We start from the raw sequence: 55,972 nt of genomic DNA on the forward strand, positions 1-55,972 counted from the left end.
GCGCCGAGACGCTCGCATTCGAGCGCTAGAAAGCCGACCTCGTCGGCCGCATCCTGGACTCTCAGTCGTCTGCAGAATTCGAGGCAATCGATGATCGCGACCGGATCGTCGATGCAGACGTGTTCGGGACGCAGATCGCCGTGCCCTTCGACGACATGCCCCTGTCGCACACGCAGGTCGAAGCGCGCGGCTTCACAGACGAGCAACGATCGCTGCCGCGCGCAGAGCGTCCGCACGGTATCGGCGGACTGGCCCGCGAGTGGCTTGCACAACGCGCGTTCATTGGTGTCGATCGTGCAACGCAGCGCTTCGCGATAAGCCGAACCGTCGATTCGCGCGGGTGCCAGGGTATGGTAGAACGCGCTCAGGCGAGCCGCGATGCGACACGCATCACCTGCCGTAGCCATGCCACGCGACAACACGCGGTCGAGCATGCGTGCAGCCGGCAGGCGCCGCATCCTGACCAGCCAGTCGACGATTTCCCCAGGTCCGTCCGCATGCAAGCAACCGCGGGCGTCAACGACGAGCGGCACCACGTCGAGATAGACGTCGGCCGCGAGCCGACGGTTCAAACGCACCTCCTCGCAACAGAAGCGATGCCGCGCGGCCAGCGTTCGAAAATCGAGTTGCGGCGCGCGCACGGGCTTCTTGAGCTTCCACGCGTACCGGTCCGTCAGGAATACCCATGACATGTGCGTCTCCACGGCCTCGACCGATCCCGTGCCGTCTGGCCAGGCTGCGGGCATGCGCAACGCGGCCACCTTGTCGCTCAGCGTGATCGCGCGGCCGGCCGGGAGATGGGCATCGATCATGCCGCTTGCTGCCCAGCGGGCGTGTCCAACCTGGCATTCTCCTGCGCGACGAGTGCCGACAGCGCCGGAGAAATCGCCGGCTGCAGCGGCATGACGGGCATCAGCGCATGCATCGGATCGGGTAGCGTGGACAGTTCGCGCATTGCGTGAATGCGGCTCTCGCCGAGCGTGGGGGCAGCGAGTCGCGCCCCTCCGATCATGACGGGCCGCAACAGCGGGGTTCCGTCGATGTGTTCGCCGTCGAGTCCGATGCTGTCGGCGGTGATTCGCCCGTCCGGGCCGTATTCCCGAAACACCTGCTTGCGGCCGGGCAGCGTGGCCTTGCCCTCCGAGCGTTTGCAGCGCGCCCGGCCCGCATACTCGACGAGCTTGTACGCGCAGTCGAGGCACGGTGCGTCCGCCGACGTACTCATCTGTGTGCCGATTCCGAAACCGTCGATCGGCGCATGCTGGTGAACAAGTTCCTGCAGCCGGTGTTCGTCGAGATTGCCGCTCGCGAAGATCGTCGCGTCCGTCAGGCCGCCGTCGTCGAGAATCGCGCGCACGTTGCGCGCGTGCGCCGCCAGATCGCCGCTGTCGATCCGGACGCCCTTGATGCGCACGTTCTCGGGCGCAAGCCGCCGCGCCAGTTCGACTACCTTGTGCGCCGCGTGCTCCGTATCGTACGTATCGATCAGCAGCAACGCGTTATCCGGCTGCGACCGCGCGAAATGCTCGAACGCAAGCGCTTCGTCGTCATGCGCCTGGACGTATGAATGCGCCATCGTGCCATAGACGGGAATGTCGTAACGCAAGCCGGCGAGCAGGGTCGCCGTGCCGGAAAATCCTGCAAGGTAACTGGCCCGCGCGGACAGCATCGCCGCCTCCGCGCCATGCGCGCGCCGCAGGCCGAAGTCGACCAGCAACCTGCCATGCGCGACGAGCGTGGCGCGTGCGGCCTTGCTGGCAACCAGCGTCGCGTAATGGAGCAGGTTCATCACGCGGCTCTCGACGAACTGCGCCTCGCGAAGCGGCGCCGTGATCCGCAGGATCGGTTCGTCGGCGAAAAACACCGTGCCTTCCGGCATCGCGTCGACGGTGCCCGTAAAGCGGAAGCTGGCGAGCGAAGCGAGGAACTCCGCTCGCAAGCGCCCGGTCGCGGCCAGTCGCTCGAGGGTGGCGGCCGTAAAGCACAGGCCCTCCAGATAGTCGAGCACGTGCTCCAGTCCCGCCGCCATCAGGAATGCCCGATGCTCGGGCAGCGCCCGCACGAAGAACTCGAAGCTGGCCGTGTCGTTCATTCCGGCATCGAACGCGGCCTGCATCATCGTCAGTTCATACCAATCCGCCAGCAGCACGTCGTCGACGTCAGCGTCCGGCCAGAATCCGTTCATCATGTGCCCTCCCGCGTCGCTCGCGCGCAATCGTGCAGCCGGTATCCGGCCGCTTCGTTGCGGACAAGCGTCGCTTCCGTCATTGCGGCGCGGGGCCCGGGGTCGACGGAACCGCGGTCCACACGCCATTGCACGACGCGACATACGGATAGTATCCGCGCGGGTCGTTGCAGTAGTACCACGCGCGTGCCGGCGGCAGCCGGGCCGGGGTCGGTGGCGGCCGCTGAACGACGATCGCCGGCGGAATGTAGGTCGGATACGGATACATCGGTTCAGGATAGATGTACCAGTAGCCGTCGACGATCCACCACCACGCGTAACGCCCGCCGTGCCAGTCCTGCACCCATCGACCGCCCTGCCATCGCGCACGCTCCCTCGGCGCGAAGTGGCGAAAGTCCCGCCCGTGGAAATCCCTGCGGTGAAATTCCTGGCGGGGGACATGACGCCCATGCTGGGCATGTGCCGGCTGCGTCGGAAGGCAGCACGCCGACGCGCACAGCACGAGCACGCGGCATGCGCGTCTGAGCCTGTTCATGGTCGTCACTCTTCGCGGAGATGCGATCCATCGTATTGAGGCCGTGCCGCGCGGCTTTGATCGGGATCAACGCATGCCCGCGGCCCGGCGGAATGCCGGCGACGCGGCATTCGCAGGTCTCAGGTCATGCCGCGCGCAGGGTTCGTATCGCCGTGCTCGCCGGTTCGAATACAGCGCAGATGACGGTGAGCACCACCGTCCGTCAGTACGTGAAGGTGTCCGATTTCTTCATTTCGATCCATGTCATTCCGCTGCGCAATCCCTCCAGCGCTGCCTCGCGCTCGGTCGCGAATACCCGGTGATGCGGAAAGACATGCTCGCACTTGCAGTCGGGCGAGCGGACCATCACGTGGACACGGCAGCTATAGCCGCCGGTCGCGACGCCAACCGTTTCGATCGCCACGGTCCAGTCCGCCGCGTTCAATTCACCGGAAATCGTCATGATTGCCCCCTTGCTTGCCGCGCGAGCGCATGCCGCTTCGATCATCGGTCGCGCCACGCCGCGAGGCGCGATGACGATATCCGGCCCGCCGCCGGAAGATCCATATCGGGCCGGCAACGAGGCCCAGGATCGCGGCCCACAGCAGAAGCACATAGCCGAACAATTGCCAGAATTCACCGACCCGCTGCTGCAGAATCCAGGTGCGGTACGACGCGACGTCGCTCGCGGCATCCGGATACGATGCGCGATAAACGAACAGCGGCAGGCAGACGTCGTATTCGGGAATCGGTGTCATCAGCAGCGATCCAGCCGGCCGCGCACTCACGCGCCCACACTCCGGCGCGGTCATGCCGGTCAAGACACCGGTGCTCACCGGATGGTCGTGGATCGCCCCGAGCCACGTCGTCGCGCTCGACAGCAGCAGGCAGAGACCGATTGCGCCGAGCCACCGGCGCATCGGGGTGCACGGGCCGGTATGCCGGCCGCGTGTCATGGGATCGCGCGCGTCCGAGGGGCGCGTCGCACCTGCATCGAGACCGCCGCTGCGTCATGCACAGCGCGACGGAAGCTGGAACCGACCGGATCAGCCACGCTGTTTCTCCTCGAAATACGGCTGGCGGGCCGCCACGAGCCGCAACTCGTCGAGCAGCGCCGCGGCCGCGCGCAGCAGATCGTCGAGCGAGACAATGCCGATGAGCTCGCCGTCGTCGCCGACGACCGGCAATCGACGGACGCCGTGCTGGCGCATCCGCTTCGCGAGCAGCCAGATGTCGTCGTCGACGTTCGCGGTCGCGACGGGCGCCGACATGATGTCACCGACGAACAGCGAACCGGCCTCCGCATCGGGGCTGACCACCGTCAGCACGATGTCGCGATCGGTCACCATGCCGACCGGCACGCATCGCCCCTCCTCTTCGCGCACGACGATCAGATCGCCGGCGTGCGCGTCGCGCATCATTTCCGCCGCCTCGACGACGGTTGCGCGTGCCGAACACATGGCGACATCGCGGGTACAGAGCATCGCGGCATTCATGTTCGTTCTCCCGGCCGGGGCAAGGCGGACCATCGATCGATGTCCGCCGCCGCCCGAGCCTTCATGCAACGGTAAGTTGATCGACCACGTCGCGCACGCCCGGCGCCGACCACGCGGCATCGAAGGCAAGCCGCCGTTCGCTCAGCGAGCCCATCTGACCAGTCGACGTCAGGATGCGTTCGTGCACTTCGACGCCGATGCGCACCGCATCGATCGACGGATCCCACTCGAGTTCCTGTTCGACGTCCTTCTTCAGCTCGCTGTCGCTTTTCATGGCCATCGACTCCTGTCCGCAATCGATGAAGACAACGGTAATTCCCGCTGCGCCGCGCGGAATTGATACAGGTCAGCGCGCGGCGTGGAGCGCAATCCCGGCCGATGTTTCCGCCGCGATCGCGCGAAATGCAGTCGTGACGTCGACGTTGCGCCCTTGCCTGGTGCGATCGCTTCTGGCGAATCGCAACACCATCTGGCGCCCGTCCGCCGACAGGCAGGCGGGTGCCTCGGCAAGCGACGCTGCATCCAGTCTAACGAGACCGCGATCAACGAGGCAGCGCAGGTCGACGGGGTCGCCCTGCTGGCGGCGCGGCTCGCTGGCGAGCACCATCAGGATCGCGATTTCGTGCGGACTCAGCAGCCGGTCGCCATCGGCGTCGATCCGGTGATGCTGGTGAGGCGTAGCAGCCGACACGCTCGGTGCCGATGCTTCGGAACGGGAAATGATCTGGCGATTCAACGTGTTCGTAATCAAGGCGGGCATGATGGTGTCCGTATCATGAACGTGAAGACGCAGACGGCACGGCACATGTAGAGGTCGACATGCAAGAACATCAATATTCGCTCCTGCCGGGCAATCGTTCTTGATGCAGGTCATCCGGCAGACGCGAACGATCGAAACGTTCCCCGATTCGTCTGATGCAAGCCCATCGAAACACCGATGCGCACGCCTCGCGGGACAGCCCCGGATTGCTTGCCCGGTCTTCGCGTCGAACTTCCCGTCGCCCGGTGCGGCGTGAAATCCCGCTCTGGCAATACGCGCGCTGCTGAGGCCACCGTCGCCGATATGCCGAACGGTCCTGACTGCTGTGATTGACCGCCATCAACGTTCTCGCGCGACATCGCTCATAGATTTCAAGGAAACACGCGGAGCAATCCGTTCCGCCAATCCGGACGCCACCCATGCCAAACGAAGCCGAAGCTCGCCGCGCCTTGCTCGTGCACCTGGGCAGCATCCTGCGAACGCTCAGTTGCGTGCTCGAATACGAACCGGATGACAGGACGCTAGATTCGCTGGTGGCCGCGCAGCCGATGCTCGCGGACATTCCACTGCTGAATCAGGTGTTCGCGCACATGACCGTGCGTGAATTCACGCGCGCGATCCTCCACGCATACTGTCTGTGGCCGCAGCTGTTGCTCGACGAGCCGCTCGATCGCGATGCCCTCGCGGAGCCCGTATGCGCGTAGCTGTTCTCCGACAACCCGGGAGGCTGGGCACGGTATGTCGCCTCGCTCGGTGCCGAGATCCCGTGGTTCGGGCAAGGCATGGGGCCGTCATCGTCGTCCGCGAGGCGACCGGCTCGCAAATCGCCGGTCGTGTGATCGACCGTCACGCATCGGGCGACGCGCGCGTCGTCCGCGCCGTCACGTTGCCCGCTACGCGCTCATGTGCCGTTCGCGGTCGGCAAGCCGGCGCGCGACCGCCGTCGTCGTTTCACTGCTCGAGTAGAAGACGACGAGCATGCGTCGAGACGTGTCCATGTTCCACTCCGTGCATCCGTCCGGGATCCGTACACCAGCTTATGCACCGGCGATCGGGGCGACGCTGATGCAAGTCAACCCGTCGCCGCATGATCCGGCGACAGTAGGCTTGTCCGAATTTCCCGCGACTTCTCGCCCATGCGCCATGTGGTATGACCTGATCGAACAGCAACGGCAATGGTTGCGAACGTGGGACACGGTGGCGCGGTTCACATGCGGCCTTTGGCCCGATGCCGCGTCGTCGTGCTACGCCGACCTGTTCGAACCCCTGCTCGACCTGCAGCCCGACGCGCCACGGTTCGCCATCGAGTCGATCGACGTGGGCGGCCGTCGCATCGACCTCGACGAAACGATCGTCGGGCACACTCCGTTTTGCACGCTGCGCCGCTTCTCGCACCCGGGTGCGCAACGCGTGATCCTGCTCTGCGTGCCGCTGGCCGGCCATGTGGCCGTGATGATGCGGGAGACGGTCGAGACCCTGCTGGCCGACGGCGACGTCTGCATCACCGACTGGATCAATGCGCGCGATGTGCCGCGCGACGCGGGCCGATTCGGCCTCGACGAATACGTGTCGATGCTCGACGGTTTCATCGATACCCTGCTTGCGGACGCGCGCCCGGTGCACGTCGTCGCGGTCTGTCAGGCGACGTTTCCGTCGCTCGGCGCCATTGCGCTGCGCGCACAACGCGGTGCCGCGCTGCCGGCGAGCCTGACGTTGATCGGTGGCCCCCTCGATGCCCGCATCAATCCGAGTGCGCTCGGGATCGCGGCCCGCTCGCATTCGCTCGACTGGTGTCGCGCCACGCTGATCGAGACGGTGCCGCACGGCTTCGCCGGATACGGACGACAGGTATTTCCGGCCTATCTGCAGCGTGCCGAGATCGCGCTCGCCTATCCGCAACACTACGTGGCGCTGGTCGATCGCTATCGACGAGCGGTGTCGAGCGGCGACGCCAACGCACTCGCAACCGCACGCCGCGCGCTGCGGGAATACCTGACGCTCCTCGACATGCCCGCCGAGTACTTCCTCGATACGGTCGACATCGTTTTCCAGCGGGCATGCCTGGCAAACCGGACTTGGCACGTTCACGGCCAGTTGGTCGATCCCGCCGCGCTGCGCTCGATCGCGTTGATGACCGTTGAAGGCAAATGCGATGCCGTCACCGGTGCCGGCCAGACCCATGCCGCGCTGGCCATGTGCAGCGGTCTCGCAGCGAATGCGCGGCAACGCGTCGACATCGACGACTGCGACCACTACGGACTCTTTACCGGCGATCATTGGCTCACCGACGTGCATCCTGTACTGCAGGCGGCATTCGCTCGCTCGGAAGATGGCCGACCGCGCACGGGCATGGCGTGACCCTGCGTTCATTCCGATCCGGTACGGTCGTGTGCGCGCCGCCACGCCCGGGAATCGGTCGGTTCAGCCGAATCCTCCCGCGCGTCGGTTCTGCTGACCTTCCAGGACGTCACGCGGCGCAATGCGACCGAGCGGGAATGGCGTGAATCGCGACACGCGCTGCGCGAACTGGCGCGCACATTGCAGCGTATCCGCGAGGCCGAACGAACCCGTCTCGCTTCCGAGCTTCACGAAGTGCTCGCGCAAGATTTGCTCTCGCGATATGGGGTGAAGATTGATACCGAACTAACCGAGACCGGCGTGGACGCCGCGGCAGCCTCCGTTCTTTATCGGATCGCACGGGAAGCGCTCGAGTACGCGCGGCTGCGCGTGCCGGTTGCGCGCATTTCCGTGCATTTGCTGAAATCCGGCGGCTTCGTCAGATCGACGACGCGTTCGTCAGCGGCGAACGCTCGTCGGCGCTCTTTTCGATACGCGAGCAGGTCGCGACAATTCGCGGCGACGCCGACTGGATGTGGCTCATTCCGGCGACGCACGCTCACCGGGCGCAGCGCTTTCCGCGACGGCCACGCGCCGCTTGACCGCGATGAAGCTGTCAGGGCTGACGGAAACCGAGTCGATGCCGCACGCCACGAGAAAATCGACGAATGCCGGATGATCGCTCGGCGCCTGGCCGCACAAGCCGACCTTCGCCCCCGCGTTGCGGGCGGACTCAATCACGCGGGCGATCATCCACTTCACGGCTTCGTTCTGTTCGTCGAACAACCCGGCCAATTCCGCCGAGTCGCGGTCTACGCCGAGCGTCAGTTGGGTCAGATCGTTGCTTCCGATCGAGAAGCCGTCGAAGCGCTGCGCAAACTGGCTCGCCAGGATGACGTTCGACGGGATTTCGCACATCACATAGATCTGCAATCCGTCTTCGCCGCGCTTCAGTCCGTTGGCGGCCAGGACCTCGAGCACGCGGTCCGCCTCGTCGAGCGTCCGGCAGAACGGGATCATCACGACCACGTTCCTGAATCCCATGCCATTTCGCAGCCGCGCGATGGCCCTGCATTCGAGCGAGAATCCGTCACGGTAGCGCGGCGAATAGTAGCGTGACGCGCCGCGAAATCCGAGCATCGGATTTTCTTCCAGCGGTTCGAACTGCGCGCCGCCGACCAGATGCGCGTACTCATTCGTCTTGAAGTCGCTCATGCGGACAATCACCGGCGCGGGATGACAGACCGCCGCGATACGCGCGAGGCCGTGCGCCAGCCGGTCGACGAAATAGTTCGACGGGTCGTCGTACCCCGACGTCAGGGCAGCGATCTCGCGCTTCGCATGCGCGTCCGTCAGCGCGTCGTAGTGGGCCAGCGCCATCGGGTGGACCTTGATATGGTTGCTGATCACGAACTCCATGCGCGCAAGCCCGATTCCATCGGCGGGCAGTCGCCACCATCGGAACGCCGCGGCCGGATTCGCGAGATTCAGCATGACCTGCGTACGGGTGGCCGGCAGGTCGGTCAGGTCGATCGCCTCCACGTGATATTGCGCGATGCCTTCGTACACGAACCCGGCCTCGCCCTCCGCACACGACACCGTCACTTCCTGCTGATCGTGCAGCATGCGGGTCGCGTTGCCGGTGCCGACGATGGCGGGCAACCCCAGCTCGCGGCTCACGATCGCGGCATGCGACGTGCGGCCGCCATGATCGGTGACGATCGCCGCGGCGCGACGCATCACCGGCAGCCAGTCGGGATCGGTCGTGTGCGTCACCAGTACCGCGCCGTCGACGAATCGCCCCATGTCGTGCGGACTCTCGATCACGCACACGCTGCCGGCCGCGATCGCCTCGCCGACACTGACGCCGGTGAGCAGCTTGCGGCCGGTCTGACCAAGTCGGTAGGTCTTGATGGCGCTGGATTCGCGCCGGGATTGCACCGTTTCGGGACGTGCCTGCACGACGAACAGTTCTCCGCTTACGCCGTCCTTCGCCCACTCGATATCCATCGGCTGGCCATAGTGCGCCTCGATCGCGCAGGCCCACTTCGCAAGCGCCAGGATGTCGCGGTCCGCCAGCACGAAGGTGGCACGCTCGGCTTTCGAGGTCGGCACGTTGCGGGTCGGTGCATTCTCGTCGCGCGCATAGATCAGCTTGCATGCCTTGCCGCCGAGCGTCTTGCCGATGACCGGTGTGCACGCCGGATCGCCGAGCAAGGGCTTGAAGACCTCGTATTCGTCGGGGTCCACGGTGCCCTGCACGACATTCTCGCCAAGCCCCCATGCCGCGCTGATCAGCACCACCTTGTCGAATCCTGTTTCCGTGTCGAGCGAAAACATCACGCCGGCCGCGCCGAGGTCCGAACGCACCATCCGCTGCACGCCGATCGACAGCGCGACGCGCAAGTGATCGAAGCCCTTTTCTTCGCGGTAGGAGATCGCGCGGTCGGTGAACAGCGACGCATAGCACCGGCGGCACGCCGCGAGCAGCGCATGCTCACCGCGCACGTTCAGATAGGTTTCCTGCTGACCCGCGAAGCTCGCGTCGGGAAGATCCTCGGCGGTCGCGCTCGAGCGCACGGCGACATCGACGTCGTCTCCGCCGGCCTGTCGGCACAGTTGCCGATACGCGTCCCGGATCGCGTCGGCGATGTCGTCGGGCCAGTCTCCGCGGAGGATCGCCTGCCGGATCGACGCACCGGCCTCGGCGAGCGCCATCTTGCGTGCGCCGAATGCCTCGAGCGTGCTGCCGATGGCTTGCCTCAATCCGTTTGCATCGATGAATCGCCAGTAAGCGTCCGCTGTCGACGCGAACCCGGGTGGCACGCTCACGCCCTGTGCGGACAGGTTGCCGATCAATTCGCCCAGCGACGCATTCTTGCCGCCGACGCGCGCCACGTCGCCGCGCCGCAGGTCGTCGAACCAGACGACGTGTGCATTCCCGTGATCCATGACGAGCCCTCCGATGGCCGCGGCCGAGCCGCGAGGAGCGACAGGCGCGGGCCGGCATTGGCCGGCGCTGTCGGCCGAACACGTTCATCCTGATCCGACGCTTCGGCGTCTCACGTGACCTGCATCAAGAACGGCGGCCGACGCGCGAACGGCACTGCCTCGCGCGAGGCTTCATCTCCGTGGCCGGACGGCATCGACGGTGAAAGCCGCGAATGAGGCCGATCTCACGCCTGCCGGGCGACGTGCGTGGTGTGGATATCCGGCTCGGGATGATGGATCGCCTCCTGAACAATGGCGTCTCGGATTCCTGGCAACCGATGTCGCGGCTGACTGAACCCCCCATTTCACTGAAAGAACTTCGAAAGCCACCCCGGCGCCGCCGCACGATCGAAAACCACGTGCAATTCCGGGCTGAACGAGCCGAATTCGAGCCCATGCTGCGTCGCCAGCAGCGTCAGCGCCTGGCTCGTATAGAACGAAATATGCCCGTTGCGCGGCACGCAGTACCACCATTGCTCGATCCCACGCGCAAGGATCTCCGGCGTGATCAGGGACGTCTGAAACAGCAGTGCGCCGGCGGGCCCCCTGTACCGGATGATGTCGGCGAACAGGCTGCGGGGATCCGGATGATGCTCGAAGACTTCGAACGACAGGATCGCATCGAATTGCCCCTGCGGCGCGACGGGATGGCTGAACGGATCGTACGAGGTCACATCCGCGAACCCGCGCGCGGACAACTTCTTTTCCAGCAGCCCGAGCCCCGAGCCGAAATCGAGAATGCGGTTCTCCCGCATCGACGGAAAGCTCGTGCAGATCAGGTCGGCATGCTGCTGCGGACGATGCTCGAGATACTCCGGATCGTGGCGCGCGTAGTCGTCGTTGTACACGTGACGCGCGAAATCATCGTGCGTCCAGTGGTCGAAGGCCGGCGTGCAGGTGAACCCGCATTGCCTGCACGCGTAGTAGTAGATCGGCACGCCGACGAACGGATCGACTTTTTTCCCGGCGATCATGTCCGCGCCGCAACGCGAGAAATCGACCACGCCGCAGATGTCCGCGTCGGCACCGCACACCTTGCAGGCGATCGTCGCCGGATGATTGGTCAGATGTTCGATCATGTTGCAGTCCCCTGGTTGGTTTCAAGTGCACGCGCCACTGCTCGATCACGTCGTCCCGGCGCCAAGGCTCCGTGCGCCGGAACATCAAGGCCGCCGGATACCACCGCGAATCGTCCCGATCCGCGAACCAGCGCCAGCAGCCGTCGAATCGCGACAGGATCCATGCCGACTCGTTCAGCGCACCGGCCGGGAAATTGATCGGCAATGCTTTGCGACTGCACGCGCGCCGTCGAATCGCGTTCAGATCGGGTTTTCGGGCCTGAGCGGTGTGCGGTCGAGTCCTTGTCGTTCGCTGATCGCTGCCGCTCAGGCCGCCCGACGCGCGTCGCCGGCGTACCGCGCCGCGTCGCGCACGAAGCGTGCGAAGCCCGACTTGTACCACGGCGCGCTCGTCCCGTGCCGCGCACGATACCCGGTTTCCATCGAACATTTGTTAAATAGCTTGAATAGCCGACAACCTGTCGACAATTTGCCTTAACATCCGGCCACACGATCGACCATGGCCTCCGACAAGGACCGCGGTCGCCCTTTCAGCCGCTCGCAAACGGGTGCGGCTTTCATTCGAACGGACGGACGACCATGCTCCAATCACCGGGAGACTCTTTCGTCGGCGGATCGCTGCTCGGCCTGTGCGTCGAGGTGCCGCTCGCCGTGCTCGTTTCGCTGATGATGCATGGCGTCGACTGGAACGGGCCGCGCATCGCGATGCTCGTCGCGACACCCGTGTTGATCGCATGCACCGTGCTGCTGACCCGTCCGGTGGCATTCAGCACGGTATGGAAGCACAAGCGCTCGCCGTTCGAGCTGGACGACAATGTGCGCGCATCCATCTACGGCCGGCTGACCGGCATCGCGCTCGGCCTGGTGTTCGGCATCATGGTCGCGACGACGTTTTCCTGATGACAGGCGTTCGCGCGTAGCACATCGGCCTCGCGCCGCACGGCACCCCGTTGCATAGGAAGATCCCTCCCCCCGTGACCCGGCTCGCGTCCATCGGACGATTCCATCGATCGATATGACCGCGAGCACCGGTCGCCGCGCGTCGCACGGGCTGCGCGTAAAGTTCTGAGCATTTGGCCTTCGGGCGCCGGGATTGCGCCGCGCCACCCGACGCGCCGCGGGTTCGTCCGGCCTTGTCACTGACCGGCGAGACCACTCCGGCTCGGGACGGACCGGCGAGCCGCCTCTACCGCGCCACCCTGATCGAGCATCCGTCCTGCGATCCGCGGCAGAATTTACAAACGCAGCGTCACCCGGCACCGCCCGCGCATGCCGGGCTCATGCCGCACGGCCCTCGGGCCTGGGCGCGCGCGAGGCACGCAGCTTGCTCGTGTCGGCCCGGATATGGCTGCGGCACGGAATCGCCGGCCGCCAACGGCATTGTCTGGTCGTGAGCGATGAAAACTGCATCTCCCCTGCTGGAATCGGCACCGATGCGGGCCGATCACTTCGTCCAGTTCTACGAGTCCGATGCGCAGCTCGTGTCGGAAGTCGCACTGTTCGCGGCCGATGCGCTGCGCGCGGGCGGCAGCGCGATCGTGATCGCGCGACCCGACTGCCTCGCGGCGGTGCACGAACGCCTGCGCACGCTCGGCGCACCGATCGGCCACGCGGCCCGCGAGCGCATCTTCATGTCGAGCGCGCAGACGCTGCTCGACAGCTTCATGGACGGCGACCTCCCTGACCCCGCGCGCTTTCGCCGCTCGATCGGCACGATCGTCGAAGCGGCGGTCCGCGCCGGCCGACCCGTGCATGTGTTCGGCGAAATGGTCGCGCTGCTGTGCGCGCAGGAGCGGTACGCCGGTGCGCTGCGGCTCGAAGCGCTATGGAACGAGCTGATCGAGCAACATCGCTTCTCGCTTTACTGCGGCTATCCGGGCGACGTGTTTCCAAGCGCCGAGCAATCGGAGACGTTCCGCCATGTGTGCGCGCTGCATCGCCGCATCCTGCCCGACGCATCGCTGCGCAACGACGAAAACGAGCTGCACCTGACGCTGGCGCTGTCGCAGCAGCGCTCGCGCGCGCTGAGCGACGAGATCCGCCGTCGCGAGGACGCCGAGCAGCAACGCAATGGCGTCCTGATGCACGCGCCGTTGCCGATCGCGCTGCTGTCGGGCGCCGCACACCGGATCGTGCTCGCGAATCACCGTTTCTCGGAGCTGTGCGGCCGGACCGACATCGTCGACCAGCGGCTGACGTCGGTGCTACCCGGCGGCGATACGCCGGCGATCGTGCGCGCGCTGGAAACCGCCCGCACGCTGGGCCGCTCGACGACGATCAGCGAGCACCGTGACCGGCCCGAGCCGGACGACGCCCGCGTGTACCGGCTGCACTTCAATCCGCAGCCGCTCGCGGACGGGCTCGGCGTGATCGTCAGCGCGGTCGAGGTGACCGAGCACGTCGCCGCGCGCGAGAAGCTCGTCGCCGCGAATGCCGAGCGCGACCGGCTGCTCGGCGAACTTCGTGACGCGAATCAGGCGAAGGATCAGTTTCTCGCGGTGCTCGGCCATGAGCTGCGTAATCCGCTGACGCCGATCTCGCTCGCGCTGGAGCTGATCCGCCATCGCGACGGCCAGGCGACGCCGAACGAGATCGCGATCATCCAGCGGCAGCTCGATCACATGGTCCGGCTGATCGACGATCTGCTCGACGTGTCGCGCATCACGCGCGGCAAGATCACGCTGAAGAAGGAACCCGTGCAGCTCGCGGACATCGTCGACCGCGCGGTCGAGGTCGCGAGCCCGCTGTTCGAGCAGCGCCGTCACCGCCTGCATGTCGACACCGATCCGGACGCGCGCTGCCACGGCGACTCGGTGCGGCTGTCGCAGGTCGTCGCGAACCTGCTGACCAACGCGGCGAAATACACGCTGCCGGGCGGCGACATCACGGTGCGCGCGGCCCGCGGCGCCGACGGCACCGCGCTCGTCGAGGTAAGCGACAACGGCGCCGGCATTCCGCGCGACCGCCTCGACAGCATCTTCGAGCCGTTCTACCGGCTCGACGGCGACGCGAAGCAGGCGCACGGCGGCCTCGGTATCGGCCTCGCGCTCGTGCGCAGTCTCGTCACCCTGCACGGCGGCACGGTGCGCGCGGACAGCGCCGGACCCGGCTGCGGCAGCACGTTTACGATCTCACTGCCCGAGTACCGGCCGAAAGCCGTGGCAATGGCCGCGCCGCAGCCGCCGCACGGCATCCGCGACATGGCGCCGGGCCGCACCGGCCGGCGCGTGATGCTGGTCGACGACAACGAGGATGCCGCGTCGACACTCGCGCAATGGCTGCGCGAGGCCGGTCACGAAGTCGCCGTCGTGCACGACCCGGTGACCGCGCTGGCCGCGTACCGCGCTTACCGTCCCGACGTCGCGATCCTCGACATCGGGCTGCCGGTGATGGACGGCTATGAACTGCTGAGGCGGCTGAAGGCGATCAACGAAGTCACGCCGTGCATCTTTCTCGCGCTGACCGGCTATGGCCGCAACGCGGATCGCGAACGCTGTCTCGCGACCGGGTTTCTGGAGCATTTCGTGAAACCGGTCGACCCGGCCGCACTTCATCTCGCGATGAGCCCGCCCAACCCGAACGGCGATTCGCACGACGGCGCCGGAGCGGAAGCCGGACGCTGAACGGGGCACGGGACACCGGGCACGCAGCCAACCTACGCTCGGAAAGCGTCGTGCGGCTCAGTTCTCCGCGGAATAACGGATCGACGTCAGGCCAGCCAATTCGGCGATCCGGATCAATTGAGGCAGCATCGCATCGGCATTGGTCGGTTCGCGCCACGCTACGAACAGTTCCTCTTCGCGCGCCGCACGCGCGGCCGTTTCGCGAAAACCGCGCGTGCGGCACGCGAAGCCAGCGTCGCGCAGCCCGGTCGTCAGACGCTCGCGCGCCGGCGAGCCGAATTCGTACTCGATCGTGATCAGTGCCGTCCTGACGCGCCGCACGCGCTGCTCGACCAGCCGCAGCGGCCACACGACGAGGAGTCCGAGCACGAGTCCGAGCGCGCCGAGCGACAACTGTCCGCCGCCGATGCACAGACCGACCACGGTCACGAACCACAGCGTCGCGGCTGTCGTCACGCCGGATACGAGGCCGTCGCGATGCAGGATCGCGCCGCCGCCGATAAAGCCCATCCCGGTCAGGATGCCGAGCGGCAGGCGCATCAGGTCGAGCACCGAGAACGCGCCCTGCGGCTTGCCGGCCTGCAGCAGCAACGCATTGACCTGAAGCATCGACAGGCACGCGGCAAGGCAGACGAGGATCGTCGTGCGCAGCCCGGCCGTCTTGCCGGATTCGCTGCGATCGAGACCGATCAGCCCGCCCGCGACCAGCGCGAGGGCGATCCTGACGAGGACCGCATCCCACTGAAGTACGACCGGCATCGGCTCCATGCGCGCCTCCCTCCCAATTCGTCATGTGTGACACGTCGCGGTGCGGCCGCGGGCGGCGCTTGCGGGGCGCAAGGTTCGGGCCCGACCTGTTTGTGGAATGACGGACGCGCGCCGCGCGGGCCGTCGACGACGACGTTGGCCCACTGACCGTGATCGCCGCCGGCGGATAACCGTCGGCGCCATGCGTCCTCGCCGGCCTGGCCGGCTCGACACTTTTTCGTATTCGATTGGATACGAAGGCGGTTTCAACATACAGCTCTACGAGCTTTTGTTCCCGTTCGGGTACGAAACGATGTTCCGAGTCCTTTTACTGGACTTTCGTTCCTGTACGGATACGAAATGCTGCTCAGGCCGTCGAGTTGTGCAATACTGTTCCCGATCAGATACGAAGTACGGAGAACGTCATGTCGGAGTCCCAGTCCGTCGACACGATCGGCGCGCTCGCCCACCTCATCCGCGCGGCGCGGCTCCAGCAGGGGTTCACGCGCGACGAACTCGCGAACGCGACCGGGCTGTCGCCGAAATTCATCAGCCAGGTGGAAGCCGGCAAGCCGACCGCGCAAATCGGCAAGGTCATGATGCTGCTCGGCGAGCTGGGCGTGCGCCTGTACGCCGAGTCGTCGGTCGAGATTTCGGAAGCCACCGCGCTGAAGGCCGCGCAACGCCGCAGGAGCAGCCATGGCGGCTAGAACGCTGATCGCCTCCGCCAACGGCGAGCGCATGGGCACGCTGACCGACGACAAAGGCATCTGGTCGTTCGCGTACGACCCGCAATGGCTCGCGTCCCCGACCGCCTACCCGCTGTCGCCGGCGTTCGCGCTGCGCGCCGGCACCTTCACCGATACGTCTACCGATCGCCCGGTCCAGTGGTTCTTCGACAACCTGCTGCCGGAGGAAGGCATGCGCACGTCGCTCGCGCGCGAGGCGAAGGTCGATGCCGCCGACGCGTGGGGCCTGCTCGCGTACTTCGGGCGCGAATCGGCCGGCGCGCTGACGCTGCTGGCCGACGGCGAACAGGAAGCGCCCGGCAGCCTGCAGCCACTGCCGCTCGACGAGCTCGAACGTCGGATCCAGGCAATGCCCGAGCGCGCGCTGACGGCCACCGCACCCAAGCGCATGTCGGCGGCCGGCGCGCAGCAGAAGCTGCTGGTGGTGCTTCGCGGCAACGCATCCGACTACACGCTGTACGAGCCGGTCGGCAGCGAGCCGTCGATGCACCTGCTCAAGCCGGACATGCGCGCGGCCGGCTACCCGCACTCGGCGATCAACGAATTCTTCTGCATGAAGCTCGCGAAGCGGATGGGGCTCGACGTGCCCGACGTGCACTTCCTGCGCGCGCCATCCGCGTGCTACGTGATCGACCGGTTCGACCGCGACGTCGCGTCGGCGCCGGCCGGGCGCGTGCATACGATCGACGCGATGCAGCTGCTCAACTACGACCGCGGCTTCAAGTACCAGCGCGCGAATGCGCAGGAGCTTGCCCGCGCGATCGACCGCACCAGCACGCGCGCGCTGGCACGCCTGTCGGTATTCCGCTGGACCGTGTTCAACGTGGTGGTCGGCAATGCCGACGCGCACCTGAAGAACCTGTCGTTCTTCGTCGACGCGCGCGGTTACCGGCTTGCGCCGTTCTATGACATCGTCAGCACGGTCGTGTATCACACGCCGACGCACCGGCCCGACCATCGTGGCGATCATTGGCCGCACTGCGAACTGACGATGCCGCTCGGCACCGCGACGCGATTTGTCGATATCGATGTGGATGCGCTGATCGCGTTCGGACAGGCAATCGGGCTCAGGGACAAGGCGGCGGAGAGCGAGCTGAGGCGCTTTCTCGAACCGCTCGATCGCCACGTCGCGCAGACGCTCGATGACGTGCGGGCAATCGCGCGCCCGGACGCCGGCGAGACGCGGTTGCTGAATTCGATCTCGGCGATGCCGATCGCCGAGATGGGGCGCGCGCTTCGGCGGACGCGCGATTGAGCAGGGACGCGCAGGCGGCGTCCGCCCTGCATCCTGCTCCGATCTCGTCCGGGACTTCGACGCGCGCGCGTCACGCACCTCGCTACCGCAGCGCCGCCCCTTCCGACCGAACATGCCGGAGGGTCGGCCGGGATTCGCGAAATTTTCGCCAAAAAGTACTTAAGCGGCTGATTTAAACGAAAAATATATTGACGGGTCGAGCGGCGGAGCTTTGCGATGAAGGTCCAGCAGATATGACCCGAGCCGATTGATGTGGTCGCGGCGATACGGCGACAGCGCCTGCAGTACGTCGGCGTCGACGGGATGCCCCTTCTCCTGCAGCGCTTTCAGCGTCCTCGACATCCATTGCACGTTGTAGAGGATCACCATGTTCGCGACAAGCTGGTTGTATTTGATGACCTTGCGCCGCTCGTGCCGGAGATTTTCCGCAATGACTTCGCCGCCGAACATCAGCCATTTCGAGAAGTCGTTGAACTGCTCGCTCTTGTTGGTCGCCGCGTGAATCGTTTGGCGCATCTCCGGGTCGTTGATGTAGCGCAGCAGGAACATCGTCCGGATCACGCGACCGAGCTCGCGAAACGCGAAGTACAGCTTGTTCTTCACACTCCCAGAGCCAAGCCGTCGCAGGATCGTCGAGGGCATCATTCGGCCGGCCTTGATTGAGATCGCGACGCGGAGCATGTCCGGGAAATGCCGCTCGATCAAGGACCAATCGATGCTTGCGCGAAACAGTGACTCGATGTGTTTGTAGCGTCGGCGGCGATCGGGCTAGTAGCGCGGCGGCGTTGCTGCTGAATGACGCCGAAGGCGACGCCGGAGACATCGGGTTGCCGCGTATGGGATGATGCCGGCCTCTCAGGTTCTGGCCGGGTTCCCCGACCTACTGGAACATTTTCAAGCCGACGCGTTTGCGTCGGCTTTTTTTCGTTCGGCTTTCCGCTGCACGCCAGCAACGTGCCTCGTCAATCGGACGCGTCTGAAAACCGGAATTTGTCTTTTTCCGTCAACGGCTTGGAAATTGTTGACAGTCGTCTTTCGGGGATTTAGTAAGCTCGCGCAAAATAATCCAACGAATAGGCGCGGGCCGCGTCGGCAAGAATGAACAAAAATACGCATCGCCTGGTGTATTCCAGGCTTCGGGGTATGGTGGTGGCCGTTGCGGAGACGGCGACGGCTGAGGGCAAATCGGCAACCGGTGAGGCGCGCGCACGGCGGCGCTCATCGATGTCGGGCACACGCGCCGTAGTCGCGGGCGTTGCCGCGTTCGGCATGCTGCCTGCCCTGTCCGATGCGCAGATCGTTCCGACGCCGGGCACCAGCACGCATGTGATCCAGACGCCGAACGGCTTGCCTCAGGTCAACGTGGCGCGTCCCTCGAGTGCAGGCGTATCGGTCAACACCTACAACCAGTTCGACGTACAGCGCGCTGGCGCAATCCTGAACAACTCGGCCACGATGGTCCAGACCCAGCAGGCGGGCTGGATCAACGGCAATCCGAATTACGGCGCCGGGCAGGCCGCACGGATCATCGTCAACCAGGTCAACAGTCCGAACCCCTCTCAAGTTCGCGGCGCTTTGGAGATCGCAGGCGCTCGCGCGGAGCTCATCCTGGCGAATCCGTCCGGGATCTTCGTGGACGGCGGAACCTTCCTGAATACCAGCCGCGCGACCTTGACGACCGGCGTGCCGTACTACGGCGCCGATGGTTCGCTCGCCGGATACAACGTCAACCGCGGGCTCGTGACCGTCTCGGGCGCCGGCTTGAACGCAACCGGTACCGATCAGGTGGACCTTATCGCCCGCGCTGTACAGGTCAATTCCGCCATCTATGCGAAGAACCTGAACGTGATCGCAGGCGCGTCCCAGGTCAATCGCGACACGCTTGCCGCGACACCGATCGCCGGCGACGGCTCCGCTCCGGCGGTCGCGATCGACGTGAGCCAGTTGGGCGGCATGTATAGCAATAGAATCGTCCTCGCCTCGAACGAGAACGGCGTGGGAGTGGCCAACGCCGGTACCATCGCCGCACAGGCCGGTGACCTGACGCTGCAGTCGAACGGCCGGCTCTTGCTGACGGGCAAGACCACGGCGAGCGGCAACCTCGCACTGTCGGCTGCCGGTGGCATCCAGAACAGCGGCACGACATACGCGCAACAGTCGGCGTCGGTGAATACCGCCGCCGATCTGACGAACACCGGGACACTCGCCGCGCAACAGAATACGACCGTGAACGCGGGCAGCGTCAACTCGACGGGCACGCTCGGCGCGGGCGTGAACAACGACGGCTCCGTCGGACGCGGCGGCGATCTGAACGTGACGGCGTCGGGCCAGCTGAGCGCGACCGGCCAGAACGTCGCGGGCGGCAATGCGTCGCTGACCGGCGGCAACGTGAATCTCTCCGGTAGCCAGACCGCGGCGAACGGCAATCTGTCGCTGAGCGCGACAGCCGGCGATGTGAATCTCGCAAACGCGACGACGAGCGCCCAAGGGGCTGTCTCGGCGAACGCGTCGGGCACGGTGATCAACGATCACGGCAGCCTGTCGAGCGGCGGCAGCACCATGCTTTCCGGCGGCAGCCTCTCGAACCAGGGCGGCAAGGTCTCGTCGCAAGGCCCGCTGTCGGTCAACGTGGCCGGCCAGGTTGCCAACCAGTCCGGCGAACTGGTCTCCGAAAGCACGGCGGACGTGCGCGGTGGCGCCATCGCGAACAATCAAGGCACGATCCAGAGCGCCGGGCACGCGTCGGTCGACGGGATCACGATCGACAACACGGCGGGCCGGATCACTTCGCTGAACGGTGACGGGCTGACGCTGAGCGCAACCGGTCAACTGACGAACGCGGCGGGTACGACGGCAAACGGTGCGCAAGGCGGCGTCATCGGCGGCAACGGTGACGTGTCGGTCCAGGGCGCAAACGTTGTCAACCGCGGCGCGATCACGTCCAATACGAATCTGCGTGTTGCGGGCGAGTCGGTCGACAACGGTAGCGGCACGCTGCAGGCCGCCCAGGCCGTCGTGGTCGATGCCGACGCGCACCTGGCGAACAGCGGTGGTTCGATTGTCGGCCAGACGGCGACGCTCAGCGGCACGACGCTCGACAACAGCGCCGGCACCGTGCAGGCTGCTCAGGTCTCGTTGAACGCAACCGATGTCGTGAACCACGGCGGCACCATCACGCAGACCGGCGCCGGCGCAATGGCCGTCAACGTGTCGGGCACGTTCGACAATTCCAGCCGCGGCACGCTGCAGACCAATAGCACCGACCTGACGCTCGCGCCAGCAGTGCTGAAGAACGACGGCGGCACCATCACCCATGCCGGCACCGGCGCGCTGACGCTCGGTAGCCAATCCGGCTCGCTATCAAACGTCGGCGGCTCGATCGCGAGTAACGGCCGAGTCGTCGCGCAAACCGGCACGCTGAACAACGCGTCGGGCTCGATCAGCGCGCAGAACGGATTGGCGGCAACCGTCGCCGGCACGCTGAACAATGCAGGCGGCAAGCTGTTGTCGAACACGGACGTGAGCGTCACCAGCGGTACGCTGGCGAATGACAGCGGTCAGATCGGCGCCAGCACGAACGCGACGATCCACACGGGTTCGATGACGAACCAGAGTGGCTCGATCGTCGCGCCGAACCTGTCGGTCACGGCCGATTCGACGCTCGACAACAGCAGCGGCAAACTCGAAGCGAACCAGCTCACGCTGACAGCCGCGACCCTCGCGAACCGCGGCGGCACCATCACGCAGTACGGTTCGTCGGCGATGGGCATGAACGTCATCGGCACGCTCGACAACTCGGCCGCCGGCGTAATCCAGACCAACAGTACGGACCTGACGCTCACGCCGGCCGAGCTGAACAACGCGGGCGGCACCATTACGCATGCCGGCGCGGGCACGCTGACAATCGCACCGGGCAACGGAGCCAGCGCGCTGAACAACGCGTCGGGCACCATCGTGACGAAGGGGCAAGCCGTCGTCAACGCCAGCAGCTGGAACAATGCGAGCGGCATCCTGGCGGCGCAACGCGGCATCAACGCCACGATTTCGGGCGACGTGAACAACGCGCAGGGACTGCTGCGGTCGGATACCTCGTTCTCGCTGACGAGCGGCGGCGCTCTGTCGAACCGCAGCGGCCACATTCAGGCCGGGCAATCGACCGCGGGCGATGCCAGTACGCTCAACATTCAATCGGCCTCGATCAACAATGCGGACGGCGCCATTGTCGACCTCGGCGCCGGCAAGATGACCGTACAGGGCGGCAGCCAGATCACGAACAGCCACGCCGGCGGCGTATCGGGCATGGGCGCCATCACCGGCAACGGCGACGTGACGGTCAGCGCGGCGTCGATCAGCAACACGCAGGGCGGCCAGCTCAGCGGCGCTGCGCTGCATGTCCAGGGCAATACCCTCGACAACAGCGGCGGCACCATTGGCAATGTCGCGAACTCGAGCGGCAATGTCGACGTGACGACGAGCGGCGCGATCACCAACGCGAGCGGGCAAATCAGCTCGACGCACGACCTGACGGTGACGGCGGCGACGCTGCAAGGCGGTGGCACCTACAGCGCCGCGCATGACGCGAACGTGAACCTGCAGGGCGATTACACGGCGGCGGCCGACACGCAGTTCAACGTCGGGCACGATCTCACCTTCACGCTGCCCGGCACCTTCACGAACAATGCGAACCTGCAGTCTGTCAACGACCTGAGTGTCAATGCGGGCAATATCGTGAACGTCGGTGCCTTGACGGCTGGCGGCCTGCTGCACACGCAATCGGCCAACCTGACCAATACGGGTGCACTCGTGGGTGCCAGCGCGTCACTCAACGCAACGGGTACGATCTCGAACCTCGGACCGACCGCGCTGATTGGCGCATCGGACAGCAACGGCACGCTCGAGCTCCTCGCGCACGACATCGAGAACCGCGACGACACGAGCGCGGCCGATACGATGGCCACGACCGCCATCTTCGGCATGGGCAAGGTCGTGCTGGCGGGCGGCAAGGACTCGAGCGGTAACTACAGGAACGCGGCGCTGGTGAACAACGCGTCGGCGCTGATCCAGTCGGGCGGTAACATGGAGCTGCACGCCGACAAGATCACGAACACACGCCGCGTGATGACGACCTCGACCAGTTCGATCGATCCATCGCTGCTCGGGCAGTTCGGGATTCCGATCAGCGGCCGCACGGGCCAGATCGGCGTGAAGGATCCGGACAGCATCGGCGGCGTCTACACCGAGCCGCCCCACGGCGGTCAGTGGAACAGCACGTATCAGTTCACGACCTACTACGCGGACAGCGCGACGGCGACGACCGTGACAGGCATCAGTGCGGCCGGCCAGATCGTGTCGGGCGGGAACATCGACGCGTCGTCGGTCGGCACGCTGCAGAATTACTGGAGCAATATCGCGGCAGTCGGCGACATCAAGATTCCGTCGCACTACGACGCGGACGGTTGGGTGGCGTCCGGGCAAAAACTGCCGGGCGTGACAGTCTCCTACTCGGGGCAGTATCACTACAACAACTACGACAATTCCGAGCACGACTGGCAACTGCCGTTCGGCAACGCGCCGTTCGTCGGCAGTCGCCCGGGCGGCTATACGCAGGCGGCACCGGCGTCGATCAAGGATTACAAGCTGCCGGGCTACGACTCGACGTTGAGTTCGAACGGCACGATTTCGGGAACGGGCGTCAGTGTCAACAACACGGCGGGTAATGCATCGATTCCGTCACTCGGTCTGCTGCCCGGGCAGTCGGTGCCCGGCCTGACGCCTGGCAACCTGAGCGGTAGCGCGAGCGGTGCGAAATCGGGGGCGTCGGCAGTGCATGGCGGTCCGTCGGCGCCGGTCGACCCGATCATCGCCAGCGCGACGGCGCTGAACGTCCTGAACAACCTCACCATTCCGCAGGGCGGCCTGTTCAAGCCGACGACTGCGCCGAATGCGAGCTACGTGATCGAGACGAACCCGGCGTTCACGAACCAGAAGAATTTCATCTCGAGCGACTACTTCTTCGGTCAGCTCGGCGTCGACCTCACGCACATCCCGAAACGCCTCGGCGACGGTTTCTACGAGCAGCAGCTTGTGCGCAACGAAGTGACCGCGCTGACCGGCAAGGCGGTGCTTGGGCCGTACGCAGACCTGCAGACCATGTATCAGTCGCTGATGGCGGCCGGCGCGGATCTGTCGAAGTCGCTTGATCTGCCGATCGGCGCGAGCCTGTCGGCGGAACAGCTGTCGAAGCTGACCAGCAACGTGATCATGATGGAGACGCGCGTGGTCGACGGCAAGTCGGTGCTGGTGCCCGTCGTGTATCTCGCGAAGGCCAGCCAGCAGAACATCGACGGACCGTTGATTAGCGCGACGAACATCGATTTCCAGAACGCACAGTCATTCACGAACAGCGGCACGATCAAGGCGGACAAAACGCTGGCAATTCAGGGCAAGCAGATCGACAACGCATTCGGCGCGCTGCAAAGCGGCGGGCTGATGTCGCTGAAGACCGAGAACAACATCGACCTGACGTCGGCCAATGTGAAGGCCGGCAGCCTGCAGCTGGATGCCGGGAAAGACCTGATTCTCGATACGGCGACGAAGACGAACACGCGGGTGAGCCGCGACGGCGCGACGAGCGTGGTGACCACGCTCGGGCCGACCGCCAAACTCGACGTCGCAGGCGACGCGTCGATCGTGACCGGCGGCAACTTCCAGCAGAACGCGGGCAGCCTGTCGGTTGGTGGCAATCTCGGCATGAATGTTGGCGGCAACTGGGATCTCGGCGCGGTGCAGACCGGCGAGCACAAGATCGTGCAGCGCGCGAACGGCGTGTCGAATACCGACATCAACAAAGTGACCGGCAGCTCGGTGCAGGTTGGCGGCGCTTCACTGATCGGCGTTGGCGGCGATCTTACCGCCAAGGGCGCACAGATCGACCTCGGCCAGGGTGGCACGATCGCGGCGCAGGGCAACGTGACGCTCGGCGCCGCAACCGCGACCTCGACTGTGAACAGCAACAGTTCGGGCAGCGACAGTCACGGCAGCTATGCGGAGACGCTGCATACGTTGGATCAAGCACTGACCGGGACGACGCTCAAGGGCGGCGACACGGTGAATATCGTGTCGGGCAAGGACATTACCGTAAACGGCAGTGCGATTAGCCTCGACAAGGGCAACGCGAACCTGCTGGCGGCCGGCAACGTGAATATCGGCGCGGCGACCGAAACGCATGAGCTGAACTCACACGAGACGCATAGCCACAGCAACGTCGTGAGCGGCGTGAAGGTCGCGAGCGGGATCGACCAGACGATGACGCTGAATCAGGGTAGTCTCGTATCAGCGGACGGTGTGAACATCGTCAGTGGGAAGGACGTCAATGTTCAGGGCAGTACCATCGTCGGAACGAACGACGTTGCACTCACGGCCGCGCGTAACGTGACGGTTACGACGTCGCAGGATACCTTGCAGTCGTCGAGCTACTACGACAAGAAGGAGTCCGGGCTGATGTCGGGCGGTGGCCTGTCTGTGTCGATCGGCAGCAGTTCGCTGAAGACGACCAGTCAGACGACCGAGGTGTCGAACAACGCCAGTTCGATCGGTTCGCTGAAGGGCAACATCAGCATCACCGCTGGAAACGACCTGCACGTGACGGGAAGCGACCTGATCGCAGCGAAGAATCTCAGCGGCACTGGCGCAAACGTGACGATCGACGCCGCGCAGGACACGAACCACCGCGGAGAGACGCAGGAAGTGTCGAAGAGCGGCCTGACGCTGGCGCTGAAGGCGCCGGTAATCGACGCGGTGTCGAATGCGGTGGGTCAATCGCGTGCGTCCAGTAATAGCCAGGATGGCCGTGCAGCGGCGCTGCACGGGATGGCCGCGGCCAGCGCGGCGTGGGATGCAAACGTAGCCGCAGGCGATCTGGTTAGATCGCTGGGGGCTGGCGAGACGCCGCAGTTCAAGGTCGAGGTCAGCGTCGGCAGCAGCCATAGCAAGAGTGCATTTACCGAGAACAGCGTGACGAATCGCGGCTCGAACGTGAATGCGGGCGGAACGGTGGCATTTGCGGCAACGGGGAACGGGCAGCCGGGTAGCGGCAATGTGACGATCGCCGGCTCTAACGTGAACGCGAACGATGTGATTCTTGCGGCGAAAAATCAGGTCAATATCGTCGATACGACGGACACCGACTCGACGCGCAGCACGAATGAATCGAAGAGCGCGAGCGTGGGCGTGTCGGTTGGCACGGGTGGGTTCGGTGTTTCCGCTGCGATGTCGAAGGCCAACGGCGACGGCAACAGCGATCTGGCCACGCAGAACAACAGTCATATGAATGCGGCAAACGGCGTCACGATCATCTCGGGCGGCGATACGAATATCATCGGCTCGAATGTGAAGGGCAATCAGGTGAACGCCGATGTGGGCGGGAATCTGAACATCGCGAGTGTGCAGGATACGATGTCGAGCGCGGCGCATCAGTCGAGTTCTGGCGGCGGCTTCAGCATCAGTCAGGGCGGCGCCAGTGCGAGCTTCAGCCAGAGCAAGGGCAATGCGTCGGGCAGTTATGCGGGCGTTAATGAACAAGCCGGGATTCAGGCGGGTGACGGCGGCTTCAATATCAACGTCACCGGCAATACCGACCTGAAAGGCGGGCTGATTGCGAGCGCCGCCGATGCGTCGAAGAATTCGCTGACGACGGGTTCCCTCTCCTACTCCGACATCCAGAACCAGTCGCACTACGACGCGAGCTCGAGCGGCTTCAGCGCGGGCGCGACGACCGGCGACGGCGGGATGAACTACAGCACGCACGGCAGCACGTCGGGCAAGAATGCCGGTGGTGCCGCGCCCATGCTCGGCCAGAACGACAGCGGCAGCGACAGTGCGACGACGAAGAGCGGCGTCAGCGCCGGAACGGTCACGATCACGGATTCGGCGAACCAGAAGCAGGATGTGGCGAGCTTGAACCGCGATACGACGAACACGAATGGTACGGTTGCCAAACTGCCCGACATGCAGAATCTGCTGGCCAAACAGGCGGACATGATGGCAGCGGCGAGCGCGGCCGGTGAGGCGGTGTCTCGCCGGATCGGGGACTACGCGGACAAGATGATGAAGGACGCGGCGGCCAACGGCGACCAGGCAGGCGTCGACGCGTGGAAGGAAGGCGGAGCGAACCGCGCACTGATGCAAGGCGCGGGCGCGGCGCTGGTGTCCGGACTGGCTGGCGGCAACGCAGTAGGCGGCGCTGCCGGCGCGGCGATTGCATCGATCGCATCGGGCAAGCTGAACGAGCTGAGCAGCGCGATCGCCGGCAGCGATCCGACCGGCAACGCCAATATGAATCAGGCGCTGGGCAACATCGTGGCGAACGCGCTTGCGACTGGGGCCGGCGCCGCCGTGGGTGGGGAGTCGGAGGCGTTCTCGGGCTACAACGTGGATCGCTTCAATCGGCAGTTGCATCCGGACGAATACGCGCGGGCGAAAAAGGATGCGAAGATCGTGGCAGAGAAGCTGGGAATCAGCGTGCAGGAAGCCGAAGGGCGAATTGTGGCTGAAATCCTGCGCAATTCCGACGAGCAGACAGCAGAAGCGTCTGGCGGCAAACACGATTGGGAAATTCGTAGCATTGTTGGTTGCCAAAGCCTGAATTGCGACGGGCCCAAGAATGATCCTCAGTATGCGAATCATGATTACAACAGCCAGTACATCAAACCAAACCAGGACGCGTACAACGCCGGGCAGCAGCAGCTTGACACAGGGCTGACCGATGCAGAATTGCGTAATCAGAATATCGCATATGAGCGTACTGGAAAAACCGCGATTGCGGCGACCGCTTGTATAGTTTCTGGAGGTACTGCATGTAAAGCAGCGGTGACTGGGCTTGGAATCACTGGTTTGATCAATTACGCTACGGGTAAGCCTGTTACCACGGCAGAGGCTATCGGCGGCTTTCTCGGTGGAGGACTCGGTGGAATCTATGGCGCTAACCTAAGTGCATGGGCCGGAGAAGCAAGTGGATGGATTGAAAAAGCTGTGCTGGGCGCAACCAAGGCTGCTCCTACATACGCAGGCAAGCAGACTGGAATTCCGCTCGGAAATGCTACTGGACTAGGTGGGTCGGTCGATCCGCTGGTTGATCCGGCAACGAATTCGTGGTGGGGGTTCAAGAACACTTTGGAAAACTTTGGAGTTAAGAAATAATGAACTTCGGGATAGGGGTTGTTTTTATTACTCTGGGTTCGATGTTCGTGACATGGCTTATGTTCGGCGCAAGAAAAGTCGAATCAAGAAAGGAAAAATTTTTGTATTGGCTTAAATCAACCGCATTCTTGTGGGTGGCATTGATTTTATGGGTATCGTACATGGAGCCGAATATTAGCCTCGCCATTTCAGCGGGAGTAAGCCTGGTTTTTTCGGCATTGGCGAATCTCTTGAGATCGCAGTGGGTTTTTATGCTCCCTTGAAAAATAGACGTTGTTGCATCAATCTGCCGGGGCGAGCCGGATTGATGTTTTCACACAGATCGATTGAAGGTGATGCATCGATAGCATGCACGACCCATTCGTAGTATGCGATCACTTTTCTAGAAAAACATATGAGAATTATTCACCGGGGGAATTCTGTTGCGGTAGCACTGCTGCTTATCGCGACTGGTGTGTCGGCGCAGGAAGCACCGCGATTGGTCATTCCGGGCAACGACCAACAAACCCGACAGCAGGAAGAAGCGCGCGAGCGCGAACGTGCAGTCTCCGCGCCCGGGGTGCGTTCTGGCGTGACGACGAGCGCCGGGTATCCGACGCTGCCGTCGACCTGTCGGTTGGTGGCAATCTCGGCATGAACGTCGGCGGCAACTGGGATCTCGGTGCGGTGCAGACCGGCGAGCACAAGGTCAGGTGATCGGAGACAAGGTGCCGATCGCATCGTTGGTCATCAATGGAGCGTCCGAAGCTATCAAGAAGCAACCGGTCTCAACAACGGTCGGAAACTGGATCGGCCAGCAATTGAATTCGATTTTTGGTCCGAGTGCCAACAAGGAAAAGAAATGAGATTGATCGAGGACGGTAATTTCGCAGGATGGCTAAGAGTTGTGCTTTTTCTGACGGGCTTAGCCTTGGCGTTGGCAGGACTTGGGCTCGACCAAATACCCCGCTGGATCAGGGCAGGGGCATTTCTCCTTGGTTTTGCGACAATGGCGCTTGGAGGGATTTCCAGTCGAGCACATATGCTGAAGATTAAGCCCTTCGACCGCAGCTACAAGAAGGCGCGAGATAGCTACAAAACGAACGACAACGAAGACGCTGACAAGTCAAAATGAAAATTGCTCTGCGACTGTCGCTCCTACCGGCCGCCACCTTCGTTGCGACCGGTGTGTTTGCACAGGAAGCTTCGCGCCTGGTAATTCCGGGCAACGACCAGCAAACGCGACAGCAGGAGGAGGCGCGCGAGCGCGAGCGCGCCGTCTCCTCGCCCGGGGTGCGTTCGGGCGTGACGGCGAGTGCCGGGTATCCGACGCTGCCGTCGACCTGTCGGTTGGTGGCAATCTCGGCATGAACGTCGGCGGCAACTGGGATCTCGGTGCGGTGCAGACCGGCGAGCACAAGATCGGACTCGGTTTGGTAACAGGTGGTCCGCTCGCGTCGGCAGGAATGGTGAGCGTAGGCGGGCTGCTCGGATTGGGGGCTAATGGAGGTGTCCAACTGATGGGCAATCAGCCGTTTGACTGGACGAGCTTTGCGTTGGCAGGCGCGACGGGTGCAGCTTCCACGGGGATGAAATTTGTTCCGGTGTTCATGACGGGAGTTGGTAGTGCGCTGACGGGTTCGGCTATGCAAGGGCAAAACCCGAATTCGGCGATGGCGGGGGCTGCTGTGGGAACGGCGTTTGGGTATCCCCTGGGTGCGGGAGCTGAGTCTGGTTTGAATAAATTCCTCAATCCATGGTATCGACAGGAATGGCAGAACCTTGGCTTGGGGATATCGAAATATGTTCCGCCGAGTATGATTCCATCGTGGGCGGCCGGTATTTTGGGAGGTGTGGTGCAAGAGAAAGCAGGCGCAACGGTACAGAACGGGCTTGACGGAGCTGCAAAGAAATGAGTCCCAAGACCAGCTTTGAATGGTTTCGCTGGGTATACAACGTGTTGCTTTGGCTCACTATTATGGGAATTGGCGTTTCCATCTCAGAACTTGCCGCCGGTCCTGCATTGCAATGGTTGCTTCACGACATTCCATATCGATTGCCAACGTGGAATCGAGTCGAGCGAATGGCTGTGTTTGTAGTTGTGTTCAGTTTTTTCGCGGGCACGGTGACTTGGTTCACTGAAAAGAAGAGATCAGGTCGGTAGTCTTAAAAACGGGCCCGGCAATATGCCGGGTCCGTTGTTAGTTTCAATCGAAACTGAATTAGAACTCGACTACGTCCGTTAAAAGCGGCGACGAAATCCGTTATGAAAACCACTCTTCGAACAGCCGCGTTTGCGGCGACCGGCAACGGTAAGCCGGGCAGCGGCAATATGACGATCGCCGGCTCTAACGTGAACGCGAACGATGTGATTCTTGCGGCGAAAAATCAGGTCAATATCGTCAATACGACGGACACCGACTCGACGCGCAGCACGAACGAGTCGAAGAGCGCGAGCGTGGGTGTGTCGGTCGGCACGGGCGGGTTTGGTGTTTCCGCGGCGATGTCGAAGGCCAACGGCGATGGCAACAGCGATCTGGCCACGCAGAACAACAGTCACGTGAACGCGGCAAACGGCGTGACGATCATTTCGGGCGGCGATACGAATATCATCGGCTCGAACGTGAAGGGTAATCAGGTGAACGCCGATGTGGGCGGGAATCTGAACATCGCGAGTGTGCAGGATACGATGTCGAGCGCGGCGCATCAGTCGAGTTCTGGCGGCGGCTTCAGCATCAGTCAGGGCGGCGCCAGTGCGAGCTTCAGCCAGAGCAAGGGCAATGCGTCGGGCAGTTATGCGGGCGTTAATGAACAAGCCGGGATTCAGGCGGGTGACGGCGGCTTCAATATCAACGTCACCGGCAATACCGACCTGAAAGGCGGGCTGATTGCGAGCGCCGCCGATGCGTCGAAGAATTCGCTGACGACGGGTTCCCTCTCCTTCTCCGACATCCAGAACCAGTCGCACTACGATGCGAGCTCGAGCGGCTTCAGCGCGGGCGCGACGACCGGCGACGGCGGGATGAACTACAGTACGCACGGCAGCGCGTCGGGCAAGAATGCCGGTGGTGCCGCGCCCATGCTCGGCCAGAACGACAGCGGCAGCGACAGTGCGACGACGAAGAGCGGCGTCAGCGCCGGAACGGTCACGATTACGGATTCGGCGAACCAGAAGCAGGATGTGGCGAGCTTGAACCGCGATACGACGAACACGAATGGTACGGTTGCCAAACTGCCCGACATGCAGAATCTGCTGGCCAAACAGGCGGACATGATGGCAGCGGCGAGCGCGGCCGGTGAGGCGGTGTCTCGCCGGATCGGGGACTACGCGGACAAGATGATGAAGGACGCGGCGGCCAACGGTGACCAGGCAGGCGTCGATGCGTGGAAAGAAGGCGGAGCGAACCGCGCGCTGATGCAAGGTGCTGGCGCGGCGCTGGTGACGGGACTGGCTGGCGGCAATGCGGTTGGCGGCGCAGCCGGCGCGGCGATTGCGTCGATCGCATCAGGCAAGCTGAACGAGCTGAGCAGCGCGATCGCAGGCAGCGATCCGACCGGCAACGCCAACATGAATCAGGCGCTGGGCAACATCGTGGCGAACGCGCTTGCGACGGGCGCGGGCGCCGCTGTGGGCGGTGAAGCGGGAGCGTTCTCGGGCTACAACGTGGATCGCTTCAACCGGCAGTTGCATCCGGACGAATACGCGCGGGCGAAAAAGGATGCGAAGATCGTGGCAGAGAAGCTGGGAATCAGCGTGCAGGAAGCCGAAGGGCGAATTGTGGCTGAAATCCTGCGCAATTCCGACGAGCAGACAGCAGAAGCGTCTGGCGGCAAACACGATTGGGAAATTCGTAGCATTGTTGGTTGCCAAAGCCTGAATTACGACGGGCCCAAGAATGATCCTCAGTATGCGAATCATGATTACAACAGCCAGTACATCAAACCAAACCAGGACGCGTACAACACCGGGCAGCAGCAGCTTGACACAGGGCTGACCGATGCAGAATTACGTAATCAGAATCTCGCTTACGAGCGCACCGGAAAGGCGGCGATTGCTGTCACTGCCTGTTTGGTATCGGGAGGCGCTGCTTGTAAAGCGGCAGCTTCTGGATTGGCAACAACGCTCGGGTTGAGTTTTTTGTCAGGGAAGCCCTTGACAACCGCTGAAACTATCGGTGGATTTTATGGGGGAGCACTGGGCGGAATATACGGGCAAGCTTTGGGTACATGGGCGGGCGGCACAAATTCGCTAATGCAGTCTGCCGTTCTTTTCGTGACCAAGACGGGAACGATTGCCGCTGGAAAACAAATTGGTGTTCCGTTGGGTAATGCGACTGGACTATCGCAATCGGTGGACCCATTTTTCGATCCATCCACCAACCCTTGGTGGGGGATAAGAAATACCTGGGATCAAATTAAGGGACCGAGGAAATGACGATGGAAGTTGGCACGGTAATAATTGCTCTCGCAGTCTTGCTAATTACATTTTTTCTTTTTGGAAGAAATCTGGAGGATTCGTTTAGAGCGAAATTTTTATACTGGTTAAAATCAACGATGGTCATGGCACCACTTCTGTTTGCATGGTTCGCTTACAACGAACCGGCTGCACTCAGTACTATTGGAGCGTTAGTGAGCGTCGGCCTTGCTGCTGCCTTCACCTTCGGGAGATCATACCTTCTTGCAATGTTGTAGCACGGAGAACGGAGGTGATGGGTTCTGCGTGTAGATCAGGTCAAGCGGAAGTAACACCCTGAAATTCCAATAAGCGCGTGACGTAGTCGACATTCACAATCAAGTTTATAAAAATACATGAGAACCATTCGCCGGGGGAATCCAGCCGCCGCACTGCTGCTTATTGCGGCCAGTGTGTCGGCGCAGGAAGCTCCCCGCTTGATCATTCCGGGCAACGATCAGCAAACCCGACAGCAGGAAGAGGCGCGCGAGCGCGAACGAGCGGTCTCCGCGCCCGGGGTGCGTTCGGGCGTGACGGCGAGTGCTGGGTATCCGGCACTGCCGTCGGAGTCGCCCTGCTTTCGCGTCGATCATTTCTCGCTCGACGTGCCCGACGCGCTGCCCGCTTCCGTGAAAGCGCAAGGTGCGTCGGCATTGCCGATGGACCGCTTCGCCTTCGCGCGCGAATGGCTCGATCACTATGCCGGCCAGTGCGTCGGCAAACAAGGCCTCGACGTGCTCGTCAAGGGCCTGTCGCAAGCTATCCTGGCGCGCGGCTACGTCACGACGCGCGTGCTGCTGCCTGAACAGGATCTGTCGACCGGCACCCTGCAATTGTCGCTGATCCCCGGCGTGATCCGCCACGTGCGCTTCGCCGACGAGAAGCTGCGCGGCACCTGGAAAACCGCCTTCCCGACCCGCGACGGCGAGCTGTTGAACCTGCGCGACCTCGAGCAGGGCCTCGAGCAGATGAAACGCGTCTCGAGCCAGGACGTGTCGATGCAGATCGTCCCCGCCGACGTGCCGGGCGAGAGCGACGTCGTGCTCGACGTGAAGCGCGGCAAGCCCTGGACGGTGGTCGCCTCGATCGACAACTCGGGCACGCGCGCGACCGGCCGGCTACAGGGCAACCTGTCGCTCGGCATCGACAATCCCTTGGGTCTGAACGATATCTTCAACATCGGCGTGAGCCAGGATCTCGAATTCGGGGACAAGCGCCTCGGCTCGCACGGCTGGAACGGTTTCTATTCGATCCCGTGGGGATACTGGACAGCGACGCTTTCTGCGTACACGAACACGTATTACCAGCAGATCGCCGGCGTGAATCAGACGTTCATCGCAAGCGGCAACTCGAAGACCGTCGATTTCAAGCTGAATCGTGTGCTGTCGCGCAGCCAGAACGACGTGTTCGGCGCGCAGGTCCGGCTCTCGCGCCGCTTCGGCCAGAGTTTTATCGAAGACACCGAAATCCCGCAGCAGCGCCGCAACAACACGTTCATCGAGTTCGGCCTGACCGATCGGCACTACTTCGGCAACGCGCAGTTCGACGGCACGCTCGCGTACCGGCAGGGAATCGGCGCATTCGGCGCGCAGGACGACAGCCTGGCGGCCGACGGCGGTCCGACCTACCGCTACAAGATGGCGGTGCTCGACGCGAACCTGTCGGTGCCGTTCGCGATCGCACAGCAGCCGTTTCGGTACGTCACGACATTTCACGGCCAGTACACAGGCAACACGCTGTACTACATCGACGACCTGACGATTGGCAGCCGCTACACCGTGCGCGGCTTCGACGGCGAGACGATGCTCGCCGCGGCACGCGGCTTCTACTGGCGAAACGAGCTGCAGGCGCCGATCGGGCAGACGGGGCTCGCGGCTTACGCGGGCCTCGACTACGGGCGCGTGTGGGGCCCGCAGCCGGTCGCGCTGGTCGGCACGCAACTGGCCGGCGCGGTGATAGGCGTCAAGGGCAGCGTCGCGACACGCTTCGGCGGTTATGGCTACGACCTGTTCGCCGGCACGCCGGTGTACAAGCCGTCCGGCTTTCCGACCGCTCGCGTGACTCTCGGGTTTCAGCTGACGGCCCAGTTCTGATGAGAGTGCACTCGAGTTCAAGCCGTCCAGTGCTTCGCCGCCCCGACGACACGAGAGAGGACAAGGAACTGACGGCGTTCCTGAACGCTCAGGTCGCTACCATCCTGTCGGCAAGCCACGAACCGCGTCCGCGTTGCCCACGCTGCGGCAGCAGCCACATCACCAGCGCGGGATTCAGGACGCGACCGAGCGGCCGTACGCGGACTTGCCGCGGCTTACGCCCGCCGAGTTCGACACCTTGGCCGTGGCTGCCCGTCAACGGCCCAGCCGCGGAGGCAGACCGATTTCAGCGCGGGGCCTCGTGCTGGCGCGCGCGGTACTGGTGGACGGCGTGACGTACCGTGAGGCCGAACGAGCGCTTGGACTCGGGTATTCGGTTGCGGCGCGCGCAGTGGCAGCGCTGTTGCGTTACCGGGACGCCACCCCGATGCAGCACCAATCGGTGCCGTTGCACGATCCGTTTGGCCGCTTCCGCGAGACTGCGGCGCGCGGCGACGTGTAAAGGAGGCCGCACAACGCCAACGCATGGCGGAGCCGTCAGCGAGGTAATCCTTTCCGAAGTTAAGCCAGACAGAACTAGACCGATAACCTGCGGCATGCTTCGATCTCGACGACGTCGACCTACCTTCACAGCGACGAAGTACAGCGGGCTCGGCAGTTTGATCAGGCATTCGAAGCACGCAAAGGGTAAGTTCGTCGGGTGAAACGCTGCTCTCCCAGGTTGGCAGGGATTCAGAATTTATTCGTCAAATCATTGTGTTATGGATTTTTTGGCGAAAATTTCACGAATCCCGGCCGACCCTCTGCCAGGCGGCGAGTTCAACAGCGACGTTCATTCGCATCGACGTTGTTGGGATAAGTATTCTTATCACAACGCGTCTATTTTTCATCCAAACTCAACTGTGAACGATTACCGTCGAGCTATTCAATCCACCTGCCCTCGCACCGTACTTGCCGCACATGGCACGACGAAGCGCGAAGGCACGCTAAGACACGGGACAACAACGGCTGGTCAAGCCCTTTGCAAAATGTCCATCGCCCTATCGGCGTCGGCCTGCGAGTCGAGCGCGAGATAAGCAATGAACTGCGAGCCGAGCACGGCAGCGGATACGCCGCGGAGATTGATCCCGCCGTCCGACAGTTGCTGGGTCAGCTCTGCGATGATCCCTGCTTGATCCAGTCCCATCACACGGATGGAGTACACGCCCGAGGTGGCATTGAATCCCGCCTGCGTGGCTGCACGGATCTCCTTGTCTCCCTGTAGCGGCGCGACAAACACGACCCCCTTGCCTGGTGCTTCGGGCGTGCGTCGGGCGACAACGAATTGCAAATCAGCGCCAGCATCCCGCAACGCGTTCAACACATGCGCAAGACCGCCCGGCTTGTCCTCGATGGTGGCCGCCCAAACGTCGACACGTTCGACGAATAGTTGCATGGCACCTCCAGAAAATCTGGACCTCGATGAAGACAATCTATGCCGCGCATGAGCGGCAAGCAAGTCCGTTTACGCGAGGGGCGGCATGCAGGTTTTCCTAGGAATCCGACGTTTTCTTCGACTGGGGGCGCAGCCCGAGCATGACCGCCTGCCGATGCCGCCATCGAAGCAGTTCGTCGCGGAACTCATCGGATGATTTCCCGGACGTTACCCGCAATGTTCCGGATTGAAAGGTTCTCGCGGCGAGCCAGAACGGTCGGCCATCCGGCAGTTCGTCGATCACGGTAATAGGCAACTGATACGTTCGATGCAGATACGACAGGAAGGCGAGACCATAGCCGCGGCGTCTCATCGACGCGAGAATTTCCAGTCGATGGACGAATACCCGATCGATTCGAGGTGCCAGACTGTACGTCGCCGTGCCGACGGTACCGCCGGACGCCGCCAGGATCGCGACTTCCCAGCCCGAATACGGAGCCCCGTCGATGCCGAGATCGATCGGCCTGGATTGAAAACGAACCACGGGAAGCCGGCGAAATTTGCGCCGAGCAAAAAGGGACCGCAGGAAGGAAAGCACGCTCAGCCCTTTGTCATGTCCGCAGCGATACGTTTCTTCATCTTCGCGCGCGACAGCAATCCGCAGTCGCGTACTTCCGCGTTGGCGCCTTTCATATCAGACGCAACCGCCCACAACATGAACGATGTTTGAATCAACGCGACCGTGCGATTCCTGAGCGATATCGATAAGAACTACTTCCGATTTTTCAGGAACGTCTGCCCGGCTGCCGTAATCGAAACGCTTCCGCGACCGTTCGTCGGATAGCGCACGAATCCAGCGCCGATGAGCTCTCGGGTAATGGACCAGCCAAGCGCGGGCGTATCGCGACCATAACGAATATCGGCAAGGCGCTCGAGCGCCCAGATCGCGGATGTCGAAAGAGTCGGAACCGTCGAAGTTTCCTTATCGCTCATGGCGTCTCCAAAGATTTGATCATGGTCAAGGGTGATGTATGTCTGGAACTCGAATGGCAAGGCACACCCTCAGGCGTGCCCGTCGCAACTGACGCCGACCTCGATGCGTACTGAGACATGCCACGACCGCCAAAGTCCAGTGAGACGAGGTGCTCGGTTTCCGCGACGAACGTCTTGCGGCGCCCCCGACCGAGGAAGCCGCACGCATGAAGGGAGATCGACAAGTGGCACGCAAAATAGACGACGGTTTTCATGTTCTTCGCGCGTGCCGTGCGACAGGCCCTGGTATTCAGTGGGAGGGGGCGACCTGGCAGGCCATCAGAAACGCCTGCAACTCGATTTCCCATGCCGCGTCGCGCACGTCCGTTTCGAAACCGGCGAGACGCTTCATCTCGCTGCTCAGATACACGGCGTTGAGCAATCGAGGAGGCACGCCCAGCGCAAAACAGCAGCCATCTGCATCGAGAAGCAGACTCGGGTGGTGCCGGAACCGCGCACTGGCCACTGAGATCGGATCCATCACGTGCCGAGCCGATTCCCTCGGATAAACGAAGGCCAGATGGATACCGGCGGCCGCGAGCCGTTCAGCCGCCTCATGGAAGCGGTGGACCATCTGGAAGCCTCGCTCGCCACCACGTCCGACGCCCACAACGATAAGCCCCCGGCTTCCCGCGACCTCCGACAGGAATACGGACCGCCGATCGGGCAGCAGTAGCATCCCATCCAGATCGAACATGTCGACTACCTCCGCGAATCCGCCCCCAACTCCGGCGATCGGCGGCAAGATTCGATTATAAGACAGCAATAAGCAAATGTGTATGGCATTATAATACAGTGTGCATTTTTTACGCTGAGCGAGCCGACGGCACGATGGCAACCTCGGTGATGAAAGTGAACGCCCGTTTTCCCCTGACGGCCCGAATCTGCCAAATGAAAGTCGCAATGAACCCTGCCGCGGCCTGCCCGCAGCGCGCGATGCAGGACACAGACCCGGACGGCGCGCTACCCCTGTGCGTGGACTACGGTCACGAATGGGCGGCCGGCGGCACCGGCACCGAATCCACTGACGAATCGGTCGAGCTGGCGGTCAAGGACATGAACGCCATCGTGCCGTCGGACGGCGATTCGGTCGTGCTGATCAAGGACTTGCGCGTGAAGGGTTCGTCGATCACGCTGGAGACGGGCACTGAGGACAAGGGCATCCGCCTCGTCGGCGGAGATCGCGAAGTCGATTGCAAGACCGACATGGGCGGCTTACTGCTCAACGCGTGCTGTCTCAAGAAAATGTGACGTCGTGCGTCCACCGACGGCGAACCCGCTTGTCGTTGCTGTTCGCTGCAGGCGCCACCCCCACCTACAACTTGACTACCCGGATCGATCGAGCATGGAGCATGACCGAACATCCTACGATGCGTTCGTCGAATTTCTGTCGACCCCGCTGCATGACGGACGGCCGTACGTTTTGGAGACGCAGCACGCAATCTCGCTGCACTTCGATCACCAGGCTACCCAAAGCTTCATGTCGCTGCGCACGCCCGACAAACTGGCGCTCGGCTATACGCGAACCATGATGGGTTGTCTGCTGCTGCACCCGGCCGCCGGACATATGTGCATGATCGGGCTCGGGGGCGGCTCCTTGGCAAAGTACTGCTATCGGCATCTGCCCTGCGTGACCATCGACGCGGTCGAAATCAATCCGGAAGTGATCGCACTACGCGACGTGTTCAGGATTCCGGCAGACGACGCTCGATTCAAGGTGATCTGTGCAGATGGCGCGGAGTACGTGACACGGGAGGATGTCCACACCGACGTGATCCTGCTGGATGCCTTCGTCGCGGAAGGCATGCCGAGCCGGTGTGCGGATATCGCGTTCTTTACCGCCTGTCGCGAGCGATTGAGCGATTCCGGAGTGCTCGCGATCAATCTGGCGGACGACGACCCGTCGCTGCCCGCTCACATCGAGCGCCTGGGCTCCGTGTTCGGCCCTTCGTATGCGGTTGTCCGATGCGACGACGACAGCAATTTCGTCGCCTTCGCCTGGAAAGGGTCGCTTCGTTTGCCATCGAGGCAAGTTCTGTTCGAACGCGCGCTCTCGTTCGCGTTTGCCGGCGAACTCAAGCTGTCGTCAACCGCTCGGCGCATGAAAGAGGGAGAACGCCTCGATCCAAAGCGGTTGACCTGGCATGCGCAGGGGCATGCACACTGGGAAATCGACGCCTAGACGGCTTGCGAGCTCAGCCCGCGCTTCGCTTCACCCGCTTGCCGAGCGCGCTCTTCGTCCTGTAGCTCACGCCGTGTTGCTCGAGATACTCGCGGATCAACTGCCGCACGACTTGCGACGGCGTCAGGTCCTGCTCCGCGCAGAGCATGTCGAACGCTTCTTTCTTGGCGGGATCGATCAGGATGGTCAAGCGTGCGGTTTTCGTTTCCATTGCAGGATAGAGTCGGCAAATATGCTAATCGAATTATAATGCACCGGCCCTTGCCTACAGCACCGGAGAACATGCGGCACACGCGTGTTGATCCGGCTCGGCGACCGGCTCACGACCTGCGGTCAAGTCGATAGAGATATTCAAGCACGTCGTCGACAACGGGTACGATCGCCAGCGTGACGAGCGCTGCGGCAAGCGGCACGGTCGACACGTAGCCGACATGCTTGAAGCCGATTGCGCCGGCCAGCCCGCCGACAAAAAACGACGCCAGCATCGTTCCGTGAATCCTGAGCTTCGCGCGGTTTGCGATCACCGCATGCGCGTGCATGTCTGCATTCGAGCGATTCCAGTAAAAGAGTTTGCCAAGCTCGATACCGAGGTCCGTCACGATGCCCGTCATGTGCGTCGTGCGGATTTCCGCCCCCGACAGCTTTGTGATCATCGCGTTTTGCAGCCCCATGATGAAGCACAGCAAGATGACCGTGACCGGCATGAAGAACGCTTCCCACAGCGCGAGATGGCTGCCGAGCAGCCCGAACAGGAGCAGCAGCGCGGCCTCCACCAGCAACGGCAGTACATACTGACTCTGCAGGCCGCGGCGGCGCCCCCAGTTGACGAGCACCGCCGAGCAGCCGGCGCCAACCAGAAACGACACGAGCGAACCAACCCCGGCCAGCACAAGCCGGACGTCGCCAAGCGCCGTCTGATCCGCAATCGCCGACACGATCCCGCTCATGTGGGACGTGTATTGCTTGACCGCGAGGAAACCGCCGGCATTGGTTGCTCCGGCAACAAAGGCAAGCGAAAACCCGAGCTGGCGGTTCGCGGCCGCGCTACGGTGTTTTCCCGTCAGGCCTCGGAAGTACTGCGCAGGCATAGGATCTTCCCTCATTCGCCCGGATCGGGGGGACAACGACGCCCTGGGCGGAACCCGGAGCGCCGCGACAAACCGCCACGCGCGCCCGTTCCATCCGAGGATTCATGAGACTTTAATGATAACGACATTATCATACCTTGTTATCGGGATTGGCCTTTCGGTGTCATAATGCGGGCAGGAATACGTCGCGGGAGATGCGGCCATTCCAACCACGTCGTCCAACCCGAGCGTACTGGAGACATTCCGGATGGCACCCATGCCGGTCGTCCATTTCGTCCTGCTGGCCGTGGCCGCGTGGCTCGCGGTCGGCACGCTGGGGCTCGGGGCGCTGCGTCGCACGCGACTGGTGGCCCACGGCCTCTTTCCGCTCGGCGCGTTGGTCGGACTGCTCGCCGGCGCGGCGGGCGTCGCCGGCATCTTTGCCGAACCGTCTGTGGCGGTGCTGCCGATCGGGCTTCCCGGCCTGCCCTTTCATCTGCGTCTCGATCGCTTGTCCGGCTATTTCCTGTTCGTGCTCGGCCTCGTCAGCACGGGGATCGGCGCCTTTTCAGCCGGCTATTTCCGCAAGGGTGAAGGATCCGCGCCCGGGTTGATCTGCTTCGAATACCACGTCTGCGTCGCAAGCATCGCACTGGTGTTGATCGCAGACGACGCATACGTTTTCATGGTCGCCTGGGAGACGCTGACGCTATCCGCGACGTTTCTCGTGATGACCAACCACCGGATCGGCGAGATCCGCCGGGCGGGATATCTGTATTTTCTGATCTCGCACGTCGGCGCGCTCGCGCTGCTGCTCTGCTTCGGCATTCTGCAGGCGCGCACCGGCAACTACACCTTCGCCAACCTGCGCGCGCAGTCGCTTGATACCTTCTCCGCGTCGTTCGCCTTCCTGTTCGCACTTGTCGGGTTCGGCGCGAAGGCAGGGATCTTCCCGCTGCACGTGTGGCTGCCGGAGGCCCATCCCGCGGCACCGTCGCCGGTTTCGGCGCTCCTCAGTGGATTCGTGCTGAAAGTCGGCCTGTATGGCCTGCTGCGCACCCTGTTCGACCTGTTGCACGTGCAGATCGCATGGTGGGGCGTGCTGCTCCTCGTGCTGGGCATCAGCACCGCGCTGCTGGGGGTGGTGTTCAGCACCATCCAGACCGACATGAAGCGCTTGCTCGCCTATTCGTCGATCGACAACGTCGGCCTGATGATCGTCGCACTCGGTCTTGCCGTGCTGTTTCGCGCATACGGGATGCCGAGCCTGTCCGCGCTCGCACTGACCGCGATGCTCTACCAGATCGTCGCGCATGCCGCATTCAAGAGCTTGCTGTTCCTGGGTACGGGCGCCGTCCTCCACGCCACCGGCGAGCGCAACCTCGGCAAGCTCGGCGGACTGATTCGCTTCATGCCCTGGACCGCATGGGCGGTGCTCGCGGGTGTCGCGGCAAGCGCGGGCTTGCCGCCGCTCAGCGGTTTCGCGGCCGAATGGCTGTTGCTGCAGAGTTTCCTGTTCGCGCCAGGCTTGCCGGATTCGGTGCTCGCCATGACGGTGCCGATCGCCGCCGCGCTGATCGCCATGTCGGCCGCACTGGCCGGCTACACGATGGTCAAGTTCTTCGGCATCGTGTTCCTCGGGCAACCGAGAGAAGCGAAGCTGAACCGCGCCCGCGATGCGAACACGTGGGAACGGCTGGCGTTCTGCTGGTTCGCGACCGCCAGCGTGCTGCTCGGGCTGATGCCAGCGCAGTTCGTCAAGCTGCTGGATCGCGTCACGCATACGCTGGTCGGCGCCGGCGTCGGCGCGGAAAATCACGGCTGGCTGCTCTTCGCGCCCGTGTCGGCCGCTCGCGCGAGCTACATGCCGGCTGCTTTCATGTTGTTCTTCATCGCATGCTGCGGACTCGCGTGGGTGCTGGTGCGGCGTTTTTATCACGGCCGGCTGCGACGCGCGGCGCCGTGGGGCTGCGGCTTCCCGTTCACGACCGCGCGAATGCAGGATACGGCGGAAGGATTCGGGCAGCCGATCCGCGAAATCTTCGCCCCGCTGCTGCACATCGAACGGCAATTGCCATCGCCATTCGACGCACAGCCGACCTACCGGGTGTCGGTGACCGATCGCACCTGGTCCGCGCTCTACTTGCGCATCGCGGCACTGACGCAACGCACCGCTGATTTGGTGGGCCGCCTGCAGACGGGCAAGATCGCGGTTTACCTGACATACAGTTTCGTCGTGCTGATCGTGCTTCTGATGCTGGTGAGACGATGGTAACCCTGTCCGGCGTCATCTCGCAGACTCTCGAAATCGTGATAGCGATCGCGGCCGCGCCGTTGCTCACGGGCTGGGTCAACCAATGCCGCGCCTGGCTTCAGAACCGGCGTGCGCCGTCCATCTGGCAACCGTACCGGATGCTGCACAAGCTGTTCAACAAGGAATCGGTCATCGCGCACGGCGCAAGCGCCGTGTTCCGCGGCGCGCCCTATGTCGTCTGGGCCGCCATGACGCTCGCGTGCGCGATCGTGCCAACCCTGTCGACGGAGTTGCCGCTCTCGCCCGCCGCCGATGCAATCGCGCTCGTCGGCCTGTTTGCGCTCGCGCGCGTCACGCTGTCGCTCGCGGCGATGGACGTCGGCACGGCGTTCGGCACGCTCGGCGCGCGCCGCGAAATGCTGATCGGCTTCCTCGCGGAGCCGGCACTGCTGATGGTGCTCCTGTCGGCCTCGCTGATTACGCAGTCGACGCTGCTGACGAGCATCGTCTCGACACTCGGCCGCGGTGAGCTCACGATCTATCCGAGCCTGGCGTTCGCCGGCATCGCGTTCACACTGGTCGCGCTGGCCGAAAATGCGCGGCTGCCGGTCGACAATCCGACCACTCACCTCGAGCTCACGATGATCCACGAGGCGCTGATCCTTGAATATTCGGGACGGCACCTTGCCTTGATGGAGTGGGCGGCAAGCCTCAAGCTGTTCGCGTATTCGTGCATCGGTCTCGCGTTGTTCGTGCCGTGGGGCATCGCGAATGCGGGCGATCCGGTTGCGCTGCTGCTGGCCGTGCCAGTGCTCTTCGTCAAACTGGCGGCAGGCGGCGTCACGCTCGCCGTGGTCGAAACGGCCAACGCGAAGATGCGCATCTTCCGGGTACCGGAATTCCTGGCGACCGCCTTCCTGCTGGCCGTGATCGGCATGCTCGTCCATCTGCTGCTGGGAGCATGAATGCACGCCTACGCGACACAACTGATCAATTTCCTCGCGGCCGTGCTGCTGATGCTGTCGTTCGCGATGCTGAGCCAGCGCAGGATCCTGTCCCTGATCCATCTCTATACGCTGCAGGGTGTCGCGCTCGTGTCGGCGAACCTGATCCTCGGCTTCGTCACGGACGACGTGCACGTCTACGTGTCGGCCGGACTGACGCTCGTGCTGAAGGTCGGCGTGATCCCGTGGTTCCTGTATCGGCTCGTTCGCAGGCTCGACGTCAAGACCGACGTCGAGCCGCTCATCAATATCCCGACCACGCTGCTGATCGGCATCGTGCTCGTCATCATCGCGTTCAATGTCGCGGCGCCGATCAGCCAGCTCGCGACATCGGTCGCACGCGGCACGCTCGGCATTGCGCTCGCATGCGTGCTGCTGTCGTTCATGGCGATGATCACGCGCGCGAAGGCCATTCCTCAGGTGATCGGCTTCCTGTCGATGGAAAACGGGCTGTTCTTCGCGGCGGCTGCCGCGACCAACGGCATGCCGATGATCGTCGAGCTCGGCATCGGGCTCGACGTGCTGATCGGCATCCTGATCCTGGGCATCTTCATGTTCCAGATTCGCGAGCAGTTCGACAGCCTGGACATCCATCACCTCGAGAAACTCAAAGATGAATGACGCCCACGTCGTGCTCGCCGTGCTCGGCCTGCCGCTCGCGGGAGCAGCGTGCCTTGCCTGCGTGCGGCCGAGCCGGGTCGCGCGCCATCTGAACATCGGCTTCAGCTTCCTGACGTTCGCAGCAACGCTGGTGCTTGCCGCGCGCACCGTCGAGTACGGTCCGTCGTTCGCATTCGGACGCGCGTTTTTCGTCGATCCGCTCAATGTCTATCTCGTGGCGCTCACGGCGTTCGTCGGCTGGACGACATCGCTGTTTTCCCGGCCCTATATGCAGATCGAGGAAGCCCGCGGCAGGATGACCGCCGCGCGCATGCGGCTCTATCACAGCATGTATCAGCTCTTCATGTTCGCGATGCTGCTCGCGCTGCTGACCGACAACGTCGGCGTGCTGTGGGTCGCGATGGAAGCCGCAACGCTCGCCACCGTGTTGCTCGTCAGTGTCTACCGCACCGCCGCGAGCCTCGAAGCCGCATGGAAATACTTCATCCTGTGCGGCGTCGGCATCGCCCAGGCGCTGTTCGGCACGATCCTGCTGTATCTTGCCGCGAGCCGGCAACTGACCGACGGCGACGCGCTGCTGTGGACGAGCCTGGCCGCGATCAGGACACAACTCGATCCGACGATCATGTCGATCGCCTTCGTGTTTCTGCTGGTCGGCTACGGCACCAAGGTCGGCCTCGTGCCGATGCATAGCTGGCTGCCGGACGCGCACGCCGAAGGTCCGACGCCGATTTCGGCGGTGCTGTCAGGCCTGCTGCTGAATGTCGCGCTGTATGCGGTGCTGCGCTGCAAGGTGCTGGCCGACGGCGCGCTCGGCAACGGCCTGCCGGGGCGATTGCTGGTCGGGTTCGGGCTCGCGTCGGTCCTGATCGCGTCGTTCTCGCTGTTCCGGCAGAAGGACGTGAAGCGCCTGTTCTCGTACTCGTCGATCGAGCATATGGGCTTGATGACGTTCGCGTTCGGGCTCGGCGGCCCGATCGCGACGTTCGCCGGATTGCTGCACATGACGGTCCATTCCCTCGTCAAGTCGGCGATCTTCTTCGCGGTCGGTCATGCCGCGCAAAAGGCCGGCACGCAGGCGATCGACGGCATTCGCGGGCTGCTGCAGGTCAGCCCGACGGTCGGCTGGGCATTGATGCTTGGCGCGCTTGCCATTCTCGGGCTGCCGCCGTTCGGCGTGTTCGCAAGCGAATTCCTGATCCTGACGACAGCGATGAACGTGCTCCCGTGGACCGCGCCGTTGCTGCTGCTCGGGCTCGCCGTCGCGTTCGCGGCGATCTTCGCGCGCGTGCAGCGGATGGTGTTCGGCGAAACGACGACGGCGACGCCGCTCGAACACCGGCCGGCGCTGCTGCCGGTGTTCGTGCATCTGGGGCTCGGCCTGATGCTGGGTCTGTACGTGCCGCCCTACCTGGCGATGTGGTACCGTCAGGCGGCAACGATGCTGGCAGGATAAGCGATGCGACTCGACTTGATTCAGGCGGACGGCTCGACTCGCCTCGGGCACGAAGCAGGCCAGGTGCCGGCTACCGTGGTTGACGTCGACGAAGCGCGATGGCGCGACATCGCGCATGCCGCGCGGACGGACCGTAGCCGGCTCGTTGCGATGTGGGGCACCGAAACGCCCGAGCGCGAATTTTCAGTCAACGCGGCTTACGAATGCGACGACGGCGTCCTGTGGGTGCGTCTCGCGACAGGGCCGGAACCGCGGGCCGACGGCGACTATCCCGATCTCGCGGGCGTATTTCCCGCCGCAACGCGCATGCAGCGCGCAATTTTCGACCTGACCGGCCTGCGCGAGCGCAACACGCGCGACACGCGCCCGTGGCTCAATCACGGTAACTGGCCGGGCAACTACTTTCCGCTGCAAAAGCGTGCAACCGGAATCGAGCGATTCGAATCGAACGAAGCGGATTACCCGTTCGTGCAGGTTGTCGGCGACGGCGTGCACGAGATTGCCGTCGGGCCGATTCACGCCGGCATCATCGAGCCGGGCCATTTCCGGTTTTCGGTCGTCGGAGAGAAGGTGCTGCGGCTCGAGGAGCGGCTCGGCTATGTGCATCGCGGCGTCGAACGGCTGTTCGAACGGACGGCCGCGTCGAACGGCCATCGCGTTGCGGGCCGGGTCGCCGGCGATTCGACCGTTGCGTTCTCGTGGGCCTATTGCATGGCACTCGAGCAGGCGTGCGGCACAGCCGTGCCGGCGCGTGCGCTGGTTCTGCGCGCACTCCTGCTCGAGCGCGAGCGCATCGCCAATCACCTCGGCGACCTCGGCGCGCTCGGCAACGACGCCGGATTCGCGTTCGGTCTCGCACAGTTCTCGCGGCTCAAGGAGAACTGGGTACGAACCAACGGCGGAATCTTCGGGCATCGATACCTGATGGATCGAATCGTGCCGGGCGGGCTGGCCGTCGACATTCATCCCGAGGACGCGGCGACCCTCACCGAACAGTGCGAACGCATCGCGCGCGAAGTACACGTGATGCGGAAGATCTACGAGGAGCAGTCCGGGCTGCAAGACCGGTTTCTCGGCACCGGCCGATTGAATGCCGACGTCGTCGCGCATTTCGGCGTGCGCGGCATGGCCGCCCGCGCCAGCGGCCAGACATTCGACGTGCGCGCGAACCTGCGGCCGGCCCCCTACGGCGATCTGGCCGTCAAGGCGGCAAGCGACCCGCGCGGCGACGTCGCCGCGCGGGTCGCCGTGCGGTTTGCCGAAATCGACGAATCGCTGCGTCTGATGGGCGAACTGCTGGCGAATCTTCCGGAAGGGCCGATCGCCGTCGGCGTCACGCCCGCGGCGGCGCCATCCCGGGGAATCGGCTGGGTGGAGGGCTGGCGCGGCGACGTATTCGTCGCGCTCGAGATGGCATCAGGCGATGCCATCGCGCGATGCCATTGCCACGATCCGTCATGGCAGAACTGGCCGGCGCTCGAGCACGCGATCATTGGCAACATCGTTCCCGATTTCCCGCTGATCAACAAATCGTTCAATCTGAACTACGCGGGGCACGATCTCTGATGTGGCAACTCATCCGTCAATTCGCGCGCACTGAATTTCCCGACGAGCCCGTGCCGACCGCCGAAGCCGCCTGGCGACACGAGGCGCAGCAGATTCGTCAGGACATTCTCGACCTCCTCGGCCGCGCGTTGTGCATCCGGCAGATCGATGCGGGTTCGTGCAACGGCTGCGAACTGGAGATTCACGCACTGAGCAACCCGTACTACAACATCGAAGGGCTCGGGATCAAATTCGTCGCCAGCCCGCGCCATGCGGACCTGCTGCTCGTGACCGGCCCCGTCACGCTGAACATGAAGGCAGCCGTGCTTGCCGCGTACGAGGCGACGCCGGCGCCGAAGCTGGTCGTCGCAGCCGGCGAGTGCGCGTGCACGGGCGGCATTTTTGCCGACAGCTACGCTGTGTGCGGCCCCGTTTCGTCGGTCCTGCCCGTCGATGTGACCATTCCTGGATGTCCGCCGCCGCCGATCGATCTGCTGCGCGGCATTTTGACTGCTTGCCGATCACGCTGATATTGAAACGGATGCCAGTGGCAATCCTTCCGTCGGCAATACCTCGTTTGCTGCGGCAGCGAGGGCGAATGCCGCGCATCACCGCCCGATCGGCAGCCCCGTCGGCTCGATCCACCCGAGCCGGTATGCGATCAGCAGCGACAGGAACAGCGTGATCGACAGCCCGACCCGCGCCGCGAGCGACCACGCCATCCGCTTGCTGCCGCCCCGGTCGTGATTCATGAAATACAGCGCGAAAACCAGGCTTCCGATAATCATCACGAAAGCCACCGAAACCAGCGCAATCTTCATTGTTGATGTTCCTCCAGGCCGGAATCGGCCTTCAGCAGTTCGGCCAGTCTTTGCCGCTCGGCAGCGACGTCGGCAACACCTGACGCCGGCCAGTCCAGCGCCACACCATTACCCAGCGAATCGCGAACGAGCGTCTGGTAACGCCGGTCGCTGATCCGGCCCTGCTCCATCGCTTCCGAGATTCCATGTCGAAACGGTAGCGGAAAGCTCGCGTATCCGCGCGACAGCGCCGCATATTGCCGCGCGTCGACCTCTTTCGACGACGGCGCGACTGCCCACACCACGACGGCCACGATGGCTACGAAAGGAATCGCCGTGTAGCGGAGAACGAACTTGATCGGGGTCATGAGGCGGATAGCGAAGTGGCTGGGTAGTAAACGCGAAGAGACGACCAGGCAGCGCCGCCGTCACGGTGCACGCACGCCGCGTGGAAACGGAAGCAGCCGGGTCACCGGCCGTGCGGACGACGGAGCCGCTCGGGCAAGCCGGAGCCGGCAGCCCCGGTCGATATTGTACTTAAAGCCCAATACAACCAACAGAGCATGATAATCTTGTTATCATGTTTTCCATATGCTTCGAGCAATCCGAGGCTCCCGGGTGTGCCGGTGCACGAACCGTGCATGACACATTTGGCACCGAAAGCGGATCGATTATAATTTGATTAACATATCGACCACCCCTGCCATCCCGATGGAAACGAAAACCGCCCGCCTGACCGTCCTGATCGATCCCGCCAAAAAAGAAGCATTCGAAATGCTCTGCGCGGAGCAGGACCTCACACCGTCGCAAGTCGTGCGTCAGTTGATCCGCGAGTATCTCGACAAACACGGCGTCACGTACAAGACCAAGAGCCCGCTCGGCAAGCGCGTGAAGCAAGGGCTGAAGTAAGCGCAGTCGAACCCGCGGCGCCGTCAGGCGCAGATTTCCCATCGTGGATGTTCGCGCGCGCGCCAGACGAGCCGCGCGGGATCGATGCACTCCCCTTCCTTCATGCGCCGAGCGGTGGACGAGAGCTTGAGCGCGCCCGCCGAGCCGAATCCAAGCGCGCGCTCGAGCAGGATGCGCAGCGACGGCAGCGGGTTGCCGTTCTTCCACGCGAACGCAATGAAGTTGTTGTCGTCGCCGCACGGCACCAGCGCGCACGAATCGTCGAACACCGCACGCAGTTGCTCGAGATGGCGCGGCAACGCGGGATCGTCGTCCATAAAGTTGATCGCGAGCACGCCCGTTTCGCTCAGCCGCGCACGGCACGCGTCGAGAAACGCGGTGCCCGTGCAGCGGCCCGGCATGCCATCGGCGACGAACGCGTCGTGCAGGATCACGTCCGCCTGGACGTCCGGCCGCGCGACGTAGTCTGCGCCGTCCGCGCAGACTACCGCGAAGCGCGCGTCGTCTTGCGGAATCCTGAACACGTCGCGTAGCGCGATCACGTCCGGATTGATCTCTACCGCGTCGATCGCCGTGTCGGGCAGGTGCCGATAGCAGTACTTCGCCAGCGATCCACCGCCGAGCCCGATCATGCAGATACGCGCGGGCGCCGGCTGCAGCAGCAGGAAACCCATCATCACGCGCGTATAGCCGAGTTCGAGCCTGACCGGATCCTTCAGCGACATGAAGCTCTGCGTGCCGAAGTGGTCGAAGTGCAGCGACACCGCGTGCTTCGTCTCGAGCACGAACGGACGGCCGTCGTTCAACGGCGCCGCCAGGAACTGCAGGAACGCGTCATAGGAAATTCGATCCTCGCTCATGCTCGACAGGCCCGGTTGATCGGAGAATCGCTCGTACCGCGTGCGGTCATACCTTCTTCAGGTAGCAGGCCTTCAGCATGAAGCCGCCCATGTCGGTCTTGCAATCGACTTCGTGATCGCCGCCGACGAGACGGATGCTCTTGACCTTGGTGCCCATCTTCAGCGTGATCGACGAACCCTTCACGCGCAAGTCCTTGATCAGCACGACCGAATCGCCGTCCGACAGCACGTTGCCATTCGCGTCCTTGACGACGTCGCCCGCCGGTTCGTCGCCCGCATCGGCGCCGGCTCCGGCCGACCATTCATGGCCGCAGTCCGCGCACACGGTCAGCGTGCCATCCGGGTAGGTGTTTTCCATCGCGCATTGCGGGCAGGCGGGGGCGGCGTTCATTGCAGCTTCCATTCGGTGGGAGTTCACGTCAATCGATAAAAAAATGCCGGACACGCAAGCACGTGGCCGGACCGCGCGCCGTACTGTCCCGTCGACAAATCGGCCGGGCAGCATGTCGCGCACACAGCATTATAATGCAATACACATAAACACGTTGCTGTATTATAATTGTCAGCTTTCGATCATTCGCCGGACTTGATGGCGGTTTCGCTGAGGATGTCGACATGTTCGAGATGAATGATGCACCGATGCCTGGTACACAACACCCGGCGCCCCGTCGGGAAACCGCGCTCCGCGCGGTCCCGCCGTGTTGCCGGCCGGCCGTTCCACGCCGTTTCGGCTACTTTCCCCGAGGTTGATCCGCATCGTGGCAACCGTCGTCTACGTTGAAATCGGCCCCGCCTGGAGCCGCAGGCGTGCGATCGCGTCGTGTGACGCGATCGTCGCGGCGGCACACCGCTTCGAAAGCGACATCCTGCTGCTCGCCAACGGGCTCAGCGGCAGCGCGAAGGACGCGACGGCCATCGCGGCGCTACAGATGCATGGCGGCACGTCCGCGCAGGTGCTCGCCACTGGCCCCGACGAGGATGCAGCGCTCCAGGCGCTGCTGCCCCTGCTGCAGGCGGGCTGACGCTGCGTCGCCCGATCCCACGGCCTCGTGCCGTTCACCCTGAATCACTACTCCCCGAGGAAGCGATGAACGACAACGTCACGTCCCACACCCCCAACCTGTCGGCCTCCGCGATCTGGGCGCTCGAGCGCCTCGCCGATGTGCGCTACGGCCGCGATGCGCCGGCCCTCGGCTGGTCGGTCGAGCAGGAACTCGTCGGCGCAGGCTTCGTCAGCCATTCCGCGAACGGCCGATCCGGTGCGTCGATCACCGCGCACGGGCGCAGCTTCCTGAAAAGCCGCAAGTAGAAACCGCCCGGCACGGGCGCGATGCCGCCACGCGGTCGCCAGCCCGTGCCGGAATCATCGGACGACGGCAAGCCGGACGATGCGGCCGCATTCCCCGCCGCAGACGGGGATTTGCGGCCGCGCCGCAGTTTCCGCGGTATCGTACGGGACCCAAGCGCGGCGCACTGCGCCGCCTTCCTTTCCTCATGGAACGCCCGATGACACTCAGCGCCCTGCCGCCCGTCACGTCCCCACCGGTTCTCGATACCCCCCGCCTGATCCTCGAAGGCCACCCGCTCGGCGACTTCGACGCGCTCGCCGCAATGTGGGCCGAGCCGACCGTCGTCGCGCACATCTTCAACGGCAATCCGTCGGCGCCGCGTGACTCGTGGATGCGGCTGCTCGCGTATCGCGGACTGTGGCCGCTGCTCGGCTACGGCTACTGGGCGATTCGCGAGAAGTCGTCGGGCCGCTACGTCGGCGATCTCGGCTTCGCCGACTTCCATCGCGCGATCGAGCCGTCGATTCGCAGCGTGCCGGAAGCCGGCTGGGCGCTCGCGAGCTGGGGGCACGGCAAGGGCTATGCGACCGAGGCGCTGTCGCATGCGCTCGGCTGGCTCGATGCGCAGCACCGGTTCGAGCGCAGCGTGTGCCTGATTGCACCGACCAACATCGCGTCGATCCGCGTCGCGCAGAAGGCCGGGTATGCAGATCCGGTGCAGATTCGCTTCAACGACGCCGATTCGCTGCTGTTTTCACGCGCGTGCCGGTAAGCGCGATGTCGCGCACCGGCCGCTTCGTCGCGGCTAAGGTGCGTGGACCGTCTGCGTCTGCGTCTGCGTCTGCGTCTGCGTCTGCGTCTGCGTCTGCGTCTGCGTCTGCGCCGGCGGTCGGCTAACGCCGTCGGCAACGGGGACGCAGAGCGTGAAAACCGGTGCGTGCATCGTTGACGTGTCCGGAATGACGCGGTACGGGATCCGGCCGCCCCCCTGCAAGCGCAGTTTCTGCATCAGCGTCGGGCGATACCGCGTTGCCGCGTCGCGTGCGTATCCGTGTCGGGGGCGGGACCGCGATTGACCGTTAGTTGCACTTGTGAGATCGCACGTCCAGGTCTCGACCGCCGGATTGCGGCGTTCATCGCCGGTCATGCCAGCGCGATCCGGATCGTCGTCGAAGGCGCGTGGCCGGCGCCCGACACGCACGGCCCCGTGCAGCGGATGCCGGCGATGTGCGGCGCGCTGACGAGCAGCGGGATCGCCGCCGTGATCCGCTATGTGCGCGGCGCGTGGGGAAATCGCGCCGCACCGGTGTCAGAACAGGACGTGAGGCGGTTGCGAGCGGCGATCCGGCGGTAGACGGGCCGCACGTCTGCATCCGATGCGGGCGGCAAGCGGTGGAATCGTGTCGTCTCACCAGCAGCGGCAGCGACTATCCCCGCAGCACGGCAACCGCCTTGATTTCGACGATATAACCGGGCGCCCCGCCGAGCATGTGCGCGCCGACCGCGGTCCACGCCGGCCGCGGATGCGCATGGAGATAGCGGTCGCGCACCGCCATGAACAGCGGCAGGTCGCGCATGTCGGTATGAAAGGTCGTCAGGTCGACCACGTCGTCGAGCGACGCGCCGGCCGCCTCGAGCACCAGCCTGAGATTCTCGAACGCCTGCACGATCTGCGCCTCGCGTTCTTCCACCAGTTGCATCGCCGCGTCGCGGCCGATCTGGCCGGATACGTACACGGTATCGCCCGCCTTGATCGCCGGCGCATAACCGATTTTTTCGTACACGACTTCCATTCCCGCGGGGATGATTGCTTCGCGCTCGCGCATGAGTGTCTCCGTGGCCGGACGTTCCACGTCGGCCGGTTGTTCGATGGTCATCGCGCGCACGCCTGACCGGGGCGCGCGCATCGCTGAAGCAGCGGGCGAACAGGCAACCCGGCCGCTCAACCCGTATCGCCGCCCGCGACCGGCAGCACCGTGCCGGTGATGTAACTCGCTTCGTCCGACGCGAGGAACAGGATCGGCGCGATCTGCTCATCGAGCGTGCCGTAACGCTTGAAGAACGTCGAATCGGTCACCTGCCGCACCGCTTCGGCCATCCACGCCTGTTCCTGCGCATTGTCGCCGGCCGCATTGCGCGGCACGCGGCGCGGCGGCGCCGTGGTACCGCCCGGCGCGGTCGCGACCACGCGGATGCCGTGCTCCGCGTATTCCATCGCGAGCGCCGTCGTCAGTGCATTGACGCCACCTTTCGCGGCCGAATACGGCACGCGGCGAATGCCGCGCGTCGCGTTCGACGACACGTTGACGATCGTGCCGCCACCCCCAGCCAGCAAGTGCGGCAGCACCGCGTGGCAACTGTAGAGCGTCGGCATCAGCGAGCGGCGGATTTCCGCGTCGATCTGCTCGGGCTCGAACTCGGCGAACGGCCGCATCCGGATCGCGCCGCCGACGCCGTTGATCAGCACGTCGATCCGGCCGAACGTCGCGACCGCGCACGCCATCGCCGCGCGCGCGCCGTCGTAGGTCTCGAGATCCGCGACGAATCCGGCCGTGTTGCCGCCCGGCGCCTCGGCGGCCACCTCCGCCACGAAATCCGCGCGATCGACGAACAGCACGCGGCCGCCCTCGGCCGCCGCGCGCAGCGCGACGCCGCGGCCGATGCCCTGCGCCGCGCCGGTGACGACAACGACCTTTCCAGAGAATCGTTGCATGGTCATGCCGCCTTTGCCGTCACGTTCGGGGTGAACTTCTCGTAGTGGAAGCTGTTGGGCTTCACGCCTGCATCGTCGAAGTACTGGCGCACCGCGTCGACCATCGGCGGCGGCCCGCACAGGTAGACGTCCACGTCGCCGTCGTTCAGCGCATCGGCCGGAATGTGCTGCGTGACCCAGCCCTTGCGCGGATGGCTCGACCCCGCATCGGCAACGACGGTCGAGAAGCTGAAGTTCGGCAGCTTCGCCACATACGCTTCGATCGCGTCGACCAGCACCAGGTCGAGATCGCGCGTCACGCCGTAGATCAGGTGCACCTTCTGCCGCGAGCCGCTGCGCGCGAGCACCTCGAGCATCGACAGGAACGGCGCGAGGCCCGTGCCGCCCGCGAGGAACAGCAGCGGCCGCGCCGCATCGCGCAGGTAGAAGCTGCCGAGCGGCCCGTTCAGTTCGAGCGTATCGCCGGGTCTGGCCGATTCGAGCCACGTGCTCATCACGCCGCCGGGAATCTTCTTGATCAGGAATCCGACCTTCGTGTCGCCCGGCGCGGACGAGAACGAATACGACCGGTGCTGGCCGCTGCCGGGCACGCCGATGTTCACGTACTGGCCGGGCAGGAACACCGGCGCGGCCGCATCGACGTCGAGTTCGAGCACGATCGCCGCATCGTTGTGCGGCTCGACCTTCGTCACGGTCGCGGCGAACGCGCTGTGGCCGGTCTTGCAGGCGATCGACGAGCTCGGCACCGCGATCACGCAATCGCTTTGCGGCACCATCTGGCACGTCAGCACAAGACCGCCGTCCTTTTCATCCTCGGTGAGCGCGTCGTCGATGTAATCGTCGCCGAGATCGTAGCTGCCGCTCTCCGCGCGGCACTTGCAGGTGCCGCACACGCCGTCGGAACAGTCCATCGGCAGGTTGATCTTCGCGCGGAACGCGGCGTCGAGCACCTTCTCGCCGGCCTTGCAGTCGATGAAGCGGGTGACCCCGTCCTCGAAGTTCAGTGCAATCTTGTAGGTGGACATGACATCGTCTCCCGGTGTTACTTGTCGAATCGATCGGCGTCAGACGTGATACACGTCGAGCACCTGCCTGATGTAGTCGTTCTTCAGCACGATCTTCTTGTTCGAGATCAGCCATGCGTCGCCCGAGCGGCGCAACGTAACGAACATCGTGCCGAAGAAGTGATCGGTCATGCGGTAGCGGTGGTTCAGCGTGTGGAAGTTGTAGCGCACGTCCACCTCGCCGTCGCGCTCGGCCAGCACCTCGACGTTCGTCACGTTGTGGCTGGTGCGCGGCTCGGGCGTCGACGCGCCGCTGCGCTCGGTCTTGATCCGGAACACGCGATCCTCGAGGCCGCCGCGATCCGCGTAGTACATCAGCGAGATCTGGCTGTGCGGATCGTCGGTCGGCCGGTCGTCGTCGTCCCACGCGGGCATCCAGTACGTGACGTCTTCCGTGTAGCAGGTCAGCCACTCGTCCCACTCGCGGTCGTCGAGCAGGCGCGCTTCGCGATACAGCGCCGCGCAGATGGTCCGGTAATCGATGTTCATGCTTCCACCTCCCCGCGTTCCTTCTTCAGTGCATCGCGCATCACGTGCACCCAGTGTTCGTGCTGGCACACGAACAGCCCTTCGTCCTCGCTGCGCTCGCCCGAGATGCGCGGGTTCAGCCCCATTCTTTTCGCGTTCTCGTCCGGCCCGTCGATCCATAGCGGCGCGCCGCGCGACAGGTCGTTCCACATCGCTGTGATGCCCGCATAGCCGGCCTGGCATGCACGGAACTCCTCGAGGTCGTCGGCCGTGCCCATTCCGGTCACGTTGAAGAAGTCCTCGTACTGGCGGATGCGCGTCGTGCGGTCGGCTTCGCTCTCGCCCTTCGGCGCGAAACAGAAGATGCTGACTTCGGTCTTGTCGACGCCGAGCGGGCGCACCACGCGGATCTGCGTGCTGAACTGGTCCATCAGGAACACGTTCGGGTACACGCACAGGTTGCGCGTCTGGTTCACGATGAAGTCGGCCTGCACATCACCGACGCGCGCCTTGATCTCGTCGCGGTGCTGGTACACGGGCCGCACTTCGGGGTTCATCGTCTTGGTCCACAACAGGATGTGGCCGTTGTCGAAGCCGTACACGCCCGCGACCGACTTGCTCCAGCTGTTCGCGTCGACGGCCTTGGTGCCGTCTTCCTTGCGGCGGCCCATCGTCGCCGCGTAGTTCCAGTGCACGGTGCTCACGTGATAGCCGTCGCAACCGTTCTCCATCTGCATCTTCCAGTTGCCTTCGTAGATGTAGGAGGAGTTGCCGCGCAGCACTTCGAGCCCGTTCGGCGCCTGGTCGACGATCTGGTCGATGATCACGCGCGCCTC

53 protein-coding genes and 5 pseudogenes (2 of these 58 only partly in view) are annotated in these 55,972 nt (G+C 63.9%); 30 read left to right on the forward strand and 28 right to left on the reverse strand.

What is annotated here, in order from left to right:
• From BTE28158_RS14110 to BTE28158_RS14145, 8 genes are all read right to left on the reverse strand, one after another.
• Window positions 1-812 carry the 5' portion of a hypothetical protein gene (locus tag BTE28158_RS14110; protein ID WP_151047993.1) on the reverse strand. 265 nt of this gene lie to the left of the window's left edge, so the window shows 812 of its 1,077 coding nt (coding positions 1-812); its start codon is at window positions 810-812; the stop codon falls past the left edge of the window.
• Window positions 809-2,185 (reverse strand): nicotinate phosphoribosyltransferase, encoded by a 1,377-nt coding sequence (locus BTE28158_RS14115; RefSeq protein ID WP_151048015.1) that lies wholly within the window; start codon window positions 2,183-2,185, stop codon window positions 809-811. The genes BTE28158_RS14110 and BTE28158_RS14115 overlap by 4 nt, the downstream gene beginning before the upstream one ends.
• A gap of 79 nt (window positions 2,186-2,264) precedes the next feature.
• Window positions 2,265-2,528: a hypothetical protein gene (locus BTE28158_RS32490; RefSeq protein WP_236873007.1), complete on the reverse strand. Its 264-nt coding sequence runs from the start codon at window positions 2,526-2,528 to the stop codon at window positions 2,265-2,267.
• 394 nt (window positions 2,529-2,922) lie between these two features.
• Window positions 2,923-3,162: a hypothetical protein gene (locus BTE28158_RS14125; RefSeq protein WP_151047991.1), complete on the reverse strand. Its 240-nt coding sequence runs from the start codon at window positions 3,160-3,162 to the stop codon at window positions 2,923-2,925.
• Entirely contained in the window at window positions 3,146-3,619 is a 474-nt protein-coding gene (locus BTE28158_RS14130) for a hypothetical protein (RefSeq protein ID WP_239007294.1), read from the reverse strand. The genes BTE28158_RS14125 and BTE28158_RS14130 overlap by 17 nt, the downstream gene beginning before the upstream one ends.
• Before the next feature lie 126 nt (window positions 3,620-3,745).
• Window positions 3,746-4,195 (reverse strand): CBS domain-containing protein, encoded by a 450-nt coding sequence (locus tag BTE28158_RS14135; protein ID WP_151047990.1) that lies wholly within the window; start codon window positions 4,193-4,195, stop codon window positions 3,746-3,748.
• 61 nt (window positions 4,196-4,256) lie between these two features.
• Entirely contained in the window at window positions 4,257-4,469 is a 213-nt protein-coding gene (locus BTE28158_RS14140) for a BON domain-containing protein (protein WP_151047989.1), read from the reverse strand.
• Between the two features lie 72 nt (window positions 4,470-4,541).
• The gene (locus BTE28158_RS14145; RefSeq protein ID WP_239007295.1) at window positions 4,542-5,069 is read right to left on the reverse strand and encodes a hypothetical protein; all 528 of its coding nucleotides are present in this window, start codon (window positions 5,067-5,069) and stop codon (window positions 4,542-4,544) included.
• A gap of 305 nt (window positions 5,070-5,374) precedes the next feature.
• On the opposite strand from BTE28158_RS14145, the gene BTE28158_RS14150 reads away from it, so the two are divergent.
• Both BTE28158_RS14150 and phaZ read left to right on the forward strand, forming a co-directional pair.
• Entirely contained in the window at window positions 5,375-5,659 is a 285-nt protein-coding gene (locus BTE28158_RS14150) for a hypothetical protein (RefSeq protein ID WP_239007296.1), read from the forward strand.
• A gap of 439 nt (window positions 5,660-6,098) precedes the next feature.
• Window positions 6,099-7,313, forward strand: a complete 1,215-nt coding sequence (phaZ, locus tag BTE28158_RS14160) for a polyhydroxyalkanoate depolymerase (RefSeq protein WP_151047988.1) — start codon at window positions 6,099-6,101, stop codon at window positions 7,311-7,313.
• A gap of 63 nt (window positions 7,314-7,376) precedes the next feature.
• On the opposite strand, the gene BTE28158_RS14165 is transcribed toward phaZ, so the two are convergent.
• The 3 genes from BTE28158_RS14165 to BTE28158_RS14175 form a co-directional block, all read right to left on the reverse strand.
• Complete coding sequence (locus BTE28158_RS14165; protein WP_170296389.1) at window positions 7,377-7,544, reverse strand: hypothetical protein; 168 nt, start codon at window positions 7,542-7,544, stop codon at window positions 7,377-7,379.
• 288 nt (window positions 7,545-7,832) lie between these two features.
• The gene (gene ppsA / locus BTE28158_RS14170) at window positions 7,833-10,244 is read right to left on the reverse strand and encodes a phosphoenolpyruvate synthase (protein WP_151047987.1); all 2,412 of its coding nucleotides are present in this window, start codon (window positions 10,242-10,244) and stop codon (window positions 7,833-7,835) included.
• A gap of 344 nt (window positions 10,245-10,588) precedes the next feature.
• Window positions 10,589-11,362, reverse strand: coding sequence for a class I SAM-dependent methyltransferase (locus BTE28158_RS14175; protein WP_151047986.1), 774 nt, complete (start codon window positions 11,360-11,362; stop codon window positions 10,589-10,591).
• 579 nt (window positions 11,363-11,941) lie between these two features.
• Between BTE28158_RS14175 and BTE28158_RS14180 the strand changes: the two genes are divergently transcribed.
• Complete coding sequence (locus tag BTE28158_RS14180) at window positions 11,942-12,262, forward strand: hypothetical protein (protein WP_124625365.1); 321 nt, start codon at window positions 11,942-11,944, stop codon at window positions 12,260-12,262.
• Window positions 12,263-12,795: 533 nt separating this feature from the next.
• A complete protein-coding gene (locus BTE28158_RS14185; RefSeq protein ID WP_151047985.1) occupies window positions 12,796-14,985 on the forward strand; it encodes a hybrid sensor histidine kinase/response regulator in 2,190 nt (729 codons plus the stop codon).
• Window positions 14,986-15,042: 57 nt separating this feature from the next.
• Here the strand turns inward: BTE28158_RS14185 and BTE28158_RS14190 are convergent, their stop codons facing one another.
• A complete protein-coding gene (locus tag BTE28158_RS14190) occupies window positions 15,043-15,753 on the reverse strand; it encodes an MgtC/SapB family protein (RefSeq protein WP_124901604.1) in 711 nt (236 codons plus the stop codon).
• Between the two features lie 404 nt (window positions 15,754-16,157).
• On the opposite strand from BTE28158_RS14190, the gene BTE28158_RS14195 reads away from it, so the two are divergent.
• Both BTE28158_RS14195 and BTE28158_RS14200 read left to right on the forward strand, forming a co-directional pair.
• Window positions 16,158-16,442, forward strand: coding sequence for a helix-turn-helix domain-containing protein (locus BTE28158_RS14195; protein ID WP_059602554.1), 285 nt, complete (start codon window positions 16,158-16,160; stop codon window positions 16,440-16,442).
• Window positions 16,432-17,736: a HipA domain-containing protein gene (locus tag BTE28158_RS14200; protein ID WP_151047984.1), complete on the forward strand. Its 1,305-nt coding sequence runs from the start codon at window positions 16,432-16,434 to the stop codon at window positions 17,734-17,736. The genes BTE28158_RS14195 and BTE28158_RS14200 overlap by 11 nt, the downstream gene beginning before the upstream one ends.
• A 159-nt stretch (window positions 17,737-17,895) precedes the next feature.
• On the opposite strand, the pseudogene BTE28158_RS14205 reads toward BTE28158_RS14200, so the two are convergent.
• Window positions 17,896-18,504, reverse strand: a pseudogene (locus BTE28158_RS14205) (Tn3 family transposase); the annotation flags it as partial.
• A 330-nt stretch (window positions 18,505-18,834) separates the two neighbouring features.
• On the opposite strand from BTE28158_RS14205, the gene BTE28158_RS14210 reads away from it, so the two are divergent.
• From BTE28158_RS14210 to BTE28158_RS14260, 11 genes and pseudogenes are all read left to right on the forward strand, one after another.
• The gene (locus BTE28158_RS14210; RefSeq protein WP_174919929.1) at window positions 18,835-27,933 is read left to right on the forward strand and encodes a hemagglutinin repeat-containing protein; all 9,099 of its coding nucleotides are present in this window, start codon (window positions 18,835-18,837) and stop codon (window positions 27,931-27,933) included.
• Between the two features lie 394 nt (window positions 27,934-28,327).
• Window positions 28,328-28,540 (forward strand): annotated as a pseudogene (locus BTE28158_RS14215) (ShlB/FhaC/HecB family hemolysin secretion/activation protein); the annotation flags it as partial.
• 100 nt (window positions 28,541-28,640) lie between these two features.
• Window positions 28,641-28,778, forward strand: coding sequence for a hypothetical protein (locus tag BTE28158_RS14220; RefSeq protein ID WP_174919930.1), 138 nt, complete (start codon window positions 28,641-28,643; stop codon window positions 28,776-28,778).
• Window positions 28,775-29,047 (forward strand): hypothetical protein, encoded by a 273-nt coding sequence (locus tag BTE28158_RS14225; RefSeq protein WP_060310385.1) that lies wholly within the window; start codon window positions 28,775-28,777, stop codon window positions 29,045-29,047. The genes BTE28158_RS14220 and BTE28158_RS14225 overlap by 4 nt, the downstream gene beginning before the upstream one ends.
• A pseudogene (locus BTE28158_RS14230) lies at window positions 29,044-29,253 on the forward strand (ShlB/FhaC/HecB family hemolysin secretion/activation protein); the annotation flags it as partial. The gene BTE28158_RS14225 and the pseudogene BTE28158_RS14230, both read left to right, overlap by 4 nt.
• A 26-nt stretch (window positions 29,254-29,279) precedes the next feature.
• Window positions 29,280-29,828: a hypothetical protein gene (locus BTE28158_RS14235; RefSeq protein WP_151052487.1), complete on the forward strand. Its 549-nt coding sequence runs from the start codon at window positions 29,280-29,282 to the stop codon at window positions 29,826-29,828.
• Window positions 29,825-30,076 (forward strand): hypothetical protein, encoded by a 252-nt coding sequence (locus BTE28158_RS14240; RefSeq protein WP_151052485.1) that lies wholly within the window; start codon window positions 29,825-29,827, stop codon window positions 30,074-30,076. Before BTE28158_RS14235 ends, BTE28158_RS14240 begins: the two co-directional genes overlap by 4 nt.
• 120 nt (window positions 30,077-30,196) lie before the next feature.
• Window positions 30,197-31,591 (forward strand): annotated as a pseudogene (locus BTE28158_RS14245) (hemagglutinin repeat-containing protein); the annotation flags it as partial.
• Between the two features lie 758 nt (window positions 31,592-32,349).
• Window positions 32,350-32,604, forward strand: coding sequence for a hypothetical protein (locus BTE28158_RS14250; RefSeq protein WP_151049276.1), 255 nt, complete (start codon window positions 32,350-32,352; stop codon window positions 32,602-32,604).
• Window positions 32,605-32,721: 117 nt separating this feature from the next.
• Window positions 32,722-34,458, forward strand: coding sequence for a ShlB/FhaC/HecB family hemolysin secretion/activation protein (locus BTE28158_RS14255; protein ID WP_151049274.1), 1,737 nt, complete (start codon window positions 32,722-32,724; stop codon window positions 34,456-34,458).
• A gap of 133 nt (window positions 34,459-34,591) precedes the next feature.
• Complete coding sequence (locus BTE28158_RS14260) at window positions 34,592-34,960, forward strand: hypothetical protein (RefSeq protein WP_059602533.1); 369 nt, start codon at window positions 34,592-34,594, stop codon at window positions 34,958-34,960.
• Window positions 34,961-35,470: 510 nt separating this feature from the next.
• Here the strand turns inward: BTE28158_RS14260 and BTE28158_RS14265 are convergent.
• The 4 genes from BTE28158_RS14265 to BTE28158_RS14280 all read right to left on the reverse strand — a co-directional run bounded on the left by BTE28158_RS14265 (window position 35,471) and on the right by BTE28158_RS14280 (window position 37,601).
• Window positions 35,471-35,893 (reverse strand): ACT domain-containing protein, encoded by a 423-nt coding sequence (locus BTE28158_RS14265; RefSeq protein WP_151049270.1) that lies wholly within the window; start codon window positions 35,891-35,893, stop codon window positions 35,471-35,473.
• 97 nt (window positions 35,894-35,990) lie between these two features.
• Complete coding sequence (locus tag BTE28158_RS32495; protein WP_239007298.1) at window positions 35,991-36,470, reverse strand: hypothetical protein; 480 nt, start codon at window positions 36,468-36,470, stop codon at window positions 35,991-35,993.
• 173 nt (window positions 36,471-36,643) lie between these two features.
• Window positions 36,644-36,865, reverse strand: coding sequence for a hypothetical protein (locus BTE28158_RS14275; protein WP_082728952.1), 222 nt, complete (start codon window positions 36,863-36,865; stop codon window positions 36,644-36,646).
• 289 nt (window positions 36,866-37,154) lie between these two features.
• Window positions 37,155-37,601: a hypothetical protein gene (locus tag BTE28158_RS14280; protein ID WP_151049268.1), complete on the reverse strand. Its 447-nt coding sequence runs from the start codon at window positions 37,599-37,601 to the stop codon at window positions 37,155-37,157.
• A gap of 206 nt (window positions 37,602-37,807) precedes the next feature.
• Here BTE28158_RS14280 and BTE28158_RS14285 point away from each other — a divergent pair, with 206 nt between their 5' ends.
• Entirely contained in the window at window positions 37,808-38,155 is a 348-nt protein-coding gene (locus tag BTE28158_RS14285; RefSeq protein WP_151049280.1) for an alkylphosphonate utilization protein, read from the forward strand.
• A gap of 94 nt (window positions 38,156-38,249) precedes the next feature.
• Window positions 38,250-39,086 (forward strand): spermine/spermidine synthase domain-containing protein, encoded by an 837-nt coding sequence (locus BTE28158_RS14290; protein WP_151049266.1) that lies wholly within the window; start codon window positions 38,250-38,252, stop codon window positions 39,084-39,086.
• A gap of 13 nt (window positions 39,087-39,099) precedes the next feature.
• Here BTE28158_RS14290 and BTE28158_RS14295 read toward each other — a convergent pair whose 3' ends face one another.
• Together BTE28158_RS14295 and BTE28158_RS14300 are read right to left on the reverse strand one after the other, a co-directional pair.
• A complete protein-coding gene (locus BTE28158_RS14295) occupies window positions 39,100-39,297 on the reverse strand; it encodes a ribbon-helix-helix protein (RefSeq protein WP_069228003.1) in 198 nt (65 codons plus the stop codon).
• Window positions 39,298-39,406: 109 nt separating this feature from the next.
• The gene (locus BTE28158_RS14300; protein WP_059602518.1) at window positions 39,407-40,174 is read right to left on the reverse strand and encodes a YoaK family protein; all 768 of its coding nucleotides are present in this window, start codon (window positions 40,172-40,174) and stop codon (window positions 39,407-39,409) included.
• Window positions 40,175-40,421: 247 nt separating this feature from the next.
• Here BTE28158_RS14300 and hyfB point away from each other — a divergent pair, with 247 nt between their 5' ends.
• The 6 genes from hyfB to BTE28158_RS14330 are packed head-to-tail and all read left to right on the forward strand — an operon-like array spanning window position 40,422 to window position 47,563.
• Window positions 40,422-42,428: a hydrogenase 4 subunit B gene (gene hyfB, locus BTE28158_RS14305; protein ID WP_151049264.1), complete on the forward strand. Its 2,007-nt coding sequence runs from the start codon at window positions 40,422-40,424 to the stop codon at window positions 42,426-42,428.
• On the forward strand, window positions 42,422-43,372 hold the full coding sequence (locus BTE28158_RS14310; RefSeq protein ID WP_124625383.1) for a respiratory chain complex I subunit 1 family protein: 951 nt from the start codon (window positions 42,422-42,424) through the stop codon (window positions 43,370-43,372). The genes hyfB and BTE28158_RS14310 overlap by 7 nt, the downstream gene beginning before the upstream one ends.
• Window positions 43,373-44,032, forward strand: coding sequence for a formate hydrogenlyase (locus tag BTE28158_RS14315; protein ID WP_151049262.1), 660 nt, complete (start codon window positions 43,373-43,375; stop codon window positions 44,030-44,032).
• Window positions 44,025-45,488: a hydrogenase 4 subunit F gene (locus BTE28158_RS14320; RefSeq protein WP_151049260.1), complete on the forward strand. Its 1,464-nt coding sequence runs from the start codon at window positions 44,025-44,027 to the stop codon at window positions 45,486-45,488. Before BTE28158_RS14315 ends, BTE28158_RS14320 begins: the two co-directional genes overlap by 8 nt.
• Before the next feature lie 3 nt (window positions 45,489-45,491).
• Window positions 45,492-47,054: a hydrogenase large subunit gene (locus BTE28158_RS14325; protein ID WP_151049258.1), complete on the forward strand. Its 1,563-nt coding sequence runs from the start codon at window positions 45,492-45,494 to the stop codon at window positions 47,052-47,054.
• Window positions 47,054-47,563, forward strand: a complete 510-nt coding sequence (locus BTE28158_RS14330) for an NADH-quinone oxidoreductase subunit B family protein (RefSeq protein WP_124901668.1) — start codon at window positions 47,054-47,056, stop codon at window positions 47,561-47,563. The genes BTE28158_RS14325 and BTE28158_RS14330 overlap by 1 nt, the downstream gene beginning before the upstream one ends.
• 78 nt (window positions 47,564-47,641) lie before the next feature.
• Here BTE28158_RS14330 and BTE28158_RS14335 read toward each other — a convergent pair whose 3' ends face one another.
• Together BTE28158_RS14335 and BTE28158_RS14340 are read right to left on the reverse strand one after the other, a co-directional pair.
• On the reverse strand, window positions 47,642-47,854 hold the full coding sequence (locus tag BTE28158_RS14335) for a DUF2909 domain-containing protein (protein ID WP_059511443.1): 213 nt from the start codon (window positions 47,852-47,854) through the stop codon (window positions 47,642-47,644).
• Window positions 47,851-48,201: a hypothetical protein gene (locus BTE28158_RS14340; protein WP_151049256.1), complete on the reverse strand. Its 351-nt coding sequence runs from the start codon at window positions 48,199-48,201 to the stop codon at window positions 47,851-47,853. The genes BTE28158_RS14335 and BTE28158_RS14340 overlap by 4 nt, the downstream gene beginning before the upstream one ends.
• A gap of 343 nt (window positions 48,202-48,544) precedes the next feature.
• Between BTE28158_RS14340 and BTE28158_RS14345 the strand changes: the two genes are divergently transcribed.
• Window positions 48,545-48,742: a ribbon-helix-helix protein gene (locus BTE28158_RS14345; RefSeq protein WP_059602491.1), complete on the forward strand. Its 198-nt coding sequence runs from the start codon at window positions 48,545-48,547 to the stop codon at window positions 48,740-48,742.
• Window positions 48,743-48,765: 23 nt separating this feature from the next.
• On the opposite strand, the gene BTE28158_RS14350 is transcribed toward BTE28158_RS14345, so the two are convergent.
• Window positions 48,766-49,602 carry a class I SAM-dependent methyltransferase gene (locus tag BTE28158_RS14350; protein ID WP_151049254.1) on the reverse strand — a complete coding sequence of 279 codons (837 nt, stop codon included), beginning with the start codon at window positions 49,600-49,602 and terminating at the stop codon, window positions 48,766-48,768.
• 46 nt (window positions 49,603-49,648) lie between these two features.
• Window positions 49,649-49,993, reverse strand: a complete 345-nt coding sequence (locus BTE28158_RS14355; RefSeq protein ID WP_006752903.1) for a zinc ribbon domain-containing protein YjdM — start codon at window positions 49,991-49,993, stop codon at window positions 49,649-49,651.
• A gap of 367 nt (window positions 49,994-50,360) precedes the next feature.
• Here BTE28158_RS14355 and BTE28158_RS14360 point away from each other — a divergent pair, with 367 nt between their 5' ends.
• The 4 genes and pseudogenes from BTE28158_RS14360 to BTE28158_RS32500 all read left to right on the forward strand — a co-directional run.
• A complete protein-coding gene (locus BTE28158_RS14360) occupies window positions 50,361-50,624 on the forward strand; it encodes an HPr family phosphocarrier protein (protein ID WP_059681058.1) in 264 nt (87 codons plus the stop codon).
• Window positions 50,625-50,689: 65 nt separating this feature from the next.
• Window positions 50,690-50,911, forward strand: a complete 222-nt coding sequence (locus BTE28158_RS14365) for a hypothetical protein (protein ID WP_059602484.1) — start codon at window positions 50,690-50,692, stop codon at window positions 50,909-50,911.
• A 197-nt stretch (window positions 50,912-51,108) separates the two neighbouring features.
• Window positions 51,109-51,663 (forward strand): GNAT family N-acetyltransferase, encoded by a 555-nt coding sequence (locus BTE28158_RS14370; RefSeq protein ID WP_239007299.1) that lies wholly within the window; start codon window positions 51,109-51,111, stop codon window positions 51,661-51,663.
• 372 nt (window positions 51,664-52,035) lie between these two features.
• Window positions 52,036-52,245: pseudogene (locus tag BTE28158_RS32500) on the forward strand (cytochrome c); the annotation flags it as partial.
• Between the two features lie 73 nt (window positions 52,246-52,318).
• Here BTE28158_RS32500 and BTE28158_RS14375 read toward each other — a convergent pair.
• From BTE28158_RS14375 to BTE28158_RS14395, 5 genes are all read right to left on the reverse strand, one after another.
• Window positions 52,319-52,717 (reverse strand): RidA family protein, encoded by a 399-nt coding sequence (locus tag BTE28158_RS14375; protein WP_151049278.1) that lies wholly within the window; start codon window positions 52,715-52,717, stop codon window positions 52,319-52,321.
• A 116-nt stretch (window positions 52,718-52,833) separates the two neighbouring features.
• Window positions 52,834-53,610 carry a benzoate diol dehydrogenase BenD gene (benD, locus tag BTE28158_RS14380; protein ID WP_151049250.1) on the reverse strand — a complete coding sequence of 259 codons (777 nt, stop codon included), beginning with the start codon at window positions 53,608-53,610 and terminating at the stop codon, window positions 52,834-52,836.
• Window positions 53,607-54,629 carry a benzoate 1,2-dioxygenase electron transfer component BenC gene (benC, locus tag BTE28158_RS14385; protein ID WP_124901595.1) on the reverse strand — a complete coding sequence of 341 codons (1,023 nt, stop codon included), beginning with the start codon at window positions 54,627-54,629 and terminating at the stop codon, window positions 53,607-53,609. The genes benD and benC overlap by 4 nt, the downstream gene beginning before the upstream one ends.
• 39 nt (window positions 54,630-54,668) lie before the next feature.
• Window positions 54,669-55,157, reverse strand: coding sequence for a benzoate 1,2-dioxygenase small subunit (gene benB / locus BTE28158_RS14390; RefSeq protein WP_151049248.1), 489 nt, complete (start codon window positions 55,155-55,157; stop codon window positions 54,669-54,671).
• A protein-coding gene (locus BTE28158_RS14395) for a Rieske 2Fe-2S domain-containing protein (RefSeq protein WP_151049246.1) crosses the window boundary here: on the reverse strand, window positions 55,154-55,972 show its 3' portion. Its footprint extends 540 nt past the window's final position; only the last 819 of its 1,359 coding nucleotides appear in the window; the start codon falls outside the window, past its right edge; the stop codon is at window positions 55,154-55,156. The genes benB and BTE28158_RS14395 overlap by 4 nt, the downstream gene beginning before the upstream one ends.

Origin of the sequence: Burkholderia diffusa, assembly GCF_902499115.1 — a bacterium.
Classification (GTDB): Bacteria; Pseudomonadota; Gammaproteobacteria; order Burkholderiales; family Burkholderiaceae; genus Burkholderia; species Burkholderia diffusa.

What these genes read in the sequence shown, in the direction of transcription:
- BTE28158_RS14115 (WP_151048015.1), bottom strand. Translation starts at nt 2,185, where the DNA reads ATGAACGGATTCTGGCCGGACGCTGACGTCGACGACGTGCTGCTGGCG.
- BTE28158_RS14125 (WP_151047991.1), bottom strand. Translation starts at nt 3,162, where the DNA reads ATGACGATTTCCGGTGAATTGAACGCGGCGGACTGGACCGTGGCGATC.
- BTE28158_RS14130 (WP_239007294.1), bottom strand. Translation starts at nt 3,619, where the DNA reads ATGCGCCGGTGGCTCGGCGCAATCGGTCTCTGCCTGCTGCTGTCGAGC.
- BTE28158_RS14135 (WP_151047990.1), bottom strand. Translation starts at nt 4,195, where the DNA reads ATGAATGCCGCGATGCTCTGTACCCGCGATGTCGCCATGTGTTCGGCA.
- BTE28158_RS14140 (WP_151047989.1), bottom strand. Translation starts at nt 4,469, where the DNA reads ATGAAAAGCGACAGCGAGCTGAAGAAGGACGTCGAACAGGAACTCGAG.
- BTE28158_RS14145 (WP_239007295.1), bottom strand. Translation starts at nt 5,069, where the DNA reads ATGACCTGCATCAAGAACGATTGCCCGGCAGGAGCGAATATTGATGTT.
- BTE28158_RS14150 (WP_239007296.1), top strand. Translation starts at nt 5,375, where the DNA reads ATGCCAAACGAAGCCGAAGCTCGCCGCGCCTTGCTCGTGCACCTGGGC.
- phaZ (WP_151047988.1), top strand. Translation starts at nt 6,099, where the DNA reads ATGTGGTATGACCTGATCGAACAGCAACGGCAATGGTTGCGAACGTGG.
- ppsA (WP_151047987.1), bottom strand. Translation starts at nt 10,244, where the DNA reads ATGGATCACGGGAATGCACACGTCGTCTGGTTCGACGACCTGCGGCGC.
- BTE28158_RS14175 (WP_151047986.1), bottom strand. Translation starts at nt 11,362, where the DNA reads ATGATCGAACATCTGACCAATCATCCGGCGACGATCGCCTGCAAGGTG.
- BTE28158_RS14180 (WP_124625365.1), top strand. Translation starts at nt 11,942, where the DNA reads ATGCTCCAATCACCGGGAGACTCTTTCGTCGGCGGATCGCTGCTCGGC.
- BTE28158_RS14185 (WP_151047985.1), top strand. Translation starts at nt 12,796, where the DNA reads ATGCGGGCCGATCACTTCGTCCAGTTCTACGAGTCCGATGCGCAGCTC.
- BTE28158_RS14190 (WP_124901604.1), bottom strand. Translation starts at nt 15,753, where the DNA reads ATGGAGCCGATGCCGGTCGTACTTCAGTGGGATGCGGTCCTCGTCAGG.
- BTE28158_RS14195 (WP_059602554.1), top strand. Translation starts at nt 16,158, where the DNA reads ATGTCGGAGTCCCAGTCCGTCGACACGATCGGCGCGCTCGCCCACCTC.
- BTE28158_RS14200 (WP_151047984.1), top strand. Translation starts at nt 16,432, where the DNA reads ATGGCGGCTAGAACGCTGATCGCCTCCGCCAACGGCGAGCGCATGGGC.
- BTE28158_RS14210 (WP_174919929.1), top strand. Translation starts at nt 18,835, where the DNA reads ATGAACAAAAATACGCATCGCCTGGTGTATTCCAGGCTTCGGGGTATG.
- BTE28158_RS14225 (WP_060310385.1), top strand. Translation starts at nt 28,775, where the DNA reads ATGAGATTGATCGAGGACGGTAATTTCGCAGGATGGCTAAGAGTTGTG.
- BTE28158_RS14235 (WP_151052487.1), top strand. Translation starts at nt 29,280, where the DNA reads ATGAACGTCGGCGGCAACTGGGATCTCGGTGCGGTGCAGACCGGCGAG.
- BTE28158_RS14240 (WP_151052485.1), top strand. Translation starts at nt 29,825, where the DNA reads ATGAGTCCCAAGACCAGCTTTGAATGGTTTCGCTGGGTATACAACGTG.
- BTE28158_RS14250 (WP_151049276.1), top strand. Translation starts at nt 32,350, where the DNA reads ATGGAAGTTGGCACGGTAATAATTGCTCTCGCAGTCTTGCTAATTACA.
- BTE28158_RS14255 (WP_151049274.1), top strand. Translation starts at nt 32,722, where the DNA reads ATGAGAACCATTCGCCGGGGGAATCCAGCCGCCGCACTGCTGCTTATT.
- BTE28158_RS14265 (WP_151049270.1), bottom strand. Translation starts at nt 35,893, where the DNA reads ATGCAACTATTCGTCGAACGTGTCGACGTTTGGGCGGCCACCATCGAG.
- BTE28158_RS14275 (WP_082728952.1), bottom strand. Translation starts at nt 36,865, where the DNA reads ATGAGCGATAAGGAAACTTCGACGGTTCCGACTCTTTCGACATCCGCG.
- BTE28158_RS14280 (WP_151049268.1), bottom strand. Translation starts at nt 37,601, where the DNA reads ATGTTCGATCTGGATGGGATGCTACTGCTGCCCGATCGGCGGTCCGTA.
- BTE28158_RS14285 (WP_151049280.1), top strand. Translation starts at nt 37,808, where the DNA reads ATGAACCCTGCCGCGGCCTGCCCGCAGCGCGCGATGCAGGACACAGAC.
- BTE28158_RS14290 (WP_151049266.1), top strand. Translation starts at nt 38,250, where the DNA reads ATGGAGCATGACCGAACATCCTACGATGCGTTCGTCGAATTTCTGTCG.
- BTE28158_RS14295 (WP_069228003.1), bottom strand. Translation starts at nt 39,297, where the DNA reads ATGGAAACGAAAACCGCACGCTTGACCATCCTGATCGATCCCGCCAAG.
- BTE28158_RS14300 (WP_059602518.1), bottom strand. Translation starts at nt 40,174, where the DNA reads ATGCCTGCGCAGTACTTCCGAGGCCTGACGGGAAAACACCGTAGCGCG.
- hyfB (WP_151049264.1), top strand. Translation starts at nt 40,422, where the DNA reads ATGGCACCCATGCCGGTCGTCCATTTCGTCCTGCTGGCCGTGGCCGCG.
- BTE28158_RS14310 (WP_124625383.1), top strand. Translation starts at nt 42,422, where the DNA reads ATGGTAACCCTGTCCGGCGTCATCTCGCAGACTCTCGAAATCGTGATA.
- BTE28158_RS14315 (WP_151049262.1), top strand. Translation starts at nt 43,373, where the DNA reads ATGCACGCCTACGCGACACAACTGATCAATTTCCTCGCGGCCGTGCTG.
- BTE28158_RS14320 (WP_151049260.1), top strand. Translation starts at nt 44,025, where the DNA reads ATGAATGACGCCCACGTCGTGCTCGCCGTGCTCGGCCTGCCGCTCGCG.
- BTE28158_RS14325 (WP_151049258.1), top strand. Translation starts at nt 45,492, where the DNA reads ATGCGACTCGACTTGATTCAGGCGGACGGCTCGACTCGCCTCGGGCAC.
- BTE28158_RS14330 (WP_124901668.1), top strand. Translation starts at nt 47,054, where the DNA reads ATGTGGCAACTCATCCGTCAATTCGCGCGCACTGAATTTCCCGACGAG.
- BTE28158_RS14335 (WP_059511443.1), bottom strand. Translation starts at nt 47,854, where the DNA reads ATGAAGATTGCGCTGGTTTCGGTGGCTTTCGTGATGATTATCGGAAGC.
- BTE28158_RS14340 (WP_151049256.1), bottom strand. Translation starts at nt 48,201, where the DNA reads ATGACCCCGATCAAGTTCGTTCTCCGCTACACGGCGATTCCTTTCGTA.
- BTE28158_RS14345 (WP_059602491.1), top strand. Translation starts at nt 48,545, where the DNA reads ATGGAAACGAAAACCGCCCGCCTGACCGTCCTGATCGATCCCGCCAAA.
- BTE28158_RS14350 (WP_151049254.1), bottom strand. Translation starts at nt 49,602, where the DNA reads ATGAGCGAGGATCGAATTTCCTATGACGCGTTCCTGCAGTTCCTGGCG.
- BTE28158_RS14355 (WP_006752903.1), bottom strand. Translation starts at nt 49,993, where the DNA reads ATGAACGCCGCCCCCGCCTGCCCGCAATGCGCGATGGAAAACACCTAC.
- BTE28158_RS14365 (WP_059602484.1), top strand. Translation starts at nt 50,690, where the DNA reads ATGAACGACAACGTCACGTCCCACACCCCCAACCTGTCGGCCTCCGCG.
- BTE28158_RS14370 (WP_239007299.1), top strand. Translation starts at nt 51,109, where the DNA reads ATGACACTCAGCGCCCTGCCGCCCGTCACGTCCCCACCGGTTCTCGAT.
- BTE28158_RS14375 (WP_151049278.1), bottom strand. Translation starts at nt 52,717, where the DNA reads ATGCGCGAGCGCGAAGCAATCATCCCCGCGGGAATGGAAGTCGTGTAC.
- benD (WP_151049250.1), bottom strand. Translation starts at nt 53,610, where the DNA reads ATGACCATGCAACGATTCTCTGGAAAGGTCGTTGTCGTCACCGGCGCG.
- benC (WP_124901595.1), bottom strand. Translation starts at nt 54,629, where the DNA reads ATGTCCACCTACAAGATTGCACTGAACTTCGAGGACGGGGTCACCCGC.
- benB (WP_151049248.1), bottom strand. Translation starts at nt 55,157, where the DNA reads ATGAACATCGATTACCGGACCATCTGCGCGGCGCTGTATCGCGAAGCG.